Genomic DNA, 57,671 nt, shown 5'->3' with positions numbered 1-57,671 from the left:
GTACATCAGATTGCGAATTTCTTGAACTGCGGTTGCTAAAATTGTGTCTAAATCTAAAGAAGTGCGGATTTGGTTGGCAATTTGATTGAGCAGTTGTTCTCGCTGAGCTTGCTGTCTGAGGGCTTGTTCCGATCGCACTAAAGTTTCTTCTGCAAGTTTGCGATCCGTTAAATCTTGGAGGACTGCTTGGATAATTTTTTGATTTCCCACTTCGATGATTGTCAGCACGACTTCTGCGGGAAAATCAGTACCGTCTAAACGCCGGTGAACCCAATCAAAGCGGTGGTTTCCCCGCTCAAAAGCGAGATCCATCATTTCGTTAACCAAGCTCAAAGAATCTCTGCCGTTGGGTTGGAAAGGAGGCGAGAGTTTGCCAGGGTTTTGGCCGTACAACTGTTGCGCGGTGGTGCAGCCGAATAGTTTTAGGGTGGCTGTGTTGGCATCGGTAATGGCATTGTCACATAACATAAAAACAGGCAAACTGGTTAATTCGTAGAGCGATCGAAATTTGGCTTCCGACTGCTGCAATGCGGCTTCTGTTTGCTTGCGATCGGTAATGTCGGCAACCATTGCCAAAGCGCCCACATAGTGTCCCTGTTTGTCTGCCAATGAATTAGTAGAAACCATCGCCCATAAGTCGCTGCCGTCTCGGCGACGGAACTTAAAATCGAGCTGTTCCCGAATTCCTTCACGGCGGCGTTCGAGACTGACTTGTGCGAGCGCGATGCCTTCTGCATCCATGAAAGCAAATAGGGGCTGTCCGATCATTTCCTCTGGAGTGCAGCCCAGCATATCGGCCATTTTTTGGTTGACAAAAGTAGTTTTACCATCTGTATCTATCATCCAAATTCCTTCGTCTGCTGTCTCGACAATGCACCTGTATTTTTCCTCGCTTTCTCTGAGCGCTTCTTCTGCTAATTGGCGAGCCGTAATGTTTTGAGTCATTAGCAATCCGCCGATAATTTCTTGCCGTTCATTTCTGACTGGCAAAGCATAACCGAGGTAAACGCGATCGCTGTAAAAAATTTCTGTAACAACTGTTTCTCCTGCCAGTGCCGCCCGATAAGTTGGCTCCAGCTCAGCGCAAACATCTGGCTTGAATACTTCCCAGATTGTCTTGCCTTCCATCAATTCTTTGGCAAGCCCCACTGCTGCTAATTCTGTACCTTCTACCAGCGTGTAGCGCAGTTCTGGATCGAACAACATCACCGCACCGTTAGGAAAGTTGCTTGCCATAGTGCGGTAAAGCTGTTCGCTTTTTTGCAGCGCAGCCTCTGCTTGTTTGCGATCGCTAATGTCAACTACAACTGCACCGAGGCCGAGAGCCTCGCCATCTTTGTCTAGCAGGGGAAAATAAGAGCCTGTCAGGTGCCGGACAAACCCAGGCTTTCTGGGATTGTCACCACTCATCTCGATATTAATTAAGGGTTGTTTCGTCCTCAAAATTTCTTCGTACAAAGGCTCTACAATTGGAGCGATATTTGGCAATATTTCGCGGACATTTTTGCCGATGTGCGCTGCTGGACTCAGGCAATTTATTTCTGCTAAAAAATGATTAATTTGCACGTACCGCAATTGGGAATCCCAAATGCAAATTCCTGCAGGTGCCTCCTTCAAAAAGGTATCAAATAGTGCTTGTCTCTGTGCTAATTCTTGTTCTAAAGCTTTGCAAATGCTGAGATCTGTTAAAGAGCCAATCATCCCCACAACTTCTCCCGCTTGGTCTTTCAATAGCGACAGCATCAGGTGCGAGGAAAATTTTTCTCCAGATTTATGGCGTGTGATAACTTCTATTTCATGCTCGCCTTTTTTTTGTAGCGGTTTGATGATTTTCTCTAACAAAAACTCGTGCTGTTCAGGCGGGTAAAGTAGAGAAATGTGCTGTCCGATAGCCTCAGTTTTTTCATAGCCGTATAACTTTTGGCAGGCTTGATTCCAAATGGTGATCGAGCCGTCCATATCTGTAGAAATCACCGCTTCGTGAATTTGGTCGATAATTTGAATTTGGAGACGCAATTTTTCTTGAGTCTGTTCCAGTTCGGCGATTTTTTCTTCGAGTAGTTTCTGAGTTTTTTCCAGTTCCGCAGTCTGCTTTGTCAGCAATTTTTCCAGATGGGAATTGCCCTGCGGGGGCGCTGATTCCAGGGGAGCGCTATTTTGATCCCGATTATTAAAGATTTCTTCAACACTTAGCCAAATCGCGCACTGTCCCTCTGTTTCAATTGCCCGCTCGGAAACTCGCACGGGTACGAGGTGGTTGTTTTTATGTTTGTATGCTGCTTCGCACAGGTGCGTGTGGCTATTTTTTGCTTGACATTCTAGATATTTTTCTGGGCGGGCGCACTGTGTTTGCTGAATTTCCCAGTAGTTGAGGTGAAGAGTTTCTGCAACTGTGCGGCCGATAATACTTGCAAAAGCTGGATTTACGTCGAGAAAAGTCCCGTCCGTCCGGCACAATGCCAGCCCGATAGGGCTGAGTTCTAACAATTGGCAACGGGAGCGATTGCGCTTAGCTTTTCCTAACTGGCTTTGCATCTGACCTAGCTGGACTTGGTTTATTTAATTATATCTTTTTATCTTGTTTATTTCTGTGAGTTTTATCCTTAATTAAGAAAGAGGGAACAAGGAAGTTCGGCAACGAGCCGTCTACGGAATTTAACAAATGTAACGGATGGATGCTGAGGTTGGAGGGAAGAAGGAAGAGGTTGGAGGTTAGAGGTTCGAGACAAGTTCGGCAACGATCCCTGTACGGGATTTAACGGATGGATGTTGAGGAAAAAGACAAGATGGGGAAACAAAAATGAGTAATAATCAACGGGGAGGAGGAAAGAGGGAATGAGAAGAAACCAGAAAAATCACAACAGAAGAAGTACAAAACTGGTACGAAGACCATTAATTTATACATGATATCTTCCCTCCAACGTTCTTCCTTCTTCCTTCTTTTTTCCTTCCTTCCTTCTTGCTGACATCCGTTACATCCGTTACATCCCGTACATTGCTCGTTGCCGAACTTCCTTCTTCCTTCTATTAATCGCGGGCAATACCTTCGGATCTGGCAGCCAACTGCACTGCACCGGCGACAGCAATGGCAACTCTTTCGTCAAAAACAGATGGTATAATGTGTTCTTTGTCAAGCTGGGAAGGGCTGACTAAAGAGGCGATCGCATAAGCTGCTTCCAAATACATACTGGGCGTAATCGTGGTTGCTTTGCAGTCTAAAGCACCTCGAAATATCCCCGGAAATGCCAAAACATTGTTAATTTGATTCGGGTAGTCGCTGCGTCCGGTTGCTATGATCACCCCATCCTCCACAATTAATTCTGGCTGAATTTCAGGAATGGGATTTGCCATTGCAAAAACAATGGGATTCTCGGCCATCGAACGCACCATCGACCGGGTAAGCACGCCGGGGGCGCTGACGCCTAAAAATACATCCGCACCGGCGATCGCATCTTCCAAAGTACCGCTCGAAGGCACAGCAAATTCTAGTTTTTCTGGGTTCATATCCGTGCGGTCTTGGGAGAGGACGCCTTTGGAGTCGCACATGATGATGTTTTCCGCACCTGCTTTACGCAGCAACCGGGCGATCGCGACTCCGGCCGCACCGGCTCCGTTAATCACGATACACACTTCTTCTATGGATTTTTTCACAAGTTTCAAGGCATTAATTAATGCTGCCAAACTAACAATCGCAGTGCCGTGCTGGTCGTCGTGAAAAATGGGAATATCTAAGGTTTCCCGCAATCTGGCTTCGATTTCAAAGCAGCGGGGAGAAGAAATATCTTCGAGGTTAACGCCGCCAAAAACCGGGGCGATATTCTGCACTGTGCGAATAATTTCCTCGGTATCTTGGGTATTCAAACAGATAGGAAAGGCGTCAATACCTGCAAATTCTTTAAATAGCATGGCTTTGCCTTCCATGACTGGCAGTGCGGCGGCAGGGCCGAGGTTTCCCAGTCCCAAAACTGCGCTACCGTCGGTAACAATGGCAACAGTATTTTGTTTGATTGTGAGGTTATAAACTTGTTGCGGGTCATTAGCGATCGCAGTGCAGATGCGGCCGACTCCTGGAGTGTATGCCATTGCCAAATCTGACTGGCGTTTGAGGGAAATTTTGCTAACTACGCTGATTTTTCCGCCACGGTGCAAGTTGAAAGTGCGATCGTACACGTCGATCACTCTGATATCTGGCAGCGCTTTCACTGCTTGCACTATTTCTTCATTGTGCTCGATGCTGTAAGCATCGACGGTGATATCGCGAACTGTAGTGGCGCGGGTTTGCTCGATCAAGTCGATTTGGCCGAAGTTGCCGCCAACAGATGCGATCGCGCTGGTGACTCTTGCCAGCATTCCCGGCCGGTTCGGCAGAGCAACCCGAATTGTTAAACTAAAGCTGGGATTTGGTGTCAGTTTTACCATGATGCCTTGATTTCAGATTTGAGAATTTCAATCTTAGATTTTATCGCCAATGTTAGGCATAAAATTTAATAATTCAAATTTTCAACTGAAATTTTTAACAAATTCTATGAGCCTGTGGTACGATCGCTCTGCACTGCCAAGGGTGTCGCTGGAAAACTCATCTTTTTTTGAGTAAAGCTTTGCTCTGTTTCTAGCTGGTGACTCTCCCACAAACAGCCTATTTTCTGTCTATTTCCCAGCGAACCGCGAATATAAAGCGCGGGGGTAGAAACCGAGTTTCTGAGGTCAACGTGCGAAAGTCTTATCTATTTTTGAGAATATTTCTGCTTATTCTGAACATCAGCAGATATTTCGCAAAAATCTATTGTTTAGCGATACCGCCTAATTCCTGCTGCTGTCTTTTGAAGCGAGACACCCAGGAGACTTGATGCGGCTTTTTGGTGGCCTTTATTGGGAATGTAAAAAGTAGATGCACGGCTGTTTCAGCCGGCAGGTAAAAATATGATCGACTGACAAGCGGGCTTTTGATATATATTTTGCCTGCTTGTTTAACACTTGCCAAGGATTGCGAGTGCAACCTTGCAAACGCTCTAATTACCTGCACGCTTTGCCCGATAATTCCAGGGACTGTAACTAACAGACAATCTACCCCGCACCACCACAGGCACAGGTTCAGCCGAACCGTGTTGAGTTGCTGGTTGCTAACTGTCAATTTTACCGATCGGCTGCAGCATCGGCCCATATAATTGTAAAGAATTTGCAAGCCAGACAATCCGGGGGAACTTTTTCTAAGTCTTGCATATCTACCGGTTGCTCTGCTTCGCTGCCGGGGGGAACTATGCACAGGGCAACTTGTCCGACTCCAGCCATCAGTTCGGCAACTCGCTCCAAAATACTGTCCATTTTTTCCATTAGTTGCTCTGCTGCATCCAGACTCGGCGCGATGATGAAAAAGGTTTTGACTCCATCGGGACAAGGGGCGAAGCCGAGGGTAGACTCTCGCAATAGTGCTTGGGTGGAGAGACTGAAACCGTCGTAGAAGCGAGCGATTACTGCTTGATAAAAGGCTTGGGTCAGAGAGCGATCGCCAAAAATAGGTTGAGATAACATAACTACTTCCTTTCGTAGGATTTTTGGGTGCATTGAAAAAATTTTAACATACCTTAATGTAAGCGATTTAACTAAATGATCTAGCGATCGAGATCATGGACTTGATGTGACATTTTTAAATTTGTGTAGCGATCGCAACTGTGATAAAATGTACTGTGTGTTAGCGCTGCCAGTGATTTTGATCCGCTCAGCAGCTCAAAGCTAAGTACAAAATTTCTTAGTAGGTGGGGAGAGGGCCAGAGGGCCAGAGGGAGAGGGTTCGATGGGGAAATTACCTAAGTAGTAAGAGTATTATTGGCAAAAAGTGCTTAATCTAGAGTTTAAAATAAACATCCAATCAAAATATTAAACATGAACTCGATCGCCCAACAGTTAAAAGCAAAATTTGAAAAAGCATTCACCGCTGCATTCGGCGACAGTTATGCAGGTGCAGATCCGATGCTAGCCGCCGCCAGCAATCCGAACTTTGGGGACTTTCAGTGCAACGCGGCGATGAGTTTGGGGAAAAAGTTAGGAAAGCCGCCGCGGGCGATCGCCTCAACAATTATCGAACACCTAGATATTACTGACATCTGCGAAACCCCAGAAATCGCAGGGCCCGGTTTTATCAATTTGAAGCTGAAACCGGCTTATTTGGAAGCGCAAATTAGTGCGATCGCCGGCGACTCGCGTTTGGGGATTGAACCGGCGAAAACGCCTCAGACAATCGCGATCGACTTTTCGAGTCCGAACATAGCCAAAGAAATGCACGTCGGACACTTGCGATCGACAATCATCGGAGATGCGATCGCCCGCATCCTCGAATTTCAAGGCCACGACGTACTCCGAATCAACCACATCGGGGACTGGGGCACCCAATTCGGAATGCTGATCGCATACTTGCGCGAAGTTCACCCCGAAGCCCTCACAACCGCTGACGCCTTAGACTTAGGCGATTTAGTTGCATTTTACCGCCAAGCAAAACAGCGCTTTGACACAGACGAAACCTTCAAAGAAACTGCCCGCCAAGAAGTAGTAAAACTGCAAGCAGGCGCCGAAGACACCCGCCGCGCTTGGAAATTGCTGTGCGATCAATCGCGCCGCGAATTCCAAGTAATCTACGACTTGCTCGATATCAAATTAACCGAACGCGGCGAATCGTTTTACAATCCATTATTGCCCGCAGTAGTCGAAGATTTAACCAACTTAGGTTTGTTAGTAGAAAGTGACGGCGCGAAATGCGTTTTTGTAGAGGGTTTTACCAACAAAGAAGGCGAACCACTCCCGTTAATCGTGCAGAAAACCGACGGCGGCTACAACTACGCCACAACAGATTTAGCAGCAGTGCGCTACCGCATCCACAAAGACAATGCAAAGCGCTTAATTTACGTCACCGATTCGGGACAAGCAAACCATTTTGCCCAAGTATTTGCAGTTGCGAGAAAAGCAGGTTGGATTCCTGAAGATGTCGAAATTGTCCACATTCCCTTCGGTTTGGTATTGGGAGAAGACGGCAAAAAACTCAAAACTCGTTCTGGGGAAACGGTGCGGTTGCAGGATTTGTTAGATGAGGCGATCGTCCGCACGCGCCAAGATCTGGAAGAGAGATTAAAAGCCGAGGAAAGACAGGAAACTGAGGAATTCATTGCTAACGTATCTCGAACAATTGGTTTGAGTGCCGTTAAGTATGCAGATTTAAGTCAAAATCGCGCCAGCAACTATGTATTTAGTTACGACAAAATGCTCGCTTTGCAAGGAAATACCGCTCCTTATATGCTGTATGCTTACGTGCGCGTGCAGGGAATTCGCCGCAAAGGTGAGATTAATTTTGATAACTTAGATGCTGGTGCGAAAGTGATTTTGCAGTCTGATGCCGAGTTGGTATTGGCAAAGCATTTATTGCAGTTGAATGAAGTTGTGAATGCTGTGGGCGGTGACTTGTTGCCGAATCGAATTTGTCAGTATTTGTTTGAATTGAGTCAAAAGTTCAATCAATTTTTTGAGCAATGTCCGGTTTTGAAAGCTGAGGAACCGTTGCGGACTTCGCGGTTGATTTTGTGCGATTTGACGGCGAGGACTTTGAAGTTGGGTTTGGAGTTGTTGGGGATTAAGGTATTGGAAAGAATGTGATATAAAGTTTGTAGCTGTAGCGTGCGTGAGAGCAATAAATATTTGAATCTAGATGATGAGATTGTTTGCACTCACGCACCTCCCAAAGTCTTGAACAATACCCATGCAACCGGAAATAAGATAATTTTAACCGCTGATAAACGCTGATAGACGCTGATGAAAGAGGATTATTCTGCATCAATTCCTTGCCACAGTTCAGAAAGCGGTACAGTCTCTCCTGTCCTGGCTTCGTGCCATCCTTTCCTCTACTTCTAACACTTGTGTTGTAATTTTTTAGATGGAATTGTGACTAAGTTTAGTTTAGCGTGTTAAGAAGTGCGATCGTTCTAGTAACATGACAGCAGCTTAAGGTATTATGGGCAACGATTTAGAATTACTTTAATACCTTTTTCCAGTTTCTTAATTTCTGCCCGTTGGGCATCAATCCAGGCTCTTTCACTCTCACGTTCTGCGGGTGTCTCTTGCTGATATCGCTCTTGCTTTTCCAGAAAATTATTGTAAAACATCATGGCTTCAACCAAAGCTTGACTTCCTAGTTTTAATCTGTCATCAAAGATTGAATTGATGAAATTATTGCTCGCGGTTGAAACCTGCTTTTCAAAATTTACAACCTGTTCCCAAAAAAGATCACCTAAACGCTGTTTGGTTAAATTATCCAGAGCCGGACTAAGTGCAGATCTCAGTGATTCGGTATTCTCAGGCAAGTAAAATGTCGGCTGCTCAAACTTATTTGCTATCTGACTAAAAGTTAAATTCATCTGATGATTCCACACAGCTTTTGTCTGGTTATCTAAAAGTTTGGCACACTTCGTAATCACTTTTAAGTTAATCGTACTAATGTCTTGATAAACCCTACCCAGGCTCTTCGTAATAATTTGATCTATTTCGCTACAAACAAGATTAACAACGAGGGGAATATCTTTAATAAAATCATCCTTTTCTTTCCAGCCAATTCCTTTTTTTTGTTTCTTTGCTGCATCAATAAACCACTTCTGTCTCACGCGGGCATCAAATATTTGATGCCAATAATCTTGAGATTCAGCGAGCGCCGAACTTTGACATACCTGACCGAGTTCATTAATTCTGAAATGGCAGCCACTCAGTTCCCCAAGCTGTTGCCATATTTCCTGTTTTGAAGCTAGGGTAATCCCAAGTTTGCAAGTCCAAACGTGTTCAGCGTGATCTATATCGTTCCGGCATCCTTGCACAACTTTCTTAAGTCTGGTAGCTGATTCCCTCAATTCGTCAAAGCCAGGCTGGACTGACTTAATCATGGTTGTGGCAGATTCCTTAATCTCTAAGGATTTATAATCATCCGCCGCGACGACTCCCGCTGATTGGGCGATGTTCTGAAATGCTTTCAGGAATTCGTTCATCTAAGTAATTCCACTGTAGACTGACAAAGTTAACCATAATAATATAATATATTATAATATGTAAAAATAATCGCTATTAAGGTGAAAAATATGGTTTTTGTGTTTCCTCCTCACATACAGGCTGGTATCATTTCCGGTACTTATGAAGTCGTGAAGAATAGTGCAGGAGTATTATTGGGAATAGCTAGAGACAGGGCAACAGGTCACTTTGTAGGTGCCGCAATTGGGATGGTTGCCGATCCGTTGTTAGCTATCCCAGACTTTGTGTTAGGTGTAGCGCAAATAGTTCAAACCGATCTGGGTTTTAAAGAAACTTACAAAAGACTAGATGTGATTCAGTATGGCTTAAACTCTCTCTCGGCTAATGCGGGCATTCTGTCAGCATCTACTGCCGTCATTGGTGTCGGCGTGGTGGCGATATGGGCACTGTCAGCCGTTAACCTTCATCAGACCTTAAAAATGAGGGAAGATATTAAGGAATTGAAGCTAACAGTTACACACGGCTTTATTAGTATAGAGGCACTGCTGAAAGACCAGAAAGCAGAAGTTATTGCTGAAATTAAACTGTTAGCGGAAAGCATTAATTTTCAGCAACATCGTTTAATCTTAAGTCAAGCTTATCAGAAATTTGATCAAGCACAGAAACTAATTCAAAATGCTTTGTTGATGGAAGATAAACATACCCGAAATTCTACCTTGACAAGCGCACAACACATTTTAGCTAATGCTTTAGCTGACTATAATAATCCTGACTTATTCAATGGCGCTTGTGCAGTTGGCTATCTTCGTAGAGTTGAATGTGCTTGGGCAATTGAGCAGACAATTTCATTAACTTATCAATTGCTGAACGAGCCTGCATCTGTAAGTAATTCCCTTTCCCACCTCCAAGAAAGAATACGCCAAGACATTTTCATAGTTATTGAGCGCTGCACAAAAGATGAAATTGATTTTATATTTCCAGAAATTACACGAATTTACAATCAGGATCTAGCAGTTTTAAACTATTGGCAAAATCAGGTAGATTGGATGCTAAGTTTATCGGCTGATGAGCGTAAACAATTGGCTAGTTTAAATATGGAAACGACACCAGTTTCAAATACTAATCAAGAAGTTGCTATAGTGGCAGAACCAGAAGAAATTGCGCTCTACGAAAACTTGCAGCAAAAATCCCACTTCAAATCACTACGCGATCAATTGCGATTTTTGATAAAACCTAGCTTGCGTCAACAACATGAATCTTATATCAGTCAGAAAGCAACTACCTCTGGCTATAAAGCTTTAGCCCCCTCAAATTGGCAAGAAGTCAATGATTTAACTGTTGCTAACCTCTACTGGTATTTTCAAGGAAATGATGAATCAGCAAAGCAGACCGCAACAACATAGCCCTAGTTTGTCACTAATCAGCGAGTCGTGCGGCTGGAATTGGGTCGGTGGCTGAAGGTAAATCAACTTGTAGGGTGCGTCAGACGAAATTATAGATTGATGACAAAATAAGGGTTTGGGACTCTGACGCACCCTACTCTATATGCGAGTTGCTACATTAAATTAAAAAATGTGAATTTTAAGTTATTGGCTGAAACCTATTTCGCTTAAAGCGTTTCAGCTAATCTACACCTTACACCACATTCATCTAAATACGATCGAGTACATTCAAATCGAGCATTTACGGCTTTTTGTTAACAACCAAGGTATCCAAGATGCCTTTAAACATTGTTACGACAATTTGGCGATCGTTATCTCTGACAAAAATATCGTAATTGGGACTTGAGTTAATTTCAATCAACCAATATGCTCCGTTTTTATCTAGCGCGATGTCAAGCCCAGCATAATTAATCGCAATTTCAGCAAAAACAGGTTTAACAAAATCTTCAATCTCAGACATGAGACTGGGGTTAATTATATGTTGGGCTTTTGCACCTTCCCAGTGCAGCGGGCTTAAATTGCCCGCAAATTTAGCCTGAGATTTGTCTTTCTCGTACAGCAAAACTAGCTTTTCTTTGCAGAATACAGCCCGATATTCGTGGGCAATTTCGATATATTCTTGAGCTAGGGCTACATAGTCATAATCTTTGTTATTGACGTTAAATATAATTTCTAAGGCTTCTTTAATTTGCTCTCTAGTTTCACACAAAAAAACATTGTTGCCACCAGCACCGCGATTTCTTTTGAGAATAACCGGGAAAGCGAATTTTTTGTTTACTTCTAAAACTATTGATTCAATATCTGGGAAAGTCAAATACTTTTTATACTTCTCCTCGCAGTGAGGCGAGACAAAACCGAGAGTTCTGGGAGTATTTATTTTGCCGTTTAATAGTTGATAGGTATATTCTTTGTCTTTAAAAAGTTCGGCTACTGACGCGCTGTTAAATGGCGTCATGTAATTGACAAAATAATATTCTTCGCCGCCCTGTTTGAGTCTAATCAAGTTTTGGGAAGGATGCAGGATTTCGTAAGGGATATTTAATTCCTCACAAGCTGCCAGCAGGATTTCAATATTGGTTAGCATAAAATGTAACTTAATTAAAAAGTAATTTTAAAGATTTGAGATTTGAGAATCGCTTCCAAATCTCAAACCTCAAATTCGTTAGCGCAGCCCTCGAAGAGGATCGCACTTTTATCCAAACAACCGCTGCTGCCCGTTTGCCGCATCTTTCCCGGCATAAATCTCGCGCGTTCCCTTGGGAATATAAATCCAATCGAATTCTTGCAAGCGGTTTGTCAAATTGGAAATGCTCACTCCCAATTCATCTCTCATTTTGTATAAATGCGACCACTTTGTTAAATCGCGTCCCTGTCTTTTTTCCTCCAAAATACACCGAGGCATCAACAAACAGCTTGCAAAATATTGCGCTTGCCATTCGATCGACAAAACCTTATTATCAGCACTCGCACCCCGACAAACAAACGGTTCCTCGACATCAGACGCCGTTTTTCCTTCATTGCCTAAGTTTAATTCCAACTGTTCCACAGTGCCGTCTGCTTCGTCTTGATTGACGTGTAGCACCCAGTGGCCGATTTCGTGGGCGATCGTCGATTCGATGAAGCCCGGCGGTTTTTCGAGAATCTGTTCGTTGATTTCGATTAACCGCTGCTGTGGCAAAATCCTCGCCGCGATCGCACCTTCTTCATCCGGCTCCATGCACTCCCAAACTACGCCTAAATCCAGAAAATCAGCAACCGTTGTCGCATCAAAAGGCCATCTCGGAGCAAAATTTTGCGTTTTCTGCATCTGCATCAAGATGTCATTTGCCAAACGCTCGATCGTTTCTTTGGGATAGAAGCAATACGGCTTAAAAATACTCACTATGAGGGGCCTCTCTTACGCTTCAAAAGACTGTTTGAGCCAATCTGGATTTTCTTGCATCCGGCGGAAAAGAGCCTGCATTTCCTTCGGATTCTGCTTCAGCAGCGCTTCGTACTGCTGCGGTAGTCTCCCCGCCAAGAAAATCAATTCCTCTTCGTTTATGTCTAGATTTCGCGCTAATGCTCGGATTACGTCCTCTTTGGGCGCATAATCCGCTCGATCGTTCTCCAACTTAGACAAATAAGTAAAATCCACACTTAGCATAGCAGCTAGCTCACGTTGTGAGTAAGCTTTGTCCTTGCGAGCTTGACGGATCAGTCTTCCAAATGTTTGTTCCACGGTTTTTCGCCTCCTGACAAGCATTCTAGCCTGTTTTGATGAAAAGTTCAACAAAATACTTGACGGGAAAATCAACTCGCGCTACCATGAGGTCAGTTGACGGTTTAATCAACCCGCAGAGCCTGACTGGTAGGGTTAAGGGTGCAAACTAGCCTAGCTCATACGCTACATATAGCGTCGTCAACTTTAGAGGAGTGAGAAGCGCTGGGCGTCAAAACGCTTGTACGCAGCAAATAAGGAGGAGCAGATAGCAAATGCTGAGAACCTGGACAGACACGCATTACAAGCTCGAAGACGATGACTGGCTATACATCGCCACCCACGAAGAACAAAGCTCAGCCTCACTGGTTTGTCCCGGCTACGCGCGGGATGGCGAAGGCTTCAGCATCCACTTCACCCCAGCGCACCTAGAAACGTTAGAGCATTTGCTCGCCGCGCTGCGGATTATCAAAGCTCAACAAGAGGCGGTGCTTGAGTATACCTATCCAGAACCAAAAGCGACAACACATCTCATTAGGTAATCGAAGTTCTGCTACGAGCAATGTACGAGATTTAACGGATTACCAACTACCAATTTCCCGTAAAGCAGCAATAAATAACTAAGGAAAAACGAACAATGACTACTAAAACACAAGAAAGACCTACATTTTCAGTATTTGGTGCCAAACCGAGCAATGCTTTGCTAGTACCCGAAATTCCGATCGCAGTACGTAACAATTGCCAGGCCGGCCAGTGGACAATTGGCGATACAGACTACGGTTCCAAGTGTTCCATGACAATCCTCAAATTCTCCAAATTCTTCGGTTCCCTCGGCCAAACTTCCCACACACTGTGGGGTCAACTGTGGTTTGTCGCAGAAAGTGGCGAATTGCCACAAGGAGTTGTCATGGTGACATACATCAAAAACCGCAGCTTGAACGATTTTAACCGCTTGGTAGCATCAGTTCAATCTCGCGGCGTAGAACCTGCAACCGGAATTTTTGTTCCCGAATTTGTCAAGCATTCCGGTCAAAAACCAGACGACAGCGGAGTAGTAAAACCGATCAACTACTACAGCTTGAAATGGTCTTGGATGGAGCGTAAAGACTGGGGAGTCATCGACCAAGCCGCAGCAGTTTTGTCAGATTCTAGCAATCAATCGCGGATGATTGACTTAGAAGGAACAAAAGCTATGGTGTGTTTAGATAACCTGCCGGCGCAGCAAGTGGCCTGCTTGATGGCCGCTCACGCTGGCGCTGAAAGCGATGCTATTGCTTTGAATTCCAACGGCGGTATGTCGCTACCGCCAGCGGAAGACAAATCAACTGCTGACTTGTTCTAATTCTGTTGTAAAGGCGCGATTAAATCGCGCCTTTACCATAACTGTTACAACGCATAGTGAAATGAAGAAATTAACGAATCTAAAAACCCAACCCAACCTCCAAGAAAGCCGTTTGAAAGAGAATCTTGAGCTGCTAGACCAAATTCGGGCAGACGCAGTTAATGACATCGAAAGTCTCACCGAAGACTTCCAACACATGACTTTAGTTGCCGAATCTGTCCAGCGGAATTACCGAGCTTTGTTAGCCGAAAATCAATTGCTAAAAGGCACACTTTTAAGTATAATTGATGAGTGCGGCTGCGGGCAAGGAAATCGGTGCGATCGCTGCTGGAAAATTCTCAAAATTCTAGGTATTGCCAATCCCGAAGAAAAACCCGACGCAGCCAGAAAGTACCGTTCCCTTCTCAGCCAACTCCGCAACTTAGAATAACTGAGAAAGTCTCACTCAAAAGTGTCAAAAAGTTATAATCAGGAGAAGCAAACATTATGACAATAGCAACTGCCAAGGATAGCAAAGCCCAAATTTTGCAAAACTTTCAGCAGATTTTAGCAGACAAAAAAAAGATCGAATCTAAAGTCGAAACCAAAGAACAGTCAGCCGAAAAAGCCAAAAAAAAACAACTCCTCGAAGTCGCCTCCACCTACACAATTGACAGCATCGTCAAAGGCTTAGCAGACTTACAATTAGATTTTGGCAGCATCACCAGCGGACTTTCCGAAAAACTGAAGGCGGAATCTTCAAAATTAGACGAATTAAAACGCGCGATCGAAATTGAAGCGGCACAATTGCAAGAGTTGCAGCAAATCAGAGTTGTAGCAGACGCCCTCCACATTTTAACTCAAGAGCACCGAGAAAAATTGACCCTGCTGGAACAAAACGCTGCGAACCAACGCGAACTTATCGAAAAAGACACCACCCAAAAACGCAAAATTTGGGAAAAAGGACAGCAAGAATTTGATGCAGCAGTTCAAGAAGAAACTGCACACATAACTAAAAAGCGTCAGGAAGAAACAGCCGATTACCAATACGAATTAGAACGCACCCGCAAAATCGAAACCGACGAATACGAAGAAACGAAGCGCAAACTAGAACGGGACTTGCAAGAATCTACCCGCGAAAAAGAAAAAAATTGGGGGGAACGGGAAAAAGTCCTCAGCGACAATCAAGCGGAGTTTGAAGAGAATCAAAGAAAAGTCGCCGGATTTGAAGAAGAACTCAAACAGGCTTATGTCAAAGCCAAAGAAGAAGCAATTCAAGAAGTTTCCCGCGAAGCTAAAGTCAAGGCAGATTTAGTGGATAAAGAATGGGAAGGAAGCAAGCAGGGATATGAATTGAAAGTGCAATCTCTACAGCAGACAATTGAGCGACAAACCGAACAAATCGCCGAAATCTCTGCACAATTGCAAGCGACGATGAAGCAAGCGCAAGACTTGGCACTGAAAGCTTTTGCTACCAAAGCTTAAGGTTTGTAGCTCAATTTTGGATAATAATCGGCGGTTGAAACCGCTCCTTGTCAAACAAAGTCCGCCGATGCGGACTAACAAAGTTAGGAGATGAAAGCGATGGCGAGAATGAATGACAAAAATACGAAGGCTGAAATATTAGAAGCTTATAAACAGTTGGAACAGGAAAAAAATGCACTGGATTTGCAACTGAAGCAGCTTAATAACGATAAATCTGCCAATATTTATCAATCAGAAATCGCAGTCAAAGAACTAGCAATAGCGGAAGCAAGAAAAGCAATGGCTTTAACTGAAAGCAAACAAAAAATGCAGGGGACGATCGACAATTTAATCTTACTGCAATTTGGCTTCGGTGCCGCTGTCAGCGAACTGTCGGAAAAACTGACAACAGAAGCGTCTAAACTGGGGGAATTGCAGCGAACTGTTGGCGACGAAATCCAACAACTGCAAGAGTTGCATAGTTTAGAAGATGTTGCAGAAGATACGCTGGACAATTTAATCCAACAATACGAAGAAAGCGCCAAAACATTTAGTGCGGAACTCAGCGAACAGCGCGAAACTGTTGAACAGGAATTGTTGGAACGCCGGCAAGCTTGGGAAAAAGAGCAGGAACTGCAAAAGTTGGCCGTTAAAGAACGCAATGAGAACCACCAAAAAGCTCGCCAGCGGGATGAAGAGCTGTATGCTTACGATTTGAATCTTCAGCGAAATCTGGACATCGAGGAATACCAACAGCGCCAGAAAAGGCTGTATCAAGAAATCGAAGAGTTTCAGCAAGAACAGGAGAAACAGTGGGCGGAACGCGAGAAATATATTTCGGAACGGGAAAAACTTTATGCTGAGGTTAAAGCTAAGGTAGAAGCTTTCCCGAAAGAACTGGAAGCTAATATCAAGAACGGGAAAGATAACGGCCGCAATATTGGCAATTACCAAGCTAAAGTTAAGGCTGATTTGTCTGCTAAAGATATCGAAGGGCAAAAGCAAAATTATGAGCTGCAAATTCAAGGGATGTTGCAGACAATTCAAAATCAAGATGCGCGCCTTGCTAGCTTGTCGAAACAACTGGATTCTGCTTTGAAACAGGTTCAAGATTTGGCGGTGAAGGCGATTGAAGGAGCATCGAATTTGAGTTCTTTGCAAGCAGTCAGGGAAATTGCGATCGAACAAGCGAAGACTCAGCAGAAAAATAAGTAGATCAGACTCGGCGGTTGAAACTGGGGCTACACCAACGAAGTAGATAAGAGTCGGCGGTTGAAACCGCTGCATAGAGTCAAACTCTCGTTAGCGGAGGTGGACTGGGAGAAGTAGGGTGCGCCTCGGCGCACCTTACGCTATTTTGAGAAAAAACAAGCTTTCGTTAGTGGAGTTTTCAAACTGTCCACTCGCTGCGCGCCTTCCTTGAGGCTCAAACCCTATCTACAGCGTTGAAATATTTAGTAAAAAGCCCGATCGCACTGTTCACTTATCGAAACTGTCCCCTGCTCTCCTGACCGCTTCACTCACGCTATCTATTCTTTAAGTTAATCAACCAAAAGATATATTGGACTTAGAGGCACTATGCAGAAACAAATCATACGCCAAAAAGATACTAATGCTTGGATACTTCAGTGCTGGCTTTCTTTTATTCTTGCCCTTTCCGCCACTACTGTAGGTATCATTTATTTACAGGTAGACCCCTGGCAAAAAGCTTTTATGGGTATGGGTTTAACTTTTTCAGTCGGCTCGTCTTTTACTTTAGCAAAAACCATTCGGGATAACAACGAGGCATCAACATTAACTGCCCGAATTGACGAAGCTAGAGTTGAGAAAATTCTCGCAGAGCACCATCCTCTCAAATAAATTTGACTATACAATGTATACAAAAAACAGCCCGCGCGGGCTGTTTTTGTTGTTTGAGCCACAGGTTTCAAGCTGCGGATGGGAATTGGGGATTTCAATGGCTACCTTTGAACTTACGATCGCGCAACTTATTCTTTTGTCGCTGGCGAATACCGGCCTTAACTGTCGCCATATCCACCGGAAAACCAACGACAGGCATCACCTGATCCTTGCGTTCTTCTTCCAGATTCTTGAGTTCGGTGTAATCAACCCAGTGAATGCAATTCACCGGACAAGTGTCGATCGCCTCAGCAATCAACTCTTCAGAATCCCCGTCTTGTCGAACTACGCGCGATCGACCGTAATCCGGTTCAATATAAAAAGTATTGCGAGCAACGTGAGCGCAGTGCTTGCAGCCAATGCAGGTAATCTCATCAACATAGACACCTTTTTGGCGCAGCACACCGCCCAATTCCGGTTCCAAACCAGAGCGATCGGGCGCATCCCGCAAAAATCCTCCCAACTCCGGCTCTAAACCAGAGCGATCGCTTGCTGTATCTATTCCGAGTCCAGAAAGCTCAGACATTTAGACCCCCACAAGAGTAAATAAGTCCGCGAAAGCGGACTTTGATGAGACAAGATTGCAAAAATCTCGAAAAATTTTTAAGCGCACCAGCGTTGCACCACCAAGCGGATCGAACCGTCTTGATTTTGCTTTTGCTCAGAAATTTGGAAACCCTGCTTAGCGCTTTCATTCACCACAGTATGGTAAGCGTAGCGCTGAGTCACCTTATTCAGAAAACGGTCTACAGACCAAGCTTGCTGCCAAAACTGCAAGTCAGCCACTAATTCATACTCAGTCCCGTTCCAGCTAAAACCTACGTCGTAGCCGTTTTTTTGCTCAATCACGACCTCAGCGGTGCTGGTGAGGCCGCGATAGCCGCGCACCTCTGTCGGGCCCGACTTCCAGTCGATACCCAAGTCAGTTAAAGCAGCTTCCAAAGAATTCAAATTGCGGATCTGGGTCTTAATTTGGCTAAAATGTGACATGGTGGTTCCAAAAAAACTTAAGTGAACTCAACAAAAAAATTACCAATCGCTAAAAGCCACTTGGGCCGTCGCTTCGGCTGACTGATGCAGCGCTTGCGTGAAATATTCAGATGTTGACTCTTGGTGAAGCACCACGCCGAGCTGAGCTTCAATTGCAGCCGTTACCTCAGCACAGGAAGCACCGACAATGCCGGTGACCGTTTCCTGTACGCGGCCATCTGGATAGATCACAAACTCTAGTGTTTCCATAATGCGGGCTGACTGAATAGGAATATTGAGAACAGACACCGACACCAGCAAGCCAGGGACGATGCCTCCTGAAGTAGCTTCTTGAGAGTTGGCTGACTGACAAAGCGCTATATCAATTTTGACGAATTGATAGGTTTTGAGTCACAACTTAACAGAACTTATTAATAGGTAGAAGCAATACATCAGTTGTATGTAAAGTTTCGCGTAGATCGTGACAGCAGTCAAGTCATACATGAGTCGCGAATATTAGCAACGGCTATTTGGGATTGATCCTCGGGGAGGGAGGATGGAGCCCGAGATAGTAGGCCGAGGGTAAAGTGCCGTGTGCTTCGCCCTACAGATAGTAAGCTATTGGGCATCTAAATTTTATTTTTCGGGCGGGCGGGACACCCCACAAGAATTCTATCGGAAGTGACGGTAAAACTTAGATGGGTCGGGGCTTATCTGTTCGTAAGTTTCGTAAACGTAAAATACGGTCGCGCGTTAGATACCCAAATTCTTAAAAAAGTCTGGGTTCTGGGTCTTCTGTTTTTCCTGCAGGATTACTTATCAATTAGCGCAAATTAAATAATCATGAATTATCAAATATAATAGTCTAAAATCGATCGAATTACGCAGGATTATCTAAGCAAGAGAGAAAAACTGGCTTTAACGATCGGAGTAGTTGAGCAAGGGCATCATTACATCAAAGGATTTGGCAAGCTCAGCGACACCGTTTCTGCTATTCCTAATGCTGGTAAAATTTACGAAATCGCATCTGTAACTAAACTATTTACAGGAACTGTTCTGGCGAAATTAGTGAATGATGGCACTGTCGATCTACACGCTCCGATTCGTCTCTATTTGCCCCTAGAAGTCATCAACCAGGTAAATCCTGCCGTCCAATCTATCACCCTGCAACAGTTAGCAACCCATACCTCTAGACTACCCAGTTTACCAGACAGTTTCCTGGAAGAAATTCAATATCCCAGCAATCCTTACCTTGACTACACGGCGCCGGAAATGTATGCAGATTTAGCAGAAATCACGCTGCTGAGCGAACCCGGTCAAAGCTACGAATACTCTAACTTTGGCATGGGCTTGTTAGGACGAGATCGATTGCTGAAACCCTTGCTCTGATTACCTCTGCCCTGCCTCCTGCCTCCTGCTATAGCTATCCTCTCGAATTACGGTGATGCAGCAAAGGATGATTTCTCGGTGGATGAAATGGGGATAACGATATTAATGGAACTAGCTTCGCAGTAGCGCCAGCTAATACATCCAGGAATTATACAAAAAATAGTTTAATGCGTTACCGATAGGGGTTAAGGTGCGTAATGCACAGCCTACAGTATTAGTTTGTGAGTAAGTCCTATTACCATAAAATCCTAATTACTATTCTCTAAGATAAAGAGTATTCCAATTGATTGATAATTGTTGCCGCAACCGTAACCGTTCTTTTAAGCAACCTGTGCCATGACCTGTCGCAGCGGAATCTGTACGACAAACTCAGTGCCCTTCTCCAGAGTGGAATCACACTCAATCTTGCCGCCGTGTTTTTCAGTAACGATTTGATGACTGATCGACAGTCCCAAGCCAGTGCCTTTGCCCACGGGTTTGGTGGTGAAGAACGGATCGAATAGTTTAGAGCGAATGAGTTCCGGGATACCGACTCCATTATCGGCAATGCTAATCGCGATCGAGTTACCACTACCGATCGAGGTGCTGATGGTAATAGTAGGTTGTTGGTTATCCCTGACACCTGATGTCTGCAAGGCATCGATCGCATTACTGAGGATATTCATGAATACCTGGTTGAGTTGACTGGGGTGGCATTCGACCTCCGGTAATTGCCCGTAGTTTTTGATGACTTGGATGGCAGGAAAATCGGGTCTGGCTTTCAGACGGTGTTGCAAAATCAACAGAGTGCTGTCTATACCTGCATGGATATCAACGGGTTTGCAGTCCGCTTCATCAAGGCGGGAGAAGTTGCACAGGGAGAGCACGAGTTGGCGAATCCGATCGCTCCCCATTTTCATCGAACCCAGCATCTTCCAAAAATCCTCTTGCAAAAATTCCAGATCCAGGTATTCTGCCCGCTCTCGGATTTCTGCTACCGGATTGGGATAGTGCTTTTGGTACAGTTGCACCAAATCCAGCAGCTCCTGAGTGTATTCTTTGACATAGTTCAGGTTGCCTTGAATGAAATTCACCGGGTTGTTGATTTCGTGTGCCACTCCCGCCACCAATTGGGCTAGGGCAGACATTTTTTCACCTTGCACTAGATGCACTTGGGCTTGCTTGAAACTTTCTAAAGCTTGGTTGAGTTCGTTGGTGCGCTGTTCCATAATCCGGGTGGCATTCCGCAGTTGGAGATGCACCCGAATCCGTGCCAAGACTTCTTCATGCTGAATCGGCTTGGTGATGTAGTCTACAGCACCCAGGCTCAGCCCTTTGACCTGATCCACCGAGTCGGAGAGGGCGGTCATGAAAATAACTGGAATATCGCGAGTGGCCGGATTAGCTTTGAGACGCTGACAGGTTTCAAAGCCATCGATCCCTGGCATCATCACATCCAGCAAAATCAAATTTGGCTCAGACGATTGCACTCGTTGCAGGGCAGTTTCACCATTTTTGGCGATCGCCACCCGGTAGCCCTGTTCGCTCAACACATCAAACAATACTTGCAGATTGGTTGGAGTATCATCTACGACTAAGATCGTGTTTTCTTGAGAGATAGAAGAGACTGACATTAGCAAACTCCTAAACGTATTGAAGGGATGAATGGTGCATGGTGGATCGATATTAAGTCGCTAAAGCCGTGGCTCGATTAGACGCAGAATGGCTTCCTCATCAAACTGTTGACTCAGTTCTAGAACTCGGTTCGCAAAGGCAATATATTCCGGCCCTAATTGCTTCAAGCGATGGGCTTCCTGCTGGATATCGGTCATAAAACCACCCTGAGCGGCAGCATAGAGGGTTGCCAGTTCAGCAGCAGGCGGTATTATCATGCTAACCTCATCGGCGTTGCTGACAGCGGGTTGAGTCGTCTCTGTTTCGGTTTCGTAAATCCACTGCAATTCTAGATATCGCTGCAATTCGGCAAGCAACCCACTAAACTCGATCGGTTTGGGGAAAAAGCTATTGCACCCTGCGTCCAGACTTTCCTGTATATCCACCTGAGACAGGGTAGCAGGGGAGGCAATGATGGGAGTTTGGGCAAAATCTGGCAATTGTCGCAGGCGACGGGTCATTTCTAAGCCATCCATAATCGCCATATGTACATCGGTAATAATCAAGTCGGGTCGCGTCTGGATAGTGGTATCCAAACCTGCCTGCCCATTATCAGCTTCTGTCAGCTTGAAGCCCAGCGGTTCCAACATATTCACTGCCACCAGACGGTTTTCTTCGCGATCGTCAATGACCAGAATTTTGCGTCGTTCGCCCTGATAGCCAATAACCTTGTGGTTGGCGATCGCATTTTGTGTTGTCCAATCCGATGCTGGAAGCAAGTCGATCTCAAACCAGAAATTGCTGCCCTGCCCCATTACACTCTCGACGTGAATTTCGCTGTCCATCTTCTGGATGATTTGTTGACCGATGGCAAGTCCTAGTCCAGTGCCTTCGATGTTGCGATCGCGTTTCCCGGCCTGCTCAAAGGGTAAGAAAATCGTGGATAGTTTTTCTGGGGCAATGCCAATGCCAGTGTCTTTAATTAGGAAGCGAATTCTTGAAATTTTTGAGTTTTGAGTTTTGAGTTCTGAAGTTGAGTCTTCTGACTCCACCACTTCTACCCGAAACGTGACGGTGCCAAAATCGGTAAATTTGACCGCATTGCTGAGCAGGTTGAGCAACACTTGCCGCAGGCGTTTGTCGTCAGCATGGACAGCAGTGGGCAGGTTGCTGGCGGGCTGGTAATGAAACTCCACGCCTTTTTGCACTGCCTTGACGCGGCAAATATCCACAGTAGAAGAGAGGAAGTTAGCCAGATGGAAATCCTGGGGATAGAGTTCCATCTTTTGCACTTCCAGCTTGGACAGATCCAGAATGTCGTTGATCAGGGTGAGTAAATGGGAACCGCATTGATAAATCACCCCCAATCCTTTCATCTGCTTGGCGGTGGTGGCGGGGTCGCGCTGGAGGATTTGGGTATAGCCGAGGATGCCGTTGAGGGGGGTGCGGAGTTCGTGGTTCATGTTGGCAAGAAACTCGCTCTTGGTGCGGTTGGCAACTTCGGCAGCTTCTTTCGCCCGCAATATTTGTAGTTCTGTGGACTTACGATCGCTAGTATCGTGGCACACAACAACTCCCCCTTTCAATGCACCACTGGCATCTTTGAGTGGTCTGCTACTAACAGTCATCCAGACGCCCTGTTGGGCTTTGCTATGACGGCTAAAAAGTTCCATATTGTCTACCTGCTCACCCCGAACAGCCCGCACTAAAGGAATTTGCTCCGCTAGGATCGGAGTTGCCCCATCGGCATGAAACAGTCCATATTGCTCGGACCATTCTTCCGGCTGGCTGTCGGTTATTTTGCCAAACATCTGCTCGGCAGCGGGGTTAAACAGCAGCAATCGACCCTTTTCATCGGCAACGAGCACGGCATCGCTCATGCTGTTGAGGATTAGTTGCAACAGGCTAGTCTGGTTTTGAAACGTCTGGTTACTTTGCTGAAGGTCGGTTTCGGCTTGATTCCGCTTCAGGATTTCACTGCAAATCAGGCGGTAAGTCCACAAAATAATTCCTAGATTGAGGACGATGCCCACCAGAAATGCCATCATTGCCAGAAGGGTTGTGTGGGTGGCAACTTGCTGTTTCTGTCGCCACGCTACGGTTTCGCTCGCTTCGATCTGCTGGGTCAGCAACGTCATCTCGTCGAGCAGTCGTGGGGGGGTGCGATCGATCGCCGCCGCCAGCCCTTTGGTGTCCCGGAGTTCCACGCCCTGCCGGAGTTCCCCCAGGCGACCCAGGATAAATTCTTCCAGGCGCTTGGTAGCTGCCTGTTGGCGGGGATCGTTCTCTAGCAAGCTTTGCAATTGTCGCAATTCTTGATCGACATCGATCGTCCGAAGCCCAAATTTCCTGAAGTCATTTTTGTTTTGCGCGAGCAGGTATTGCCGCTGCATCTTTTCAGCATCCTGAAATGCACTGGTCAACGCTTCCAAACAATTGAGCGCTTTTAGATGTTGGGCGATCTGGCGGTTAGTTTCTAAGGTGCGGTTAGCGCTCCAAAATGCGATTCCACTCACTGCTAATGCCAGGAAAGTGGCTGCTCCCAGGCTCCCGGCAACGATTTTGAGAAAGTTAGAGGGTTGTTTCATCATGTCTGTCTCGTGCTTAGTTTCGTCGATCTAAGACCGCAGAGGGCGGAGTCCAAATTTTTGAAAGACTGCCATTGCCTGATCGGTGCTTAAAAAGTCCAGATACGCCTGCATTTCCTGGAGATGGGGAGAGGCTTTAACCACAGCGGCACCGGAGCGAATTGGCTCATAGAGGTCGGGCGATACGGTGGCTAACACCTTGACCTTGGCAAAGGCTTTGGCTTCTGGCAGAAAGGTAATGCCCACGTCTGCCTCTCCCTGCTCGACGGCTCGCAAGACTTCCCGCACATCCACCTTTGCCCAGACTGCCTTGGACTCCACTGCCTGAAGGATGCCTAACCGACTCAGAATGGCGTGAGTATAATTGCCAAGCGACAGGTCTTTGTTGCCTATTGCAACCGTTTTGAGGCGATCGCTCGCTAACTCGTGCAAATCAGTCAGTTGCACCGCAGAATCAGCCGCAGCAATCACCACAATATCGGTGGTCACTAACTCCCGACGGCTTTCGGGCAGAATTAGCCCTTGGGCTTGCAACGCATCCAGCGGTGCAATATCGGCGAACCAAACCCCATCAAAAGGTTCTCCCTGGTCAACGGCTGCCCGGATTAAGGCAGCTCCGGCAAATGTCGGATTCAACCAGATATTGGGGTGTTCCTGCTGATAGAGTCGATCGATTTCCTCCACGGCAGTGCGAACCATGCCTGACACAGCCAAATTGAGCGTCACCGCCTGGATTTGGGGTGCCCAGGAGCAACTACCCAGCCAGAGGGTGAGCGTCAAGGAGAAGAAGCACAATGTCAGCCATCGGAGGAGTTTCATATCAGGTTTCGTGAGATTTCAGTTTCTAAGCCCTGGATGGGGCTGTAAATTTCGGAACAGTCACTAGAGCGACTCTCGGTTGTCTTTAATATAAATTCTCTAATATAATTTCTTGGCCATGATACAAACCATTCCATTAATCATCTCGTTCTGAAGTACCTGTAAACCTATTTCAGATAGCCGATCGCACAACCAATTTTTATTGAGCCGCAGTTTTTGGTAAGAACTGGCACTGAATGACCACCGACCGCCCTGTTTTTGATAGAGTAAGTCATGGACTGCTACGCTATTTTCTTGATACTCCAAGAAACAAGTGAGGATTGTAAATTCATCACTTTGTACAGGAATAAAACGATGAGTTCCATGAAGCTCTGCTGAAACATAATCGCGGAAAGTTAAAATCAACATCCCATTGTCAGTCAGCGAGCGCTCAATGTCCAAAAGTAATGAATCGACAGCACTCAATGATTCTAGGTGTGTAAGTGTGTCGCCCATGCAAACAATGAGCTGCGCCTGTTCCTGAATATGTTGCGAGAAATTAAGCAGATCGTCGTGAATGGTACGGATGGAAAGATGTTTAGCGCGATCGCGTAACTCTGAAAGTAGGGCCTCACAGAAATCTATAGCTACTACCGAAAAGCCTAATTGCGCTAAAGGAATAGATTGAAATCCTGAGCCTGCACCTAAATCAATGGCTAATCCTCGCGGTGCGGAGTCGAGCGCCAATTGACAAAAAAGAGCGTGATTTCGTTCGATCGCTGCTTCAGGATTTCCTGACATCCAACTGTAAACGGCAGCAAGTTGCTGGTTATAGTGGTCTTGTGCTGTGTTCATTATTATGCTATGTTCGATGATTCCTTGAAAAGGAGCCAAATCATTCAACTCGATGGAAACTAAACCACCACTGCCGCCTTTTACGCGGGAAACTGCTAAAACTAAAGTTCAAATCGCAGAAGATGACTGGAATAGTCGCGAGCCAAAACGAGTAGCATTAGCTTACACCGAAGATTCACCGTGGCGTAACCCTGCCTAATTTTTCAGTGGCAGGTAACAAATCAAGGCTTTATTAAAACGCAAGTGGGCAAAAGAACTAGACTACTCTTTGAAAAATTAACTGGGGAGTTTTACCGACAGCGAATTTCTGTGCGCTTTGAATAGCAGTGGTACGATGTCAGAGTGCGGATTTGTTCCTTGAAATGATCTCAGAATATCAAAGAAAAAAGGAAGAGGGAAGACAAGAAATCCTCCCACTTTCTCACTCTCCAGGATTGCTTTCGATAGCGAGCGGGAGGATCGCACTTGTATATCATTGATATTTAACCGAATTTGATATAATTTATGTTGGGTAATCGCTTTTAATAACTTTTGTAAGTGGCTGTAAAAGCTTGCCTATTTATTGATAATAGCAAATGTAACAATTGCGGTTTAAAATTTGTCGTAAACTGATGCTTAGCTGAAAAGTTACTATTGATTATTCTGCAAAAGTATAACTTAAAAAAGCTGCAACATGGTTCAGGCATTCGCGGTATCGCCATTGAAGGCGTTCAAGACGAACAGGTTAACCGCACCCCGGAAATGGCGACTATTTTGGGGCAAGCCTTGGTGAGTTGGCTGGTGCAAAAAGTCAATAAATCAGCGGTAGAATTAACGATCGCGATCGGGCGCGACAGCCGCCTATCCGGGCCAATCTTAATGCAGCCAGTCATAGCGGGTATCACCTCAGTCGGCAGCCCAGGCTACGACTTTGAAATGGCTTCAACTCCCGCCAAAAGTTTGAGCATACCTGAACAATTTTTAGAGGACGCACAGTATGGCTCAAATACTGTGCTTGCTGCGTAAGTCCTGAATATTGCTATTTCCTTGCCGCAGCATTGGATCTGGGGTCTAAAGCGTCTCGCAGCCCGTCGCCCAAAAGATTGAAACCCAGAACAGTCAAGGTAATGAACAAACCGGGAAACAAAATAGTCCAAGGAGAGGAAAGAGCGTATCCGCCCTTAAAAGCATCAGAAAGCATCGTCCCCAACTCAGGAACCGGCGGCTGTGCGCCCAAACCCAAAAAACCCAAACCGGCAGCTTCTAGTGTCGCCGTACCAGTCGAAAGAGTTGCTTGTACAACTAGAGGCGCCAGACTTCCCGGCAAAATGTGGCGAAAAATAATCCGCAAGTCGCTGGCGCCCAAGGCCTTGACAGCCAAAACAAATTCTTGTTCCCGCAAAGACAGCACCATACTGCGAGTTAAGCGGATGTAAATCGGAATTTGCACGAGGCTGACGGCGATAATTACGCTTTGCAGGCTCGGCCCGGTGACGGTAACAACGCCGATCGCCAGTAAAATCGAAGGAAAAGCTAACAAAATATCCGCCCAAGTGCCGATCACAATTTCCAGCAACCCCCGAAAATACCCCGCCACCAGCCCCAAAAGCGTTCCCACAATTAAACCCGCACCCACAGAAACCAGGCTGACGACTAAAGAGATCCCCAATCCGTGCCACACCCGCACCAACAAATCTCGCCCCAAACCGTCGGTGCCAAACCAATGTTTAGCGCTAGGAGCCACCAAGCGCGACAAATAATCTCGATCGACCGCCGGATCGTAAGGGGAAAGTAGGGGGGCCAACAGTGCCGAGAGCATCAGCGCTAAAGTCAAAATTAAGCCGATTTTCCCCGAAGTCGATCGCCAAAATCGTTGAAAAGCTGGTTGTGGAAATACGGAGTTTTTATTCAATCTTCGATTTTCCATCGAATGCTGTCACCAAAAAACAGAGGACTTGGGCAACTATTAGGATAAATTAACGATCGCGATCGCAGAAATACGTTAACAAGACTTCTTCCGGGAGACAAAAAACTCGGTGCGCGTATTACCGTCCACATCCAATTGAATTTTTCGCGCCAAATGGCGAATGCCTGAGTCCTTCCTTAAAGACCCTTTAAGATATAGAGAACAAGATAAATTTAAAAGCACAATGACATCAATCCTACTCAAAACCTCAGCTCGATCGCCCCTCAACGCCCCAACAATCCGCCATTTCCCCAACGGCCTCACCGTTATAGCCGAACACTTGCCGGTCGATGCTGTTAACCTCAGCGTGTGGCTCAATTTAGGCTCAGCCGTCGAACCCGACGACATTAACGGGATGGCTCACTTTTTAGAACACATGATTTTTAAGGGAACTCCCAGCATTCCCAGTGGCGAATTTGAGCGCGCGATCGAACAGCGCGGCGCTGTCACCAATGCAGCCACCAGCCAAGATTACACTAACTATTACATCACCACAGCTCCTAAAGATTTTGCCGAACTAGCTCCCCTGCAAGTCGATGTGTTGCTCAACGCCAGCATTCCCGACGACGCCTTCGATCGAGAACGGCTGGTAGTCTTAGAAGAAATTAGACGATCGGAAGACAATCCCCGCCGCCGCACCTATCAGCGATCGATGGAATTAGCCTTTGAAGTCCTGCCCTACAAGCGACCGGTACTCGGCCCGACGGCGGTAATCGAACAGTTGACAGCCCAACAAATGCGGGATTTCCACAACAGCAGATATCAGCCAGGGGCGATGACAGCCGTAGCTGTAGGCAATTTGCCAGTCGAGCAACTAATAGAAATTGTCGCAGACAGTTTTGCAGCAAAAAGCACAGCACAACACAACAAAATAAATGTGCCTGCTGTCGGCAACTTTCACCCAGAATCCCCAATCCTGAACTACGGCCAAGAATCGCCGTTTACAGAAACAGTCCGCCGCGAATTTGTAGACTCTGCCCTTCAGCAAGCCCGACTGATCGTGATGTGGCGAGTGCCAGGTTTCATGGAAATGTCCGAAACTTATGCCCTCGACGTTTTGGCGACAATATTGGGTCACGGCCGCACAACTCGCTTGGTTCATGATTTGCGGGAAGAAAAAGGGCTAGTCTCGTCAATTTCGGTGAGCAACATGACTCAGCGACTCGGCGGCGTATTCTCAATTTCCGCTCAACTACCGACAGAAAACTTGCCAGCAGTGGAAGCTGCGATCGTCCAACACATCCGCACTCTCCAAACCGAACTGGTGACAGATGCCGAAATTTCCCGCATCCGCACTCAAGTAGCAAATCGGTTTATCTTTGGTAACGAAACTCCGAGCGATCGAGCAAGTTTGTACGGTTACTATCAGTCGATGGTAGGAGATATCGCTCCCGCACTCAACTATGCCGCCTGCATCCAAGCTCAGACTGCCGAGGATCTCCGAGAAGCCGCCGTCAAATATCTCTCTCCCGACGCGATGGGTGTTGTGGTAATTCGTCCCGACGAAGCATAAATTGGTCGATCGCCTCAACAGGGCAATACTCCCATCCCTCTGTTTTTGAGCCATCCAACGGCATTCGGCATTCGGCAGAAAAAATGTCAGCGCGCACGAGGGATTTTTAGTCAATAGTGCGTGAAATTAGATCGGCCCTCGCCTTGAAGGTTTTGTATCAAATAATTAATATGAAGCCTTTAAGGTACGAACGATCGGCAAAATTACCGTAATTTTATGAGACGAGAAACTGGGAATTATTGACGAGTCAGCAATTTAGTCTAGGGAAGCCGGATCGCTCGGCGATAGTAACTCTAAAATCTAAAATCTAAAATCTAAAATCTAAAATCGATTGCTCGGCAAAATTACCGTAATTTTATGAGACGATAAACTGGGAATTATTGACGAGCAAGCAATTTAGTCTAGGGAAACCGGATTTATCGGCGATCGTAATTCTAAAATCTAAAATCTAAAATCTAGAATCTAAAATCGATTGACAGGGGCACGCAAGCATGAAATTACAAAACTTTCTCAACTCAAAAATTAGGTACGATGCCAAAGCAATTGCTGCAGACGACGAACTCAGTGGTCAAATTCAAAGCCGCCTCATTGACCTGGGTTTACTGAAGCCTCCCGTAGACGGGGAATTTGGCCCTCTCTCTACTGCTGCACTCCACCGATTTCAAACTCTGATGAAGTGTGGCGAACCGGGTTTTTTGGGAGCAGTCACAGCCAAAAAGCTAATCGAAACCAAACCAGGGGAGATTATCACACCTCCCCTGATCCTGAAAACGCTTAGAGACACGATTTTGAAATCGAAACCGCTGGCGTCTTCTCAACTTCAGGACTCGGAAAAACAAGTAATACCAGCCGGAAAAGAGTTTGAGATCCTGGCTTTTGCTCCGGCTCGCGGTCACATCAGAGTTGCTTTCCGCAACGAGTCTTTCAAAGGTTCAGGAATTTGGTATGTTTTTGGGGCACACGCTCAAATTACTCAAGACAGCGTTCTGTTTTTTCCCAAACCGAATCCCCCAACTGTCAGGCTCGGCATTCCTTACCGATCGCAAATGGATAACTTGAACAATCCTACAGGTTCTTGCAATGTAACTTCATTAGCGATGTGTATGGACTTTTTGAAGGTGCCACGGCGCAAACAAACCGGGCAATATGAAGACGAACTCTACGAATATGCGATCGCCAAAGGTTACAGTCGCTGGGACCCCTACGATTTAGCAAAGATTGTTAAAGATTACGGCGCTCAAGATTTCTTTACCGAGAATGCAACTATTGATGACGTTCAAGATTGGCTAGCCAGCGGAAATCCCGCTGTCATCCACGGATACTTCACGTCTTTCGGTCACATTATAGTTGCATCAGGCTACGACAGCGAGGGATTCTTCGTTCACGATCCCTATGGTGAGTGGTTCCGAAGTGGCTACGATACAAGTGTCAGCGGTGCTTACTTGCACTATACTTACCGCTTAATCCGCAGCCTCTGTATGCCTGACGGGAATTTTTGGGTTCATTTTATCTCAAATCATTGTTAAGAGTCATTAGTCATTAGTGATGAGTCAGTAGCTAAGAGATAAGTTGCCTCTGGAATTATTCGGCGATTCAAATCGCTTAATAGTCAAACGAAGTCGGAGCAGAGGGAGACTAAAAAGTAAAATGGCTATTAAAGATTGATTTGCTATTGGCAATATTTTCTATCACTAATGACTGCTGACTAATGACTAATGATTCTGAATTTTCATGCTCAAATCCAGCCAAGTCGATCGCGTAATCGGAGCACTGGTAGAAATATAGTCAACTCCGGTTTCGGCTACACTTCTAATTGTTTCTAAAGTAACATTGCCGGAAGCTTCAATTTTTACCAGATCGCTCTTTTGGCGAATTATTGCCACAGCCTGCCGCATCAAATCCAAGGACATATTATCTAACATGATAATATCCGCTTTGTGCTGCAAAGCTGTCTCTACCTCAGCCAGAGTTTCGGTTTCAACTTCGATTGTCAGCGGATAGGGGATAGAATTGCGAATTAGGGCGATCGCCTCTGCAATTCCTCCAGCCGCCGCAATGTGATTGTCTTTAATCATCACCGCGTCATCTAATCCCATCCGGTGATTACAAGCACCGCCGACTTGAGTCGCGTATTTTTCCAACAATCTCAATCCGGGCGTTGTCTTGCGCGTATCCACTAATTGCACGGGTAAATCGGCAATTTTGTCAACATATTTCTGAGTTAATGTAGCGATGCCGCTCAAACGCATTGCCAAGTTTAATGCTACTCTTTCTCCGGTTAGCAGCGCATCGAAATTGCCGGAAATCTCGGCGATTACTTCTCCTTTTTGGCACAGTTTCCCTTCTGGTACTTGGGGAATGAAACTGAGGCTGCTGTCTAAAAGTTTAAATGTGCGATCGGCAATTGGCAATCCGGCTATGACTCCAGCTTCTTTGACTATCCATTTAGCAGTACCCTGGATGCTGTTTGCGGGAAATAAGGCCGATGTTGTGCGATCGCCCCTACCGATATCTTCTAGCAGCCAGTTGTGCAATAGCGAGTCTAAAACTATCCAAGGCGGTAATATTGCTGTCATGTTTTTGTCAGTTGTTATATCAAGATGATATCTACTAGGAAGAATAGTCGATCGGGTAATTTTAAGCAAGTTGCACAATTATGATGGTGTTAGTGCGATCGGGATTTGGGTAGAGCGAGGGCGATCGGGCTAGATGATGGGGTATTCTGTTGCTGACATTGGGTGTTGGTGCTTTAATGGAATAGATAGGGCGATCGCGAGAAGAAATCATGATACAGCCACTCATTTTAGAAAAATTAGCAGAACTCCCTGAGTCTCTGCAGACAGAAGTGCTTCATTATATTGAGTTTTTGATAGAAAAGCAGGCTAAAAACTCCAATCAAGAAAAGCCGACAAAGCGAGGCGGACTTGGAATTTGGAAAGGTAAAATCTGGATGTCTGATAATTTTGATGGACCTCTCGAAGATCTAAATGACTGTGAAGTTTCATGAGAAACTCAGACTTCTTTCGGTGAGGGAAGCCAAACTCAGAGAATTATGGAATAGTCGGCAATAAACTTGTAGTTATGTGTCACGCCCATTGTTACTGAGGTGTAATTAAAAAAAATGGAGTCTCATCAAGATCCGTCCTCGTGGCTACCACTGCTACTCGAAGAGCTGGAAAACCTCATGGCTATTGAATCAAGTAGGAACGGTAATCCCTGGATTTCCGTGGCTAGGCTCACTGAGATATTTTATAAAAAGTATGGACTGTCACTTGAAGTAGTGGCAAAATTTCAAGGTTATAGCTACGGTTTGAGGAGCCTTTTAACAAGTAGCGGGCGCTTTTCGATCTACGGCACTCCAATACCGCAAGAGTTTTATGTAGCTCTTCTTCAGGCAGTAATCCCTAGTTTTGACGAGTATCAAGCAACCTCAATCAAAGACCGAATGAAGCGTAAGCGACCTGAGAAAGTCTATGAAAGCTTGCCAACTATAGTGAAGGCTGAGGATACTGAAGATATCTCACCTCGCCAAGTTCAAAGGATTTCAAAATATCAGCGAATCTTAATTCTTGACATTAAATCAGTAAATGACTTGGAAATCGCTTTGATAGAAATTATCAAGAGTTTGATAGTAAATCAGCCTGAAAACTTTGTGACAATTGCAGTATTGAGTAAAAAGTTTCACGAGGATTATAAGCAACCAATACGAACTGTCATACGAAGCGTGTGTCCTGATATGAAATTGATTGAAATACTTCAGACCATTCCTAGCCTCCATCTCCAAAAACAGGATAATGATTGGCAGATTACTGTAGAGGCTCATTCATGAGATTATTCTATTAAAATAAAAACGACTGTAATGGGCAATTATTATTACTATTCGTGATATTGCGATCGCCCTTATTGCAGCCACTTCCAGAATCATTCTTGCCAGAAGTCAGCGACTTCATCGACTTTGTGATGCACAATCACCAAAATAGAATAGCTGAACCCAAACTCCCAGACGATATTGCCAAAGCTGGGGCAAAAAGGTTCGAGGAAGTCGATCGCTTGCAAGTAATGACTAATGGCCCGATAGCGAATTTAAGCTACACTAAAAGCTATAGCAGTTCATCTAACTCAACAGCAGGCGGAGACTTTACGGTGGGTAAGTAGCGCGGACGGGAAGTTTGCACGAAATTTCAGCAGGTAGAATTCGGATAGTTGTGCTAATTTAGAATACAAAAAAGATGTTCGGCATTGGCGGGTAACTGTGGAACGGGCGGGGTGACGATCTACTGCGGGGTTCTGCACGATTTACGTAGAGCCTTTAGAAAAGCGTAAATTCAAGACGTAAACGCTGTCAGGGAAAACCTATCCTAAACATAGGAGTTTTCCCTTTTCAAACTCAAAGGCTTAAAATGAGCAAATAGGGGCACGGGGTCAAGCAAATCTCCTGTACCGCTAGAGAAGGTTATATGGCGCAGCAGAGTTTAGGACAACGGTTATCCAGTCTCAGAGTTGGGCAAAAGATCGGTTTAGGATACGCCCTTGCTCTCAGCATAGCCGTGTGTGGAACAATTGCTGGTTTTGGAGTTGGGCGTTACTATCAAAAACAGGCTGAAGAGCAAGAAGAACACGTACGCAACGAAGTGGAACTTCTACAGCGCCTACAATCTCGTGTTCTCCAAACCCGAACCCACCAACAACAACTCATCCCTCTAGCCCAATACCCAGAAAAATTTCAAGATGAATATGCTCACTTGCTGAAGCATAAAGCTGAAATCCAAGAAATTTGGGGTGAACTTAAGACATTTGTGGCAAAGCCTTCGACCCTAAAATATGACATACATCAACCAAGAATTCCAGTCTTCTTGCAAACCTATGACCGCGTACCACAACGCTACTCACAGGAATTAGAACACCGAGTTGAACAAATTCGCAACCTGAATCTCGCATCACCCACTGATGTTGAGCAAGCCCAAGCCCTGATGTTGGAATTTACCAACAGCGATTTGGCGCTGGAATTCGATGGCATCTCGGATGATTTGGTGGGTTTAATTGACCAAGCTTACCAAGAACTGGAAGAAGCCGAAAGCTTGCAACAACAAGCGAACGCAGTTTCAGAGAAAATTGTGGCTGCCAGCATTGGATTGTCTGTTGCGATCGCCATTCTTTTGGCCGTTTTGACCAGCCGAGCAATTGCCCAACCCATTCAAGCTCTTACCAGCGTTGCCCGACGAACTACTGAAGAATCTAATTTTGAGTTACAAGCGACTGTGGAGCAAGATGATGAGATTGGAACCCTTGCCAATGCCTTTAACCAATTAATTCGCGCTGTTCAACAACTGTTACAGCAACAGAAAACAGCTAACGAACAACTGGAAAACTACAGCCAAACGCTTGAATCTCAAGTCAAGGTAAGAACCCAAGAACTCAGCGACAAAAATACCCAGTTGCAACAACTCTTAGAGGCACTGCAACGAACTCAGGTTCAAATGGTGCAAAGCGAAAAGATGTCTGCTTTGGGGCAAATGGTGGCAGGGGTGGCACACGAAATCAACAATCCAGTCAACTTCATTCACGGCAACTTGACTCATGTGCAGGAATACGCCCACAATTTATTAGGTTTGGTGCAACTCTACCAGAATTACTATCCCGACCCAGCACCCGAAATCCAAGCTGAGGCGGAAGATATTGAGATGGAGTTTATCCAAGCCGATCTACCTAAAATCCTCGACTCCATGAAAGTCGGCACCGAGCGCATTCGCCAGATTGTTTTGTCACTCCGCAACTTTTCACGAATGGATGAAGCTGACTTCAAAGCCGTTGATATTCATGAGGGCATTGATAGTACGTTGTTGATTTTGCAGCATCGCTTAAAAGATAAACCAGAGCGGCCAGCGATTCAAGTAATTCGTGATTATGGTAATCTACCGCTAATAGAATGCTATCCTGGTCAAATCAATCAGGCGTTTATGAACATCCTGGCAAATGCCATTGATGCGCTGGAAGAAGCTAACCTCAAACGAACCTATCAGGAGATCAAGGAAAATCCCAACCAGATTACCATTCGGACTGCCATGATTGATTCAAAGTGGGTAAAAATGGCAATTTCTGATAACGGAATGGGAATGCCTGAGTCTGTTCAGAAACGCCTCTTCGATCCATTCTTCACCACAAAGTCTGTCGGTAAGGGAACGGGCCTGGGGCTGGCGATTAGCTATCAGATTGTCACTGAGAAACATGGCGGTAAGTTAGATTGCTTCTCAATACCTGGTGAGGGAACCGAGTTTGTCATTCAAATCCTTGCCCACCAGCAAATCCGTGATCCGGTCTAACAAAATGCGCCCCACCACCGAAAGGTTTTCTGTTAGGCTTTTGAGGTTATCTGCTATGAGGTTTTAGTTGTAATATTCACTTTCTCTTTTCGCCTAACTCCTCAAAAAACTAAAGCCCTTTTCCGTTGTTGCGGGAAAAGAGCTTTAATTTATGATTAACCTGGCACTGAGCTATTTTACCGGGCAGTGACCCGCCGAGTATCTTCGCCATAGCAACGTTTAACAACCGAGTTCGGGATGGATCGGAGTGGTTCCATTACATCATAAGCACCAGGAAAGCTTTGAAAACTTTAATCCTGTGTCTGCGTTCAGTTGATGCGCTGCATCTCTTTCGCTCGACTTAATTACTGTATCAAGTTTGCCTTTGTCTGTCAACCCCAAAGTCAAAACTTTTTTTCGAGCGCCCGAAACCGCTTGAATTATCGGGGTTTGAGGCCGGGTTTGGGTGCGCGGTTGATCGACCTTTAACTCACAAGTCCAAAAACGCCGCCTCGGTTCCCTGTTCTCGGCGAATCTTCCCGTCCTTCACAAACCACGCCACGACCTGCTTAACTGTTAATTGTTCGATAGCCCTTTCGGCTTCCATCGCAACTTGCCTCTCATGCCGCAAAGACGCAATTACCAAATTCGTAAAAAAGTTTTCAAAACTCGTATCAAGTTCGATCGACCCCTAATCTGCTGCTGGCCCAAAATATTGAGATTTCTACAAAGGGCCCAAGACGAGCTGTTGTTTAGATGAGTAATAATTCAGCAAAAAACTAAAGCCCTTTTCCGTTGTTGCGGGAAAAGAGCTTTAATTTATTATTAACCTGGCACTGAGCTATTTTACCGGGCAGTGACCCGCCGAGTATCTTCGCCATAGCAACGTTTAACAACCGAGTTCGGGATGGATCGGAGTGGTTCCATTACATCATAAGCACCAGGAAAGCTTTGAAAACTTTTTATCCTGTGTCTGCGTTTTGTTTGATGCGCTGCATCTCTTTCGCTCGACTTAATTACCTTATCAAGTTTTCCTTTGTCTGTCAACCCCTTTATCAAAAGTTTTTTTCGAGCGCCCGAAACCGCTTGGATTATCTGGGTTTGAGGCCGGGTTTGGGTGCGCGGCCGATCGACCTTTAACTCACAAATCCAAAAACGCCACCTCGGTTCCCTGTTCTGTGGGAATTTTCCCGTCCTTCACAAACCACGCCACCACCTGCTTAACTGTTAATCGTTCGATCGCCCTTTCGGCTTCCATTGCAACTTGCCTCAAAGGTCGCAAAGACGCAACAACCCTATTCGTAAAAAAGTTTTCCTTCCTCGCATCAAGTTCGATCGACCCCTAATCTGCTGCTGGCTGCAAATATTGAGATTTCTACAAAACTGGCACCAAAGACATCTTCAACAATTCTTGTGGGAAGTTGGGGTTAGAGATCCGGTGGCCCTAGACGAGCTTTTGTGTAGATGAGTAATAATTCACCAAAAAACTAAAGCCCTTTTCCGTTGTTGCGGGAAAAGAGCTTTAATTTATTATTAACCTGGCACTGAGCTATTTTACCGGGCAGTGACCCGCCGAGTATCTTCGCCATAGCAACGTTTAACAACCGAGTTCGGGATGGATCGGAGTGGTTCCATTACATCATAAGCACCAGGAAAGCTTTGAAAACTTTTTATCCTGTGTCTGCGTTCAGTTTGATGCGCTGCATCTCTTTCGCTCGACTTAATTACCTTATCAAGTTTTCCTTTGTCTGTCAACCCCTTTATCAAAACTTTTTTTTGATCACCCGAAACCGCCCCCCATAGCCGAGTTTGACGTATTATTTGCCACTGTTGCCGATCGACCTTTAACTCACAAATCTAAAAAAGCCGCCTCGGTTCCCTGTTCTCTGCGAATTTTCCCGTCCTTCTCAAACCACGCCACGACCTGCTTAACTGTTAATTGTTCGATCGCCCCTCCCGATTCTGTCGCAATTTGCCTCAAAGGCCGCAAAGACGCAACGACCAAATTCGTAAAAAAGTTTTCAAAACTCGCATCAAGTTCGATCGACCCTTTAATACTCTCATCATTCTTAATCCAATCCATCACCTGCCCATTAGTCACCTCAGCCACCGGCAAACCCGTCTCCCCAGAAATTTGCTTGAGCACCCTTAAAGCATAAATTGCCACCCGCGCCGAAAACTTTTCCTTCGACGACAGCAGCGCCATATCAACTTCGGCACACTCTTGCGGCTTTAAAAAATCTGCTAGCGGTTCCATATATTAAAAATTGGTAATGGCTAATCGGTAATTGGTAATCCCTGACATCCGTGACATCCGTTACACTCATCCGTTGCCGAACTTTCATCCGTGACATCCGTTAAATCCGTTAGAAAATCCGTTGCCGAACTTCTTCCTTCTTCCTTGCAATCAAATAACCGCAGCGGTGTTCCCCATTAATAATCGAGTGAGTCCGCTCCACAATACAATCCGGCAAAACCGCTGCAAACATTTCCAACTCATTACCGCAGACACTCGGAAAAGTTTCAGCAACATTAGAAATCGCGCAGTTGTGTTCCATCAACACAAATCGATCGTCCAAACCAACGCGATCGCAGATCCCAACCTCTACAGATTCTACAGGATAACACTCAGCCATATAACCTTCAGCCCTGCGGAGTTCCACCAACTTAGTCACCCGTTCTTGCAGCGAACCCGCACCCACTAGCCGCCGGTAGTCCGTAGCCTTGCGCTGCCACTGTTTTCGCAGGATAGTAATCACTTGCTCGCGGCCGACGGTTTCCGCCAAAGTATCCAAGAAAGAGACTGCAAAATCGCCGTAACGATTCGGGAATCGATCGCGCCCCAGACTGGTAAGCTCATAAATGTGCTGCGGCCGCCCCATCCCAGCCTGAACCGACTGATACTGAATCAGCCCGTCCGCTTCCAAATCCTTCAAATGACGGCGAATCGCCTGCGGGCTGATATCCAAAGACTCCGCCAACTCAAGAGCCGTCCCCTGCCCCTCCTTGAGCAAATATTCCAGGATGTCTTGTTTCGTGGAAGTCTGCTGAGTAGTCTCCATCATCTTCACAAAAAATTATTAATTTGACTTTGACAATATCACTGTTGTTAATGTAGCTTAAAATATACTAAAGCAACAAATCAGTTGTTTTACTTACCAGAGCAGCCCCCAGAACTGGCCGGGCCCCCGACAGTTCAGCGTCTGCCATCTTTGAGAGACTTATCCAGAACACTCGAAAGCGCAAAATTAATGAGCTCTACAGTCACAACCCTAGTCAACCAGCCCTACAAATACGGTTTTGTCACCGACATCGAGTCAGACACCATCCCCCGCGGCTTGAGCGAAGATGTAGTCCGCCTGATTTCCGCTAAGAAAAACGAACCGGAATTCATGCTGCAATTCCGCCTCAAAGCATACCGGCAGTGGTTGAAAATGACCGAGCCCACCTGGCCCCACGTCAACTATCCCGCGATCGACTACCAACAAATTATCTACTATTCCGCGCCCAAACAAAAGCCCAAAAAGCTCAACAGTTTGGATGAAGTAGACCCGACACTCCTAGAAACCTTCGAGAAACTCGGCATTCCCCTCTCCGAACAAAAACGGCTCGGAAATGTCGCCGTTGACGCCGTTTTTGACAGCGTTTCAATTGCCACAACCTTTAGAGAAAAACTAGCCAAAGACGGCGTTATATTCTGTTCCATCTCAGAAGCCGTCAAAGATTATCCCGAACTAATAGAAAAATATCTCGGCAGCGTTGTACCAGTCGGCGACAACTTTTTCGCAGCCCTCAACTCAGCGGTATTCAGCGACGGTTCCTTTGTTTACATTCCAAAAGGCGTCAAATGCCCGATGGAATTGTCAACCTATTTCCGCATCAACAACGGAGATTCCGGCCAGTTCGAGCGCACCCTAATTGTTGCAGAAGAAAACAGTTCTGTGTCTTACCTAGAAGGCTGCACCGCGCCGATGTTTGACACCAATCAACTGCACGCCGCCGTCGTGGAATTGGTAACAATGGACAATGCCGACATCAAATACTCGACAGTGCAAAACTGGTACGCCGGCGACGCCAACGGCAAAGGCGGCATTTACAACTTCGTGACGAAACGCGGTTTGTGTCAGGGAGTCAATTCTAAAATTTCTTGGACACAAGTAGAAACCGGTTCCGCAATTACTTGGAAATACCCCAGTTGCGTGTTAGTCGGCGACAACTCGGTAGGCGAATTCTACTCGGTAGCGCTGACAAATAACAAGCAGCAAGCTGACACCGGCACCAAAATGATCCACGTTGGTAAAAACACTCGCAGCACGATTATTTCTAAGGGAATTTCGGCGGGTAATTCATCCAACAGCTATCGCGGCTTGGTGAAAATGGGGCTTAATGCTAAAGGCTCTCGCAATTACTCTCAGTGCGATTCCATGTTGATTGGGGATAACGCTCAAGCGAATACTTTCCCTTATATTCAAGTGCAGAACCACACTGCTAAAGTGGAACACGAAGCTTCTACTTCTAAGATTGGAGAAGAGCAATTGTTCTTCTTCGCACAGCGGGGAATTTCCGCAGAAAATGCTATTTCGATGATGATTAGCGGTTTCTGTAAAGATGTTTTCAATCAGTTACCGATGGAATTTGCGGCGGAAGCTGATAAGCTGTTGAGTCTGAAACTGGAAGGAAGTGTCGGATAATTTTCGCGGCCAAGAAACCCTTCCAGGCTGAGTCCATCGGTGACAACTTAAGCTCCCCGTCCGCCAGGGAATGAATTCCTTGGCTAATAGCTAAACTCCTCTAAACAGGACTAATGAGTTTAAAAATTTTCTTCTCAGTCCTCTTCAGAGGACTTTAGCTTTGAGACAGGGAATTCATTCCCTGGCGGACTATCGGTTTAACGTTAATTGGTCACCAAGAGACAGAGCCTAGGAACGAGAAGAAAAAACTGTAAAGTGCATTGAGGAAAAGGACAAAAATAGATGATTGTAGAAAATAGTCAAGTGGTGCTATCCGTCCGCGATTTAACTGCGAATGTGGAAGATACCCAAATCCTTAAGGGTTTGAATCTGGAAATTAAATCGGGTGAAATTCACGCGATTATGGGCCCGAACGGTTCGGGAAAAAGCACTTTATCCAAGATATTAGCCGGTCATCCTGCTTATACGGTAACGGGCGGAGAAGTTACTTTTTTGGGTCAAAATTTGCTGGAATTACCGCCAGAAGAACGCTCTCTGGCTGGTGTATTCCTAGCGTTCCAATATCCTTTAGAAATTCCCGGCGTTAGCAATCTGGATTTCTTGCGCGTGGCTTACAATTCTCACCGCAAACATCGCGGCTTGGAAGAATTGGATGCTTTTGATTTCCAAGATTTAATCGAGGACAAGCTGGATATTGTCAAGATGAATGATTCTTTTTTAGGCCGCAGCGTAAATGAGGGTTTTTCCGGCGGCGAGAAAAAGCGGAATGAAATTTTGCAAATGGCGCTGTTGGAACCGAAATTAGCTATTTTGGACGAGACTGATTCGGGTTTGGATATCGATGCTCTCAAGATTGTCGCCGGCGGTGTGAATCAGTTGTCAACTGCTGAAAATTCGATGTTGGTGATTACTCACTATCAGCGGTTGCTGAATTACATTATTCCTGATTTTATTCACGTCATGGAAGCGGGCAGAATTATCTTGACTGGCCCGAAAGAGTTGGCGCTGGAATTGGAAGAACGCGGTTATGACTGGGTTGTGGAAGAGGAAGCAGCAGGAGTAGGCGCGCGATGATGATGAATACGCAAGTTGCTAGTAGGGAAATGTTTTTGACTGATTTGGTGAATCAGTGTGAAAAGTTGGGCGCTGCTCATCTCAAAAGTTCTCTTTACGGGTTGGATGCTTTGCGCGATATTGCAACTCAATACGTGCTTTCTTCTCATTTTCCGACAGTGAAGGATGAAGAATGGCGTTTTACTGATTTGTCGCCGCTGTTACAAATTCCGTTGCATTTGCCGACCAGCAATCAGTCAGAAATTAAGCTGTCTGATATTACGATGCCTGTGAAAGACAAGGCAGATTTACCATTAAGATTGGTCTTTGTCAATGGTTTTTATGCGCCGCATTTATCAACGCTGAATTTGCCGAATTTGCCGGACTTTTACGCAGGTAATCTATCCAATGTACCCGAAAAATATCAAGGGCGCATCAGCGATGTTTTGAGCAAGCACAGACAGCAAACCGAAGTGTTTACGGCGCTGAATACTGCGGGTTTGGCGGATTCTGCGGTGGTGTTCGTGCCGGCCAATATGTCGATAGACCTTCCGATTCACTTGCTGTTCCTGACAGCGCCTGGTGCATCTCCCACGATGTGCCAGCCGCACTGCTTAATTATAGCTGAGCCTGGAAGCAGCGTGACCCTGGTTGAGGATTACGCAACTATCGGTAATGTCGCTGCATTTACGAATGCTGTAACCGATGTTGTTGTCGGCGAAAACGCCACTGTTAATCACGTTCGGCTGCAGCGGGAAGGTGGAGAGGTTGTTCATATCGGCAAAAGTGCGATCGAGCAATCTCGTAATAGCCGTTATACTTGCCATGCTATCAGCTTGGGAGGCAAAATATCGCGGCACAATTTAGAAGTTTTTCAGCGCGGCGAAGCCACTGAAACAACTTTAAACGGCTTAAGCGTAGCCTTTGGGGAACAGTTGACGGACACTCACAGTTTAATCGATTTCAATCACCCACACGGTACAAGCCGCCAATTGCACAAGTGCATTGTAGGCAACAAAGCTCGCGCTGTATTTAACGGCAAAGTTTTCGTTCGCAAAGCCGCACAATTGACAGATGCCGGACAATTGAGCCGGAATTTGTTGCTGTCGCCCAGGGCGCGTGTAGATACCAAACCGCAGTTGGAAATTGTCGCCGACAACGTTAAATGTTCCCACGGTGCAACTGTCAGTCAATTAGAAGATGATGAGCTTTTCTACTTGCAAAGTCGCGGTTTGGATTTAGAAAGAAGCCGCTATTTGCTGATTGATGCTTTTGCGGCAGAAATGCTCAATCAATTACCGATTCTGGGCGTGGCGAAAATGCTTTCTACCTGTGTGGCTATCCAAGGATAAAAGAATCACCCAGAGGCTAGAAGCCTGTTCCACAAACATTAAATGTTCTTGTGGGGTGAGCTTCTAGCCCGCCCAGAATCAGCAACAACCGCGCCCAAATCATTATTAACTTCTGAAATTTATGACACTTATTCAAGAAAAAACACTTGCATCAAAAGTTCGCGGCGACTTCCCAATTTTGAATGAAAAAGTCAACGGTAAACCGCTAGTTTATTTAGACAATGCAGCTACTTCTCAAAAACCTCTAGCTGTCATCAATGCTTGGCGCGACTACTACGAGAAATACAATTCTAACGTCCACCGTGGCGCTCACACTCTCAGCGCCAAAGCGACTGATGCTTACGAAGCTGCTAGAGACAAAGTTGCGGCTTTTGTGAATGCGGCGTCGCGGCAAGAAATTGTCTATACTCGCAACGCCACCGAGGCGATTAATTTGGTTGCTTATTCTTGGGGCTTGAGCAATCTGCAAGCTGGAGATGAAATTATTCTGTCGGTGATGGAACACCACAGCAATCTCGTTCCCTGGCAAATGATTGCTCAAAGAACTGGTGCGGTACTGAAGTTTGTCGAGTTAACGGAAACTAACGAGTTTGATTTGGAACAGTTTAAAACGCTGATTTCCCATAAAACTAAATTGGTGTCAACCGTTCACGTTTCTAATACTTTAGGCTGCATCAGTCCAGTTAAAGAAATCTGCAAAATTGCCCACAGTTTCGGCGCAAGAGTTTTAATTGATGCTTGCCAAAGCGTGCCGCACATGATAGTAGACGTGCAAGCAATAGATTGCGATTGGCTGGTTGCTTCCGGTCACAAAATGTGCGCTCCGACAGGCATCGGTTTTCTGTACGGTAAACTGGACTTGCTGAGAGAAATGCCTCCGTTTTTTGGCGGCGGCGAGATGATTGCTGACGTGTTTCTCGATTATTCCACCTATGCCGATTTGCCGCACAAATTTGAGGCCGGCACGCCTGCAATCGGAGAGGCGATCGCCCTTGGTGCAGCAATCGATTATCTTAGTAACATTGGCATGGATAAGATTCACGCTTGCGAAGCTGAATTGACTGCTTATATGTTCCAACAATTGCGGCAAATTCCCGAGATTAAAATCTACGGGCCACAACCAGACAGCAACGGCGAAGGTAGGGCAGCTTTGGCGGCATTTACTGCAGGAGAAATTCACCCTCAAGACTTGTCTACCATGTTAGATCAGGAGGGAGTCGCCATTCGTTCCGGGCATCACTGCACGCAAGCTTTGCACCGCTATTTGAACGTTTCATCTACGGCGCGGGCGAGTTTGTATTTTTACAATACTCGCGAGGAGATTGATGTGTTTGTGAAAGCGTTGAAAGAGACTATCGACTTTTTTGGTGGGATTATGGGATAATTTGGTGAGGTGGGCAAATGCCCACCTTGTTAGAACATCGTTTGCATTGGCCGAGCGGAATATCTCGTGAAAATAGTTGAGTATTATCGTTTAATAATACAACCACTAAAAAACATGAATCAATATCCTATTATCCTCTTGCCTGACCCTGTTATTCAAGCTCTGGATGCAGTTCCATTTACATGGAAATTTAGTGAACCAAAACCTTTACCTCCTAGTTATAAGCCCCAACCAATTGATGTATTTTTGTTTTTTTATAAATCTCTCCCATTAATTATTCCTTTTGCAACTATTTGTCTGATTGCCAGTAGAAATATTATCATCAGTGTCTATATTTCTGTAGGGGGAATTTTTGTTACTGCCTTGAACTTCTGGCAACAACAAGTGTCTTACTTACGAACACTTAATCAATACAAGCAACAAATGCGCGATTATAAAGATTTGTTAGCAGAATGGCAAAAGCGTGAGATTCAGCATAAACGGCAGATAGCAGAATCCCAAAAACCTGAAAAAATAAAGCAGTATCGCTATCAGATAATTAAAGATATTATCATAAAAACCGTCCCTCCTGAAGGTAGAATTGTCAGTACAAAGTCTCAGTGGCTTGAAAGTAAATTTTATAAGAACTTACAGCAATTATTCCCAGATAAAATTAATAACAATTTAATCATCCAAAAATCCCATTCCTATCAACCTTACTGTATTGAAATTTCTTATTTTGATAAATTAACAAATTTACGTATTGATATAACAATTGATAAACCTTATCACTATGAAACCGGTGAGCCTAAAAATTACGAAGTGCTTGTTCAAGAAAATCAGCGCCATCAACTCTTTTTAGAAAAAGGATGGATAGTCATTAGATTTGCTGAGGAGCAAGTAGTCTGTTGGCCCCAAAGCTGTTGTCGGGTAATAGCCGAAGTAATCAATCAAATAATTGGTACACCAATTCCCGATGAATTGACAACTGTAGAAACTTTACGACCTATCCAGCAATGGAATGAATTTGAAGCACGACAAATGGCACAGGAACGTTATCGAGATAATTATTTAATTTAGCGCTCGCCCTTTTTTTGACCGCAGATGAAGGCAGATGAACACGGATGAACGCGGATGAAGAAGAGAGTGAGCGCACCCCAAATATAATCAGGTGAGAATGTTTGTGTTAAACCTATCAGCAGAAAATTGGGTTTGCAACCAGGATGAAGGTGATTTAATAGAAAGTCCTACTTGGAGCCAAATAGAACAAGGTATCCGCGAGTTAAATGTGACCACTAAAAATTTAGTTACCTTGGGTGCAGATGACGAGTGTTATATGAGCATTGGCGGAGGTGAATCCGGCAAATATATTGTTAACGTAACTTTTGATAACGTTAGGTTCCCTAATTTAGTATATCCATCAAAACTCGATGCAATAGAAAAGCTAGTTGTCGGCGGACAAGAAGGTAATTATTCCGCCAGAATGTGTGTAAAATTAGAGACGCCTCTGTTGGCAGATAAAACATTTACAGCATCAGGAAAACTCGATATTTCACTGTCTTGGGAAGAAGAGAAAGCATTAGTAATGCTGTAATAAAACAATATTTCGCTGTCTTGGGAAGAAGGGAAAGCATTAGTAATGCTGTAATAAAACAATATTTACCACAACCTAAGTGAAGTGCGCTCGCCCTTTATTCATTAGATGTATTGTGGGACAGGCGTCCCACCTGTCATTCATCAGTGAGAAGAAAGTGAAGGATGCGATATCAGCAATTACGTACAGACTCTATATCTAGGGTGAACACTGACGACATTAACCCTACATATAGTGTAAAAATTAAATTATTTAGTAAATCCTGAATCTATTTTTTTTTTTAGTATATTTAGTTAGATATTGTGTAACTTACAGAGGTTAACAATGAAACCTTCAGAACCGGAATCAGTACAATCTAGCTTCTTTGATGAAACCTACCGCCAAAATTCAGATCCTTGGCGATACACGTCTAGCTTTTATGAAACCAGTAAATTCAGAACAACGATCAGATGCTTGCCCAAAGTCCGATTCAAAAATGCTTTTGAAATCGGATGTGCTATCGGCGTCCTCACCCAGAAACTTGCCAAAAAATGTGACAGATTGCTTTCAGTAGATTATTCAGAAGTAGGATTACAAGAAGCGCGCAAACGCTGCCACGATCTTCCACAGGTCCGCTTTCAGCAGATGCAAATACCCCAACAGTTTCCAACTGAGAATTTCGATTTCATTTTATTCTCAGAAGTGGGCTATTATTTGAGCAAAGATGACCTCCAGGCAACCAAGGAAAAAATCATTAACCAATTACTTCCTGGCGGTTATCTTTTGATGGTTCACTTTCGGTATCCAGTGGAAAGTTTTATCTTGAATGGCGAGATTGTTCACGATACCTTCCTCCACGATTCTGCACAGTTTTTGAAGCATCTTGGTGACCCACGCAAACGTTTTTTGATGCTAGATTTAGCGCGCCATCACAAACGCTATCGGATGGATTTGTTTCAGCGGTTGTAAATGATACCAGCCGATAATTTTCCCGAGAGTGCATCTACAATTAGTTCGGGATCACCCTTTATTTCTTTGCCTTTATCTGTCAATAATATCAAGCCCGCGTCAATAATTATAATTAATTAAGTTTGTACTGAGGACGAATGGGATCAAAAGTCTGCGCCGATAGATATCCCACACTATTATTGTGAGTGATTGACCAGACTTGATATAAATCAAAGAGCGCTCGCCTTGTTAATTACGAACATCACAAAAGAGCGATCGCCCTCAATGACGCCATTCACTCCTCCATTAATACTCCCTAATTTCAGGATGTATAAATTGATAACCAGCCGCCTTAATTTTTTGATTCGACACCCTCGCATTATAAGGCCGCACGCTGGTAACAGATTTATCCCAAGAAGCTGGCGGCAAATTGTGAGTTTCAAAAATGCGATCGAGCAATTCGCGACTGGATAGCGACACATCCCCGACTAAATTGTAAATGCCCTGCAATCGAGTTTCCAAAGCAAAGGTTAACCCCCCAACCACATCATCCCGATGCACCCAATTAGTAACATCTTCCCCCGCACCGGGGCGAGTGTTCCCAGCCCAGCGCCCAAAGATTTTAACTAATTCTCGTCCAGGCCCATAAATTCCTCCCAAACGGAGAATGCAGACGTGAAGATTGGCATTAGATGCTGCTAATAACACCCGTTCGGTTTCTGCGAGAATTTCACTGTTTGGATTAGCGGGCGCAACGGGTGAATCTTCATTTACCACTTCACCTTGGCGATCGCCATACACAGAATAAGTACCCGTATAAATAACCTGTTTTACGGTCGGTATCTGCTTTAAAACCGATACCAAAGTAGTCGCTGTATCTAAATAACTCTCCTGATAAGTATCAGAATTGGGAGCACCTACGCACAGCATAACAGCATCTTGTTCTTGCAATACAGCCGTCATTGCATCTTTGTCATTTCCCTTGAGCACGGCTACTCGCTGGGCGACACCCTCCAACTCAACGACTCGCGTCGCCGTGGTAGTTGTCGCCGTCACGATACAATCAGATTTGCCGCGTAAATGTTTGGCTGTCGCAGTACCCACATAGCCGCAGCCGACGATCGCAACTTTCATAAAAAATTCTCCTTTGTTTCATACTCTCTAAAATTATTGCCGGTTTCTGAAATCATGGCGCGCTGAGTTTTGTGGTAAAATGCAAAGCATCGTTATCAATCGGAGTAGCATCGTGTCCGAGAGAGATATTTTTGCCACATCCTCAGAAAGCGAACTTTTAGCTTTTTATGGTTCTTTGTTTGCGATCGCAGCCGCCGATGGTTCCTTTAATATTGACGAACTAGATTTGTTGTTTAAAACCATAAATTTAGACAAATTTTCTGACTCTGCAAAGACTCAAATCCAATCCTACACAGCCAGTCCCCCATCACTCAGCGACTGTTTACAAACACTCAGCCAGTCAGAAGAACCGCTGCGTTTGGGAGTCATGTATTTTTTAATAAACATTGCTGGAGCCAATAAGACGCTGCATCCCGGAGAAAGCGAGGCGATCCAATCAGCAAAAAAACTGCTCGCGGTTTCCGACTTGCAAATCCAAGCCATGCAGGAATTCCTCGCAGATATGAAACAACTACGGGATGCCGCCCCTAATAAAAATTAGACATCAGCCTCCTTCAATTCTGCTGTTTCCCAGCTTAAAACTAAGGGCATTCCTCTCGATTTGATCGACCGGAAAGGAACCACAACAAACCTCAGCAACCCCAAAATCAACTATTCAGATGAAAGTTTTTGGATTAAACTTAAAAACTTTGCTTTAACCGCAGGAAGAGAAGTAGTTGAAAAAGCTTTGATTCTCTACTATACGGCTCAGAACCCAAATGTGCCTGCTTGGGCAAAAGGAGTTGTACTTGGAGCTTTGACCTATTTTATATCTCCTGTTGATGCCATTCCCGATATATTAGTCGGCATCGGATTTACCGACGATTTGGGAGTATTGCTGGCGGCAATAGCTACTGTGTCAGTATACATTAATGCTGATACTAAAGAACAAGCCAAACAAAAAATGAAAGATTGGTTTGGCTAATAATATTATGTCCGGTGGAGCGTTTTGTTTCCGTCGGCATCCGCATAATATAATCGGAATAATATAGGAGTTGTCAATCGGATAAAAGACAGGACACGACACTGCCGTGTCCCTACCCAATATCTGTAATTCACTCAACTGAAAACTTGATTATTGTGGATTCTCAGTCTTTAATCGGCTTACCATCTCGATTGACAATACGGCTTTCACCATCCTTAGCCGTGACATTTTCATAAACCCCTTCATCCCGCTTCACGTACTTGCTGAAACCCGAATTTTTATAATCGGTGTCGGATGTCGGCTTCATCAACCTCGGAGCGCTCAGCAGCCGGCGTACCGGAGCATCTGCGGGAGTCTCCCCTGGTTCGCACTTAGCCAACTCACACAGTTGACCCCAAGTGGAAACTTCCAGGTTCATGCTGTGCCAAACTTCTAACTGCTGGTTGTTTTCGGGACACAAATAATCGTATACAGGCATACTAAGAATCTCGTTTGCAACTACTAAAATTACTAATTGCACGGTTATTGAGAATATTATAGCTCAACATTACTAATAATTCAACCCTAAAAATCAAACTTTACTATTTTTAACGGTTGTTGAAACCTTAAATCAGCTATATTATTAACCCTGTGTGCTTGCTCCCGGATGCGATCGAGACAAAGCTCAAAAGTACCCTGAAATCCTCTGACTCGATCCAACGATCGCACGATCGACGCCTAGCAAATGCCCGCAAGACTTCCGTGGATGCCGTCAAAGGATTGATCATCATTTTCAGACTGTACGCAAATCACAGATTCTAAGTTTCAATTTTATTTATTTACTCACCAGCGAGGATTTACCGATGAGCGATTTCAAAGTTACGCCAGAAGTAGAGCTGAACACAGCTCAAATGTTAGAGCGATACGAACTGCAAGATGAGACAAATCTGCGGCGTTGGGCAAAACTGCACGGCATCAACAGCACTCGCGGTTTCTTCTATCCGAGTGAAGTAGATTTGATGGATCACGCTCACCACCATCTTTACAATTTGGGAATGAGCATTGCTGACTACCAAAGTCTTTTAGACCGACGCCGCAGCCATTCCCAGACATCAGGCGACCAAAATAAAACAGTAGCAAGTCAAGTTGCTGACGAAGCATACGATGCCATAGAAACGCTAACCGAGCAGTATGCTGAAGCTATTGATTTAATGGGAGAACGTATAGCAGACCATTTCATAGATGAACTCGATTTATCTGTGATGAGGCACCTTTCTAAAAAAGTGCAAGACCGGCGCACTCTCAACGGTCAAACCAAAAAGCCTAACCGTTTTCTCCAAGTGATTAAAGCCGTGTTGCAACCGAGCAGTGAAAATACGCTTCTGGTTCCCAAAAAAGAGAATGACTCTAGTTTAGAATTAGAACAGCATCATCGGCTCGGCTAATCGCCGATTTTTTTGAAAAACTAAGAGACTTTTTGTTCAATTTACTGGTCAATTTTACTGAAAAGCAGACCCGAACCCTCCCCTTTTCAAGGGGAGGCAGCAAGAGTCACATTTTTTATATTATGAAACGGAATAGAAGAAAATAAATTGAGATTTCCCAGAAGTCTAAATTACTTTTCAACTGATATTGGGTTTCGCGACGGAACCAAACCTAATATAACTAGAGACAGATTGCGCGAGCGCCAAAATTAGAGATAATATCTGCTGAATTGAACCTGTCAACCTCGCCCAAGGTAAAAAAATGATTAAATCCTGGATGGTAATTGGAGGCGTCGCCTTTGTAGTAGCTTTAGCTGCTAACATAATCGCGCCCAGGGACATCCAATGGTTCAACCGGTTGCAGCGTCCGAGATGGCTAGTATTTGAAAAAGCAATTCCCATAATTTGGACAGTAATTTTTATTTGTGCAGCTTGGTCAGCAGTGATTGTGTGGGAAAAAGAACCAGGAACTCAGGAGACTTGGCTGAGAATGGGTTTGTACCTGCTTTTAGAAATAGTAACTATATCTTACACCTCGGTTATGTGCAAAGTTAGGAGCCTAAAAGTCGGCACCATAATCGGCGGAACGGGCGCTATTTTAAGCGTTATCCTCGCTTTAACGGTGTTGCCAGTTTCGGAGCCGGCCGCCCTGTTATTGCTGCCTTACATACTTTGGAGTCCGATCGGCACTTACACCACTTGGGCAATGATGCACCTCAATCCGGCGGATGTTTAGGATCTGGAATTAGTCCTTTTAATGGGATGACAAGCATCGGGAAAAAGCACCTTTTTTAGGTAGTATCTACCTGCAACGCAGGTTTTAGTGCGCAAAGACTTGATGCGGAATAATTGTACAGTTGCACAACTGGAAGCTTATGATATCGGTAACCCAAGCTGCATGAACCAAGTGTGCTTGTCTATGTAACCGCGTTGAAAATGGATTTTGCCATCAACAACATGAAAGAAGCCACAGCCTTTTAGCGTAAAACTTTTGCCAGTTGGTAGGTTGCCACCAAACTCACCTAGAAAGGTGCCACCACCAGTCCACTCGACGATCGCCCACTCGCCATCCTCAAACAGATTCTCAGCGTGCGTGTAATTGTCTGGAAAGGCTTGGAAGAAGCTAACAAAACTCTCAAGCAATGCCTCACGCCCGTTTAGAGGATCGCCAAAGGCAACTTGATGGTTCTGTGCATCGTCGTGATAAAGCTCGATCAGGGCGTGAGGGTCACGAGCGTTATAAGCAGAAACCCAGTCTTGGAGGACTTGCTTGGGCGTTTTCATTTTTAGTTCCCTAATACAGATAACTAAAGATATTAATTAGCACCTTCTCACCCTCAAATTTACTGACTTAGAGATCTGCTCGGAGGCTCAGTTTCCGGCGGTTCGGGAGGGGGAGATTCAGCATCGGGAGGGTTCAGCGACTCCTCCCAAACTTTGATTTGCGATCGAGCTTGCTCAAAAGCCCGAGTACCCGAGGGAATTTTCTTCAAAGTCGCGATCGCCCCAGCCAGATCCGACGACGACTGTTCCACACCAAGCGCCAAAATCCGCTGGCTCCACTCATCAATCGCCTCACTCACCTGCCACCGGAGCGAACTCGACTCCGGCACCTGAAGGGCCAGCGCAATAGCCGTTTGCAGAGCCTCCGCAGTCCCCGCTCGGGCAGCCTGACGGGCGTTCTCCAAACCTTGCTCGCCCTGAAATTGAGCCTCCCAAGTCCGAATGTTTGATCGAGCTTCCTCATAAAGCACCCGTCCCGATCGAATCCGGCGGGCCATCTCAATTGCCCCCGCCAAATTGCCGCTCGCCGCTAGCTGCTGAGCTCTATCCAAAAACGGCTGGTCAACAAGCCGCTGTCTCCTCTCGATCCAAGCTTGAATTTTGGTTTGAGCTTCGACGTAAAGCGCCCTACCTCTAGCGATCCGAGAAGCTTGAGCAACGGCCGCTTCCAGAGCATTCGGATCGCCCATACTCGCCAAATCGTTGGCTCTTTGCAAATACGGACTGTCTTCCAGCAGCTCGATTTGACGGCTCAAGGTGCTAATTTGACTGCGAGCTTCCGAAGCGCGGGGATTTGATTCCGGGACTGTTTGCAATTGCGCGATCGCAGCCCTCAAATCATTTACCCCACCAGGCGCCGCCAGCCTGCTTGCCAAATCCAAAACTTTCACATCAGCCATTTCTTGTTGCCAGCGGCCGACTAAATCTTGAGCTTGTTTGTATAAAGGGCGGCCGGACTTCAACTTTTGAGCAATCTCGATCGCCTTGGAGAAACCCTCAACAGAGCCAGTCAAAGCCTGAGAAGTAGCATTCGCCAACTCATTAAAATCTTGTACTTGTTCCCTTAAATTTGCAGACTCTGGAATCTTGTTAGCGATCGCCATCGCCTCCTGCCAATCCCCTGCCTGCAATCGTTTTTGGGCGATCTCCAGAATTTTCTTGCTAAATTCCGTGATTGCCTTATTGGCAGCTTGATACAAATAACTGTTTTGACCAATTCCCTGAGCCAGCTTAATCCCCGTCACCAGATTGTCGAGACCTCCCTCGGAGGCTGTATTCCGGGCTTTTAGCAACTTATTGCCCTCAGCCCGAGTCGTCTGAATTAGCTTAGTCAATTCCTCGTACTTAGCCGATTCCCAGAAAGTATTTCCCAAATCCAAAAGCAGAGTAGCTTGGCTGAAAGCCAGCGTCCACTCTTCCTGACGCAAGTGGTCTTCAGCCGTGCGGTAAATTTTCTCTCCATCGCTCCATATCGACTGCCACTTTTCAATCTGCTTTTCCATCTTCGGGTAAGCGGGAACGTTTTTAGGAACCTTGCGAGCGAGCGCAATCGCCTCATCCAGCTTTCCTTCTTGGAAACTAGCATTTCCCAGCCTAAGAATATCCTCCGACCACCGATCGATTTGAGTGTTAATTCTCGGCCGCAGCGGATGGTTTTGTGGCAAAGCATTCACTAATTCGATCGCCCTGAGCAAATCATCCGCCGTCCGCCTGCTTGCTGCTTCTTGAGCACAAAAAAAGCGATCGTTAGCAGAAGCTGTCGGCCAAAAAATCTTTGAGCAATTGGACTGCGAGGTCAGGTTGAGTAAAGATGCAATTGCCACAAACCCCATGCCCACCGATAGCATCAAACTCAGCGCCAGCCAAAACTGCCACTTATTCGACCAGTTCCGCCAAAACGGATTATGTGCCCCCGGCGGCTGCGAGTTTTCCCCAGACAAATTCGGCGGTAGTTCCAGATGCCCTCCCGGCAGTTTTCCCGAAGTAACCAACTCTCGGAGCTCTTTAAGTCGTTCAGCCCGGTTTTTCCTTGCTGGTAAGCGCACCAGCGACGAAGTATCCTTTGTTGACTCCAAGGATTCTGATGCAGACCAACGGCCTGGTATTTTGCGATCTTGACTCATATCCTCACCACAAACAGCAACCAGCCAGCGTTAGTTATTTAAAAACTGCGAGCGCTGCTATCAACTGCTCTATAAAATGTATTCATCACTTTTACATACTCCCGTCGGCCCTAGACTGCAAGGGCCGATCGCCAAACCGCCAAAATCAAAATTTTGTGATTAGGTAATTGATAATGCGTAATTGGCAATTGGTCAAGGCCGTCATCCCTAACTCGCACTCAATAGAGCCAATTACACATTATCGTCTCAAGAACCGGAGTTTGAGCGCAAATCGCCGATCAGTTCCGCAAGTTGGTCGCTATTAGCTTTGTAAACCTCGTTGCAGAAATGGCACGTAGCCTCAGCCCCCCCATCTTTTTCAATCATGTCTTGGAGTTCGGCTTCGCCCAACATTTTCAAAGCTCCCAAAACTCGATCGAACGAACAGCCACAGTCAAAGCGCACCATCTGAGTTTCCGGGAAAATTTCCAGGCCCATATCTCCCAGTAATTCTTCGAGAATCTGGTGCAGCGTTTTGCCCGATCGCAGCAGCGGCGTAAAGCCGGACAATTCAGCAACTCTAGATTCTAAAGTTTGCACCAATTTTTCGTCCGTTGCCGCCTTCGGCAGAACCTGCAACAGCACACCCCCAGACGCTTCTACCCCGCCCGCCCCTACAAACACCCCCAAAACTAGAGCCGAAGGCGTTTGCTCCGAGGTTGCCAAATAATGACTCAGATCGTCGCCAATTTCGCCGGAAACCAATTCCACCGTACTTGAATAAGGGAAGCCATATCCAACGTCCCGCACCACGTACAAATACCCGTCACCTATTGCCCCGCCCACATCGAGTTTGCCTTTAGCATTGGGCGGCAGTTCCACTTCGGGATTGTCCACATAACCTCGAACCGTTCCATCAAGTCCCGCATCCACTAGAAGCCCGCCCAGCGGCCCATCTCCTTTGATGCGAATGTTGACTCTCGATTCGGGCCGTTTCATGCTGGAGGCGAGTAACAGCCCTGCCGACATTGTGCGCCCGAGGGCGGCTGTAGCCACGTAGGAGAGCTTGTGCCGCTGTCTTGCTTCTTCGGTGAGGCGGGTGGAAATGACGCCTACAGCGCGAATTCCGCCCTCTGCGGCTGTAGCGCGAATTAATTGATCGGCCATGAAAAACCTTACTTTGTCTTTTGATACCTTCTTGAACTATTTTAGAAGTTCTTGAAGGTTGTGGCAGCAGATAGCAGCAGTTGACTCGGCGGGCCTGGGAGTGCGATCGAACTTCAGAACTCGCCTCTGTTTTTTATAAAACCTCGATCGACCAACTATTTATTAACCAATACTCTGATTGATTCTTCCACTTAAATATTTATTTAATATGCCCGCAATAAGGACTGCATTTATTTTCCATCATCTACCCGGTTATCAGTCCTTTTATAACAACTAACAACTCATGACTAATGACTAAAACTACTGACTAACAACTAAAGCTTATCTTGGCGCTAACCAGACGATTACCAAACCTTTACCTTGGCCGGCTAGAGTGAGATGCGTAGGTCTCAGACCGATGTTTTTTAGCTGGAAATAAGGGATATGCCATTAACATCCAAAGCACTTTTAGCGGAAATCCAGCATAACACAGGAGCGACTAGAAACTTGCATTTTTATGCTAAGGGGGAAACCATTCCTATGATGTCGCACGGTCTTTGGCGAGTCTGTCAAGGTCTAGCACAACTGAGCACGCTTTATCCAACCGGGGAAGAAGGACTTTTGGGTTGGGTTGGGCCTTCGATGTGCTTCGGTTTGTGGTTGACAAACTTGCAGACTTACCGAGCTACGGCCACATCAGATATTTATTTGATGTGGTATTCTATGGTGGAAATCGAAGCTTCTCCTCAATTGGCTCACGAGTTGTTGCCTCAAATGGTACGGCGACTGCGGCAAATGGAAGCAATTTTAGCGATCGCCGGACAGCGACGAGTAGATGACCGTTTGTATCAGCTACTGCTATTATTGCAACAGGAATTCGGTCAGCCTGTGGTTGAGGGAACTCGTTTGAATATCCGCTTGACACATCAAGATATTGCTAATGCGATTTGCACGACGCGGGTAACAGTAACTCGAATGCTGGGGAAATTGCAGCAGCAAGGGTTAATCAGTCGAGATGGCGATCGGCATTTAATTCTTAACAAAGATGTTTTTGCTTCCACCTCCGATTTGTTTGGCTGCAACCCTCAAGCAGTGTAGCAAGCGCAGAAAAAAATCTTATTCTGCTTCGCCAATCAGCGTAAACGCTGCCCAATCTTGCGGAGTTGGGTGCATCTTCATTGTCATCAGCATCGCTTGCCGCAAAGCTTGAGCTTTATTCGGGTTTTTCTGTAACTGGCGATAGAATTCTGCCATTAATTCCGCTGTCGGCTCATCGGGCACTAACCACAGAGAAACGATAATACTGGAAACACCCGCACTAATTAAAGCACGAGATAATCCAAGCACACCATCACCTGTGAGTTTTCCTCGGCCAGTATTGCAAGCACTTAATACCACTAATTCTGCATTTAATTTTAAATCCAAAATTTCACTCGAAGTCAGCAATCCGTCATCATTTCCTGATGGAGCCAGGGCGATCGCTCCCGGTAAATCTCGCCTCTTCACTTCATTGAGTAATCTGTGAGTTGCCAGATGAATAATCCGGGCTTTTAGCATCTGTTGAACAATCGATGCTTTAGTGGCTTGACTGCCTGTAATCGGTTTAGTATTCAGAAGTTGGGCAATTGTAATTGCTTCCTGTTCGCTGCCCGGTAAGGGATCTAATTGGCGCGGCGGGTTGCCAATTTTGGGCATAATTGGATTGCCTACAACTAAGTTATTCTGGAGAGAAAGTTGTCGGACTTTTTGCCGTGATTGGCGGGTTAACTGCAAAATTTGCAGGGCGGGAGCGGTGAGGATGGTATGTTTTTCAATCAGATATTGACCTGTCGGATCTTGTAAGGCGACAAAGGGAACTAAAAACAGGGATTGATGGGGAATGAAGATGACAGGAGCATTCGGGTCAGTAGGTAAAAGATCGGCAATGGGTTGAATCAGTAGTTGATAACTTTGCTGTAATTTGGGGTAGATTATCCGAGAATTAGCAGGGGTAGAAGCAGGGGGATTTGCTGTTTGTTTATTGGCAGTGTCCCCCACCGAGACACCCAGAGCCTCGCGAGTGCCGCGAATCATCTCAGCTAAGGCTGTATCTGGCTCGTTTAATCCTCTCCTCCCGGTAGCAGCAGATACTCTTGTCTGTTCGGTGGCTTCGGGTAGATTGATGTTCAGAGATTTGAGGTCAACTGAGCGAAAGGTAATTTCACCAGTCGGCTTGATGACCCAAATATAAAGGGCTTCCTTATTAATAGTTGAATACTCGACGAGGGTAGCGTTTTGCTCTTTAGCGATTTGTTGAATTTGCTCGATATTGGGGGGGTTGATAGTAATTGGGACAGAGGCAGATGCGGCAAGGCGAGATGCCAATAACTCCACAAAAGCTCTGGCTCTTCCCCGTTCGGCAATTTCTAAAGCGTCATTAGTTTTTTTCTGAGCAATGAAGAGTTCTTGTAAAAGGACATAGGGGTTAGTTTGGGTTTCAAATATTGACACTTTATTGGCATCGTCTAATCCAGTACGGAGAGATTCCAAAACTTTAATACTATCAAGTAGGTTTTTCTCTGCTGCTGGGAGATTGCCAGATATGGAGAGAGCCAATCCTAGATTGTTGAGAGCCGTCCCCTCGCTTTGGCGGTCTTTTATTTCTCGCGCGATCGCTAAAAGCTGCTGTTGGTACTTGATGGTTTTGGCGTAGTCGCCGAGCAAAAGGTAAGCAAGCCCCAGATTTCCCAGAGCCGCCCCCTCGCTTTGGCGGTCTTTAATTTCGCGCGCGATCGCCAAATGCTGCTGTTGGTACTCGATCGCTTTGGCGTAGTCGCCGAGGGAAAAGTAAGCATTTCCCAGATTTCCCAGAGCCACCCCCTCGCTTCGGCGGTCTTTAATTTCTCGCGCGATCGCCAACAACTGCTGTTGGTACTCGATCGCTTTGGCGTAGTCGCCGAGGGAAAAGTAAGCATTTCCCAGATTTCCCAGAGCCCCCCCCTCGCTTTGGCGGTCTTTAATTTCTCGCGCGACCGCCAACAACTGCTGACTGTACTCGATCGCTTTGGCGTAGTCGCCGAGGGAAAAGTAAGCCTTTCCCAGATTTCCCAGAGCCCCCCCCTCGCTTTGGCGGTCTTTAATTTCTCGCGCGATCGCCAACCACTGCTGAGTGTACTCGATCGCTTTGGCGTAGTCGCCGAGGGAAAAGTAAGCATTTCCCAGATTTCCCAGAGCTTTCCCCTCGTTTCGGCGGTCTTTAATTTCTCGCGCGATCGCCAACAACTGCTGACTGTACTCGATCGCTTTGGCGTAGTCGCCGAGGGAAAAGTAAGCCTTTCCCAGATTTCCCA

The 57,671-nt window shown here is 45.6% G+C and carries 54 protein-coding genes and 3 rRNA genes (1 of these 57 running past the window's edge); 29 read left to right on the top strand and 28 right to left on the bottom strand.

Annotation, left to right across the window (positions count from 1 at the left end; translation table 11 throughout):
• The 3 genes from QUB25_RS20945 to QUB25_RS20935 all read right to left on the bottom strand — a co-directional run.
• On the bottom strand, window positions 1-2,535 hold the 5' portion of the coding sequence (locus tag QUB25_RS20945) for a PAS domain S-box protein (RefSeq protein WP_333185651.1). Its footprint begins 1,308 nt before the window's first position; the window shows 2,535 of its 3,843 coding nt (coding positions 1-2,535); it begins with the start codon at window positions 2,533-2,535; the stop codon falls past the left edge of the window.
• A gap of 492 nt (window positions 2,536-3,027) precedes the next feature.
• Window positions 3,028-4,419, bottom strand: a complete 1,392-nt coding sequence (locus tag QUB25_RS20940) for a malic enzyme-like NAD(P)-binding protein (protein ID WP_333185650.1) — start codon at window positions 4,417-4,419, stop codon at window positions 3,028-3,030.
• Between the two features lie 714 nt (window positions 4,420-5,133).
• Window positions 5,134-5,529 carry a hypothetical protein gene (locus QUB25_RS20935; RefSeq protein WP_333185648.1) on the bottom strand — a complete coding sequence of 132 codons (396 nt, stop codon included), beginning with the start codon at window positions 5,527-5,529 and terminating at the stop codon, window positions 5,134-5,136.
• A gap of 351 nt (window positions 5,530-5,880) precedes the next feature.
• Between QUB25_RS20935 and argS the strand changes: the two genes are divergently transcribed.
• Window positions 5,881-7,638: an arginine--tRNA ligase gene (gene argS / locus QUB25_RS20930; protein WP_333185647.1), complete on the top strand. Its 1,758-nt coding sequence runs from the start codon at window positions 5,881-5,883 to the stop codon at window positions 7,636-7,638.
• A 353-nt stretch (window positions 7,639-7,991) separates the two neighbouring features.
• Here argS and QUB25_RS20925 read toward each other — a convergent pair whose 3' ends face one another.
• A complete protein-coding gene (locus QUB25_RS20925; RefSeq protein WP_333185646.1) occupies window positions 7,992-8,912 on the bottom strand; it encodes a hypothetical protein in 921 nt (306 codons plus the stop codon).
• A gap of 192 nt (window positions 8,913-9,104) precedes the next feature.
• On the opposite strand from QUB25_RS20925, the gene QUB25_RS20920 reads away from it, so the two are divergent.
• Window positions 9,105-10,397 (top strand): hypothetical protein, encoded by a 1,293-nt coding sequence (locus QUB25_RS20920; protein ID WP_333185672.1) that lies wholly within the window; start codon window positions 9,105-9,107, stop codon window positions 10,395-10,397.
• A 280-nt stretch (window positions 10,398-10,677) separates the two neighbouring features.
• Here the strand turns inward: QUB25_RS20920 and QUB25_RS20915 are convergent, their stop codons facing one another.
• From QUB25_RS20915 to QUB25_RS20905, 3 genes are all read right to left on the bottom strand, one after another.
• Window positions 10,678-11,520 carry a YheC/YheD family protein gene (locus QUB25_RS20915; protein WP_333185644.1) on the bottom strand — a complete coding sequence of 281 codons (843 nt, stop codon included), beginning with the start codon at window positions 11,518-11,520 and terminating at the stop codon, window positions 10,678-10,680.
• Window positions 11,521-11,628: 108 nt separating this feature from the next.
• Window positions 11,629-12,318 (bottom strand): ImmA/IrrE family metallo-endopeptidase, encoded by a 690-nt coding sequence (locus QUB25_RS20910; protein WP_333185642.1) that lies wholly within the window; start codon window positions 12,316-12,318, stop codon window positions 11,629-11,631.
• A 15-nt stretch (window positions 12,319-12,333) separates the two neighbouring features.
• The gene (locus tag QUB25_RS20905) at window positions 12,334-12,657 is read right to left on the bottom strand and encodes a helix-turn-helix domain-containing protein (protein WP_172189318.1); all 324 of its coding nucleotides are present in this window, start codon (window positions 12,655-12,657) and stop codon (window positions 12,334-12,336) included.
• A 254-nt stretch (window positions 12,658-12,911) separates the two neighbouring features.
• Between QUB25_RS20905 and QUB25_RS20900 the strand changes: the two genes are divergently transcribed.
• The 6 genes from QUB25_RS20900 to QUB25_RS20875 all read left to right on the top strand — a co-directional run bounded on the left by QUB25_RS20900 (window position 12,912) and on the right by QUB25_RS20875 (window position 17,281).
• Window positions 12,912-13,178 carry a hypothetical protein gene (locus tag QUB25_RS20900; RefSeq protein WP_190662273.1) on the top strand — a complete coding sequence of 89 codons (267 nt, stop codon included), beginning with the start codon at window positions 12,912-12,914 and terminating at the stop codon, window positions 13,176-13,178.
• A gap of 95 nt (window positions 13,179-13,273) precedes the next feature.
• Window positions 13,274-13,978, top strand: coding sequence for a hypothetical protein (locus QUB25_RS20895; RefSeq protein ID WP_333185640.1), 705 nt, complete (start codon window positions 13,274-13,276; stop codon window positions 13,976-13,978).
• 61 nt (window positions 13,979-14,039) lie between these two features.
• Window positions 14,040-14,408, top strand: coding sequence for a hypothetical protein (locus QUB25_RS20890; RefSeq protein WP_333185638.1), 369 nt, complete (start codon window positions 14,040-14,042; stop codon window positions 14,406-14,408).
• Between the two features lie 56 nt (window positions 14,409-14,464).
• Window positions 14,465-15,442, top strand: coding sequence for a hypothetical protein (locus tag QUB25_RS20885; protein ID WP_333185636.1), 978 nt, complete (start codon window positions 14,465-14,467; stop codon window positions 15,440-15,442).
• Window positions 15,443-15,541: 99 nt separating this feature from the next.
• Window positions 15,542-16,636, top strand: coding sequence for a hypothetical protein (locus QUB25_RS20880; protein WP_333185634.1), 1,095 nt, complete (start codon window positions 15,542-15,544; stop codon window positions 16,634-16,636).
• A 363-nt stretch (window positions 16,637-16,999) separates the two neighbouring features.
• Window positions 17,000-17,281 carry a YiaA/YiaB family inner membrane protein gene (locus QUB25_RS20875; RefSeq protein WP_006634893.1) on the top strand — a complete coding sequence of 94 codons (282 nt, stop codon included), beginning with the start codon at window positions 17,000-17,002 and terminating at the stop codon, window positions 17,279-17,281.
• Window positions 17,282-17,375: 94 nt separating this feature from the next.
• On the opposite strand, the gene QUB25_RS20870 is transcribed toward QUB25_RS20875, so the two are convergent.
• From QUB25_RS20870 to QUB25_RS20860, 3 genes are all read right to left on the bottom strand, one after another.
• Window positions 17,376-17,846 (bottom strand): ferredoxin, encoded by a 471-nt coding sequence (locus QUB25_RS20870; RefSeq protein WP_006634894.1) that lies wholly within the window; start codon window positions 17,844-17,846, stop codon window positions 17,376-17,378.
• Between the two features lie 77 nt (window positions 17,847-17,923).
• The gene (locus QUB25_RS20865) at window positions 17,924-18,310 is read right to left on the bottom strand and encodes a DUF1257 domain-containing protein (protein ID WP_006634895.1); all 387 of its coding nucleotides are present in this window, start codon (window positions 18,308-18,310) and stop codon (window positions 17,924-17,926) included.
• Between the two features lie 39 nt (window positions 18,311-18,349).
• Window positions 18,350-18,559, bottom strand: a complete 210-nt coding sequence (locus QUB25_RS20860; RefSeq protein WP_015176940.1) for a DUF2997 domain-containing protein — start codon at window positions 18,557-18,559, stop codon at window positions 18,350-18,352.
• Window positions 18,560-19,159: 600 nt separating this feature from the next.
• On the opposite strand from QUB25_RS20860, the gene QUB25_RS20855 reads away from it, so the two are divergent.
• A complete protein-coding gene (locus QUB25_RS20855) occupies window positions 19,160-19,678 on the top strand; it encodes a serine hydrolase domain-containing protein (RefSeq protein WP_333185671.1) in 519 nt (172 codons plus the stop codon).
• 320 nt (window positions 19,679-19,998) lie between these two features.
• On the opposite strand, the gene QUB25_RS20850 is transcribed toward QUB25_RS20855, so the two are convergent.
• The 4 genes from QUB25_RS20850 to QUB25_RS20835 form a co-directional block, all read right to left on the bottom strand.
• Entirely contained in the window at window positions 19,999-21,291 is a 1,293-nt protein-coding gene (locus QUB25_RS20850; protein WP_333185631.1) for a response regulator, read from the bottom strand.
• Between the two features lie 60 nt (window positions 21,292-21,351).
• On the bottom strand, window positions 21,352-23,862 hold the full coding sequence (locus QUB25_RS20845; protein WP_333185629.1) for an ATP-binding protein: 2,511 nt from the start codon (window positions 23,860-23,862) through the stop codon (window positions 21,352-21,354).
• 27 nt (window positions 23,863-23,889) lie between these two features.
• Window positions 23,890-24,678 (bottom strand): molybdate ABC transporter substrate-binding protein, encoded by a 789-nt coding sequence (modA, locus tag QUB25_RS20840; RefSeq protein ID WP_333185627.1) that lies wholly within the window; start codon window positions 24,676-24,678, stop codon window positions 23,890-23,892.
• A gap of 99 nt (window positions 24,679-24,777) precedes the next feature.
• Window positions 24,778-25,551, bottom strand: coding sequence for a class I SAM-dependent methyltransferase (locus QUB25_RS20835; protein ID WP_333185625.1), 774 nt, complete (start codon window positions 25,549-25,551; stop codon window positions 24,778-24,780).
• A 13-nt stretch (window positions 25,552-25,564) separates the two neighbouring features.
• Here QUB25_RS20835 and QUB25_RS20830 point away from each other — a divergent pair, with 13 nt between their 5' ends.
• Both QUB25_RS20830 and QUB25_RS20825 read left to right on the top strand, forming a co-directional pair.
• The gene (locus tag QUB25_RS20830; protein ID WP_333060456.1) at window positions 25,565-25,711 is read left to right on the top strand and encodes a DUF1348 family protein; all 147 of its coding nucleotides are present in this window, start codon (window positions 25,565-25,567) and stop codon (window positions 25,709-25,711) included.
• A gap of 434 nt (window positions 25,712-26,145) precedes the next feature.
• Window positions 26,146-26,517 (top strand): hypothetical protein, encoded by a 372-nt coding sequence (locus QUB25_RS20825; RefSeq protein WP_333185622.1) that lies wholly within the window; start codon window positions 26,146-26,148, stop codon window positions 26,515-26,517.
• 13 nt (window positions 26,518-26,530) lie between these two features.
• Here QUB25_RS20825 and QUB25_RS20820 read toward each other — a convergent pair whose 3' ends face one another.
• The gene (locus tag QUB25_RS20820) at window positions 26,531-27,403 is read right to left on the bottom strand and encodes an ABC transporter permease (RefSeq protein WP_333185620.1); all 873 of its coding nucleotides are present in this window, start codon (window positions 27,401-27,403) and stop codon (window positions 26,531-26,533) included.
• A gap of 238 nt (window positions 27,404-27,641) precedes the next feature.
• Between QUB25_RS20820 and QUB25_RS20815 the strand changes: the two genes are divergently transcribed.
• Both QUB25_RS20815 and QUB25_RS20810 read left to right on the top strand, forming a co-directional pair.
• On the top strand, window positions 27,642-28,970 hold the full coding sequence (locus QUB25_RS20815; RefSeq protein WP_333185617.1) for a pitrilysin family protein: 1,329 nt from the start codon (window positions 27,642-27,644) through the stop codon (window positions 28,968-28,970).
• A 491-nt stretch (window positions 28,971-29,461) separates the two neighbouring features.
• Window positions 29,462-30,496, top strand: a complete 1,035-nt coding sequence (locus QUB25_RS20810) for a C39 family peptidase (RefSeq protein ID WP_333185615.1) — start codon at window positions 29,462-29,464, stop codon at window positions 30,494-30,496.
• 186 nt (window positions 30,497-30,682) lie between these two features.
• Here QUB25_RS20810 and nadC read toward each other — a convergent pair whose 3' ends face one another.
• Window positions 30,683-31,546, bottom strand: a complete 864-nt coding sequence (gene nadC / locus QUB25_RS20805; protein WP_333185613.1) for a carboxylating nicotinate-nucleotide diphosphorylase — start codon at window positions 31,544-31,546, stop codon at window positions 30,683-30,685.
• Window positions 31,547-31,607: 61 nt separating this feature from the next.
• The gene (locus QUB25_RS20800) at window positions 31,608-31,757 is read right to left on the bottom strand and encodes a hypothetical protein (protein ID WP_190655584.1); all 150 of its coding nucleotides are present in this window, start codon (window positions 31,755-31,757) and stop codon (window positions 31,608-31,610) included.
• On the opposite strand from QUB25_RS20800, the gene vapB reads away from it, so the two are divergent.
• From vapB to QUB25_RS20780, 4 genes are all read left to right on the top strand, one after another.
• Window positions 31,756-31,977 (top strand): type II toxin-antitoxin system VapB family antitoxin, encoded by a 222-nt coding sequence (gene vapB / locus QUB25_RS20795; RefSeq protein WP_333185611.1) that lies wholly within the window; start codon window positions 31,756-31,758, stop codon window positions 31,975-31,977. The genes QUB25_RS20800 and vapB overlap by 2 nt on opposite strands.
• A gap of 177 nt (window positions 31,978-32,154) precedes the next feature.
• The gene (locus QUB25_RS20790) at window positions 32,155-32,799 is read left to right on the top strand and encodes a hypothetical protein (RefSeq protein ID WP_333185609.1); all 645 of its coding nucleotides are present in this window, start codon (window positions 32,155-32,157) and stop codon (window positions 32,797-32,799) included.
• Window positions 32,800-32,852: 53 nt separating this feature from the next.
• The gene (locus tag QUB25_RS20785; protein ID WP_333185607.1) at window positions 32,853-33,125 is read left to right on the top strand and encodes a hypothetical protein; all 273 of its coding nucleotides are present in this window, start codon (window positions 32,853-32,855) and stop codon (window positions 33,123-33,125) included.
• Between the two features lie 302 nt (window positions 33,126-33,427).
• Window positions 33,428-35,290, top strand: coding sequence for an ATP-binding protein (locus QUB25_RS20780; protein ID WP_333185605.1), 1,863 nt, complete (start codon window positions 33,428-33,430; stop codon window positions 35,288-35,290).
• 158 nt (window positions 35,291-35,448) lie between these two features.
• Here the strand turns inward: QUB25_RS20780 and rrf (QUB25_RS20775) are convergent.
• From rrf (QUB25_RS20775) to sufR, 5 genes are all read right to left on the bottom strand, one after another.
• Window positions 35,449-35,565, bottom strand: a 5S ribosomal RNA gene (gene rrf, locus QUB25_RS20775).
• Between the two features lie 532 nt (window positions 35,566-36,097).
• Window positions 36,098-36,214: ribosomal RNA gene (gene rrf / locus QUB25_RS20770) — 5S ribosomal RNA — on the bottom strand.
• Window positions 36,215-36,805: 591 nt separating this feature from the next.
• Window positions 36,806-36,922: ribosomal RNA gene (gene rrf, locus QUB25_RS20765) — 5S ribosomal RNA — on the bottom strand.
• Between the two features lie 196 nt (window positions 36,923-37,118).
• On the bottom strand, window positions 37,119-37,526 hold the full coding sequence (locus tag QUB25_RS20760; protein ID WP_333185603.1) for a hypothetical protein: 408 nt from the start codon (window positions 37,524-37,526) through the stop codon (window positions 37,119-37,121).
• 109 nt (window positions 37,527-37,635) lie between these two features.
• Window positions 37,636-38,334, bottom strand: coding sequence for an iron-sulfur cluster biosynthesis transcriptional regulator SufR (gene sufR / locus QUB25_RS20755; protein WP_333185601.1), 699 nt, complete (start codon window positions 38,332-38,334; stop codon window positions 37,636-37,638).
• Window positions 38,335-38,520: 186 nt separating this feature from the next.
• Between sufR and sufB the strand changes: the two genes are divergently transcribed.
• From sufB to QUB25_RS20720, 7 genes are all read left to right on the top strand, one after another.
• A complete protein-coding gene (gene sufB, locus QUB25_RS20750) occupies window positions 38,521-39,960 on the top strand; it encodes a Fe-S cluster assembly protein SufB (protein ID WP_333185599.1) in 1,440 nt (479 codons plus the stop codon).
• Between the two features lie 282 nt (window positions 39,961-40,242).
• A complete protein-coding gene (sufC, locus tag QUB25_RS20745; protein ID WP_333044221.1) occupies window positions 40,243-41,034 on the top strand; it encodes a Fe-S cluster assembly ATPase SufC in 792 nt (263 codons plus the stop codon).
• The gene (gene sufD / locus QUB25_RS20740) at window positions 41,034-42,365 is read left to right on the top strand and encodes a Fe-S cluster assembly protein SufD (protein WP_445251971.1); all 1,332 of its coding nucleotides are present in this window, start codon (window positions 41,034-41,036) and stop codon (window positions 42,363-42,365) included. Before sufC ends, sufD begins: the two co-directional genes overlap by 1 nt.
• 121 nt (window positions 42,366-42,486) lie before the next feature.
• A complete protein-coding gene (locus QUB25_RS20735; RefSeq protein WP_333185594.1) occupies window positions 42,487-43,749 on the top strand; it encodes a SufS family cysteine desulfurase in 1,263 nt (420 codons plus the stop codon).
• A gap of 66 nt (window positions 43,750-43,815) precedes the next feature.
• The gene (locus tag QUB25_RS20730; protein WP_333185592.1) at window positions 43,816-44,808 is read left to right on the top strand and encodes a hypothetical protein; all 993 of its coding nucleotides are present in this window, start codon (window positions 43,816-43,818) and stop codon (window positions 44,806-44,808) included.
• A 97-nt stretch (window positions 44,809-44,905) separates the two neighbouring features.
• On the top strand, window positions 44,906-45,322 hold the full coding sequence (locus QUB25_RS20725) for a hypothetical protein (protein WP_333185590.1): 417 nt from the start codon (window positions 44,906-44,908) through the stop codon (window positions 45,320-45,322).
• A 324-nt stretch (window positions 45,323-45,646) separates the two neighbouring features.
• On the top strand, window positions 45,647-46,270 hold the full coding sequence (locus QUB25_RS20720; RefSeq protein ID WP_333185589.1) for an SAM-dependent methyltransferase: 624 nt from the start codon (window positions 45,647-45,649) through the stop codon (window positions 46,268-46,270).
• Window positions 46,271-46,555: 285 nt separating this feature from the next.
• On the opposite strand, the gene QUB25_RS20715 is transcribed toward QUB25_RS20720, so the two are convergent.
• The gene (locus QUB25_RS20715) at window positions 46,556-47,383 is read right to left on the bottom strand and encodes an NAD-dependent epimerase/dehydratase family protein (protein ID WP_333185587.1); all 828 of its coding nucleotides are present in this window, start codon (window positions 47,381-47,383) and stop codon (window positions 46,556-46,558) included.
• A 79-nt stretch (window positions 47,384-47,462) separates the two neighbouring features.
• Between QUB25_RS20715 and QUB25_RS20710 the strand changes: the two genes are divergently transcribed.
• Together QUB25_RS20710 and QUB25_RS20705 are read left to right on the top strand one after the other, a co-directional pair.
• Window positions 47,463-47,924: a hypothetical protein gene (locus QUB25_RS20710; protein WP_333185585.1), complete on the top strand. Its 462-nt coding sequence runs from the start codon at window positions 47,463-47,465 to the stop codon at window positions 47,922-47,924.
• 60 nt (window positions 47,925-47,984) lie between these two features.
• On the top strand, window positions 47,985-48,347 hold the full coding sequence (locus tag QUB25_RS20705) for a YkvA family protein (RefSeq protein ID WP_333185583.1): 363 nt from the start codon (window positions 47,985-47,987) through the stop codon (window positions 48,345-48,347).
• Window positions 48,348-48,510: 163 nt separating this feature from the next.
• Here the strand turns inward: QUB25_RS20705 and QUB25_RS20700 are convergent, their stop codons facing one another.
• Window positions 48,511-48,825, bottom strand: coding sequence for a zinc ribbon domain-containing protein (locus QUB25_RS20700; RefSeq protein WP_333036151.1), 315 nt, complete (start codon window positions 48,823-48,825; stop codon window positions 48,511-48,513).
• A 364-nt stretch (window positions 48,826-49,189) separates the two neighbouring features.
• Here QUB25_RS20700 and QUB25_RS20695 point away from each other — a divergent pair, with 364 nt between their 5' ends.
• Window positions 49,190-49,771, top strand: a complete 582-nt coding sequence (locus QUB25_RS20695) for a hypothetical protein (protein WP_333060436.1) — start codon at window positions 49,190-49,192, stop codon at window positions 49,769-49,771.
• Between the two features lie 301 nt (window positions 49,772-50,072).
• A complete protein-coding gene (locus tag QUB25_RS20690) occupies window positions 50,073-50,546 on the top strand; it encodes a TspO/MBR family protein (protein ID WP_333060435.1) in 474 nt (157 codons plus the stop codon).
• Window positions 50,547-50,683: 137 nt separating this feature from the next.
• On the opposite strand, the gene QUB25_RS20685 is transcribed toward QUB25_RS20690, so the two are convergent.
• The 3 genes from QUB25_RS20685 to hslO form a co-directional block, all read right to left on the bottom strand.
• A complete protein-coding gene (locus QUB25_RS20685; protein WP_333162670.1) occupies window positions 50,684-51,094 on the bottom strand; it encodes an ester cyclase in 411 nt (136 codons plus the stop codon).
• Window positions 51,095-51,153: 59 nt separating this feature from the next.
• Complete coding sequence (locus QUB25_RS20680; RefSeq protein ID WP_333185580.1) at window positions 51,154-53,217, bottom strand: hypothetical protein; 2,064 nt, start codon at window positions 53,215-53,217, stop codon at window positions 51,154-51,156.
• A gap of 246 nt (window positions 53,218-53,463) precedes the next feature.
• The gene (gene hslO / locus QUB25_RS20675) at window positions 53,464-54,363 is read right to left on the bottom strand and encodes an Hsp33 family molecular chaperone HslO (protein WP_333060432.1); all 900 of its coding nucleotides are present in this window, start codon (window positions 54,361-54,363) and stop codon (window positions 53,464-53,466) included.
• Window positions 54,364-54,786: 423 nt separating this feature from the next.
• Between hslO and QUB25_RS20670 the strand changes: the two genes are divergently transcribed.
• Window positions 54,787-55,440 (top strand): Crp/Fnr family transcriptional regulator, encoded by a 654-nt coding sequence (locus QUB25_RS20670; RefSeq protein ID WP_333084576.1) that lies wholly within the window; start codon window positions 54,787-54,789, stop codon window positions 55,438-55,440.
• A gap of 18 nt (window positions 55,441-55,458) precedes the next feature.
• Here the strand turns inward: QUB25_RS20670 and QUB25_RS20665 are convergent.
• Window positions 55,459-57,671 (bottom strand): CHAT domain-containing tetratricopeptide repeat protein (locus QUB25_RS20665; RefSeq protein ID WP_333185578.1); only part of this gene is annotated, 2,213 nt, incomplete at its 5' end.

It is taken from the genome of Microcoleus sp. B3-D7, from assembly GCF_036705305.1.
GTDB lineage: Bacteria > Cyanobacteriota > Cyanobacteriia > Cyanobacteriales > Microcoleaceae > Microcoleus.
This window is presented reverse-complemented; position numbering and strand designations above follow the sequence as displayed.

Bases quoted from the DNA above. Each gene is read 5' to 3' on its own strand.
- QUB25_RS20685 (WP_333162670.1), bottom strand. From the start codon at position 51,094: ATGAAAACGCCCAAGCAAGTCCTCCAAGACTGGGTTTCTGCTTATAAC.
- QUB25_RS20895 (WP_333185640.1), top strand. From the start codon at position 13,274: ATGACTACTAAAACACAAGAAAGACCTACATTTTCAGTATTTGGTGCC.
- QUB25_RS20885 (WP_333185636.1), top strand. From the start codon at position 14,465: ATGACAATAGCAACTGCCAAGGATAGCAAAGCCCAAATTTTGCAAAAC.
- QUB25_RS20780 (WP_333185605.1), top strand. From the start codon at position 33,428: ATGGCGCAGCAGAGTTTAGGACAACGGTTATCCAGTCTCAGAGTTGGG.
- sufB (WP_333185599.1), top strand. From the start codon at position 38,521: ATGAGCTCTACAGTCACAACCCTAGTCAACCAGCCCTACAAATACGGT.
- QUB25_RS20680 (WP_333185580.1), bottom strand. From the start codon at position 53,217: ATGAGTCAAGATCGCAAAATACCAGGCCGTTGGTCTGCATCAGAATCC.
- QUB25_RS20870 (WP_006634894.1), bottom strand. From the start codon at position 17,846: ATGTCTGAGCTTTCTGGACTCGGAATAGATACAGCAAGCGATCGCTCT.
- QUB25_RS20690 (WP_333060435.1), top strand. From the start codon at position 50,073: ATGATTAAATCCTGGATGGTAATTGGAGGCGTCGCCTTTGTAGTAGCT.
- QUB25_RS20670 (WP_333084576.1), top strand. From the start codon at position 54,787: ATGCCATTAACATCCAAAGCACTTTTAGCGGAAATCCAGCATAACACA.
- QUB25_RS20815 (WP_333185617.1), top strand. From the start codon at position 27,642: ATGACATCAATCCTACTCAAAACCTCAGCTCGATCGCCCCTCAACGCC.
- QUB25_RS20715 (WP_333185587.1), bottom strand. From the start codon at position 47,383: ATGAAAGTTGCGATCGTCGGCTGCGGCTATGTGGGTACTGCGACAGCC.
- QUB25_RS20810 (WP_333185615.1), top strand. From the start codon at position 29,462: ATGAAATTACAAAACTTTCTCAACTCAAAAATTAGGTACGATGCCAAA.
- QUB25_RS20940 (WP_333185650.1), bottom strand. From the start codon at position 4,419: ATGGTAAAACTGACACCAAATCCCAGCTTTAGTTTAACAATTCGGGTT.
- QUB25_RS20890 (WP_333185638.1), top strand. From the start codon at position 14,040: ATGAAGAAATTAACGAATCTAAAAACCCAACCCAACCTCCAAGAAAGC.
- QUB25_RS20830 (WP_333060456.1), top strand. From the start codon at position 25,565: ATGGAAACTAAACCACCACTGCCGCCTTTTACGCGGGAAACTGCTAAA.
- modA (WP_333185627.1), bottom strand. From the start codon at position 24,678: ATGAAACTCCTCCGATGGCTGACATTGTGCTTCTTCTCCTTGACGCTC.
- QUB25_RS20860 (WP_015176940.1), bottom strand. From the start codon at position 18,559: ATGGAAACACTAGAGTTTGTGATCTATCCAGATGGCCGCGTACAGGAA.
- QUB25_RS20935 (WP_333185648.1), bottom strand. From the start codon at position 5,529: ATGTTATCTCAACCTATTTTTGGCGATCGCTCTCTGACCCAAGCCTTT.
- argS (WP_333185647.1), top strand. From the start codon at position 5,881: ATGAACTCGATCGCCCAACAGTTAAAAGCAAAATTTGAAAAAGCATTC.
- QUB25_RS20720 (WP_333185589.1), top strand. From the start codon at position 45,647: ATGAAACCTTCAGAACCGGAATCAGTACAATCTAGCTTCTTTGATGAA.
- hslO (WP_333060432.1), bottom strand. From the start codon at position 54,363: ATGGCCGATCAATTAATTCGCGCTACAGCCGCAGAGGGCGGAATTCGC.
- QUB25_RS20845 (WP_333185629.1), bottom strand. From the start codon at position 23,862: ATGATGAAACAACCCTCTAACTTTCTCAAAATCGTTGCCGGGAGCCTG.
- vapB (WP_333185611.1), top strand. From the start codon at position 31,756: ATGATACAGCCACTCATTTTAGAAAAATTAGCAGAACTCCCTGAGTCT.
- QUB25_RS20700 (WP_333036151.1), bottom strand. From the start codon at position 48,825: ATGCCTGTATACGATTATTTGTGTCCCGAAAACAACCAGCAGTTAGAA.
- QUB25_RS20725 (WP_333185590.1), top strand. From the start codon at position 44,906: ATGTTTGTGTTAAACCTATCAGCAGAAAATTGGGTTTGCAACCAGGAT.
- sufC (WP_333044221.1), top strand. From the start codon at position 40,243: ATGATTGTAGAAAATAGTCAAGTGGTGCTATCCGTCCGCGATTTAACT.
- QUB25_RS20710 (WP_333185585.1), top strand. From the start codon at position 47,463: ATGCAAAGCATCGTTATCAATCGGAGTAGCATCGTGTCCGAGAGAGAT.
- sufR (WP_333185601.1), bottom strand. From the start codon at position 38,334: ATGATGGAGACTACTCAGCAGACTTCCACGAAACAAGACATCCTGGAA.
- QUB25_RS20900 (WP_190662273.1), top strand. From the start codon at position 12,912: ATGCTGAGAACCTGGACAGACACGCATTACAAGCTCGAAGACGATGAC.
- sufD (WP_445251971.1), top strand. From the start codon at position 41,034: ATGATGAATACGCAAGTTGCTAGTAGGGAAATGTTTTTGACTGATTTG.
- QUB25_RS20865 (WP_006634895.1), bottom strand. From the start codon at position 18,310: ATGTCACATTTTAGCCAAATTAAGACCCAGATCCGCAATTTGAATTCT.
- QUB25_RS20695 (WP_333060436.1), top strand. From the start codon at position 49,190: ATGAGCGATTTCAAAGTTACGCCAGAAGTAGAGCTGAACACAGCTCAA.
- QUB25_RS20800 (WP_190655584.1), bottom strand. From the start codon at position 31,757: ATGATTTCTTCTCGCGATCGCCCTATCTATTCCATTAAAGCACCAACA.
- QUB25_RS20920 (WP_333185672.1), top strand. From the start codon at position 9,105: ATGGTTTTTGTGTTTCCTCCTCACATACAGGCTGGTATCATTTCCGGT.
- QUB25_RS20790 (WP_333185609.1), top strand. From the start codon at position 32,155: ATGGCTATTGAATCAAGTAGGAACGGTAATCCCTGGATTTCCGTGGCT.
- QUB25_RS20850 (WP_333185631.1), bottom strand. From the start codon at position 21,291: ATGTCAGTCTCTTCTATCTCTCAAGAAAACACGATCTTAGTCGTAGAT.
- QUB25_RS20760 (WP_333185603.1), bottom strand. From the start codon at position 37,526: ATGGAACCGCTAGCAGATTTTTTAAAGCCGCAAGAGTGTGCCGAAGTT.
- QUB25_RS20925 (WP_333185646.1), bottom strand. From the start codon at position 8,912: ATGATTAAGTCAGTCCAGCCTGGCTTTGACGAATTGAGGGAATCAGCT.
- nadC (WP_333185613.1), bottom strand. From the start codon at position 31,546: ATGACAGCAATATTACCGCCTTGGATAGTTTTAGACTCGCTATTGCAC.
- QUB25_RS20880 (WP_333185634.1), top strand. From the start codon at position 15,542: ATGGCGAGAATGAATGACAAAAATACGAAGGCTGAAATATTAGAAGCT.
- QUB25_RS20915 (WP_333185644.1), bottom strand. From the start codon at position 11,520: ATGCTAACCAATATTGAAATCCTGCTGGCAGCTTGTGAGGAATTAAAT.
- QUB25_RS20735 (WP_333185594.1), top strand. From the start codon at position 42,487: ATGACACTTATTCAAGAAAAAACACTTGCATCAAAAGTTCGCGGCGAC.
- QUB25_RS20875 (WP_006634893.1), top strand. From the start codon at position 17,000: ATGCAGAAACAAATCATACGCCAAAAAGATACTAATGCTTGGATACTT.